The organism is Arthrobacter sp. zg-Y1219, from assembly GCF_030125545.1.
In the GTDB taxonomy this organism is placed as follows: domain Bacteria; phylum Actinomycetota; class Actinomycetes; order Actinomycetales; family Micrococcaceae; genus Arthrobacter_B.
In genome coordinates this window covers 1-55,114 of record NZ_JASKLY010000015.1, presented here as the reverse complement: position 1 = coordinate 55,114, position 55,114 = coordinate 1, and the positions used below count along the sequence as shown (strand labels likewise).

At 65.4% G+C, this 55,114-nt stretch carries 56 protein-coding genes and 1 riboswitch (1 of these 57 cut by a window edge); of the genes, 34 read left to right on the top strand and 22 right to left on the bottom strand.

Annotated features, from left to right (window positions below; all coding sequences use genetic code 11):
* Window positions 1-897, bottom strand: partial view of an acyl-CoA dehydrogenase family protein gene (locus QNO00_RS13215; protein WP_284024820.1) — the 5' portion only. Its footprint begins 288 nt before the window's first position; 897 of the gene's 1,185 nt are visible here — the first part of the coding sequence; the start codon lies at window positions 895-897; its stop codon lies off the left edge, out of view.
* Between the two features lie 224 nt (window positions 898-1,121).
* Here QNO00_RS13215 and QNO00_RS13210 point away from each other — a divergent pair, with 224 nt between their 5' ends.
* Both QNO00_RS13210 and QNO00_RS13205 read left to right on the top strand, forming a co-directional pair.
* A complete protein-coding gene (locus QNO00_RS13210; RefSeq protein ID WP_229964565.1) occupies window positions 1,122-2,024 on the top strand; it encodes an alpha/beta fold hydrolase in 903 nt (300 codons plus the stop codon).
* Between the two features lie 53 nt (window positions 2,025-2,077).
* Window positions 2,078-3,208 carry a 2Fe-2S iron-sulfur cluster-binding protein gene (locus tag QNO00_RS13205; protein ID WP_284024818.1) on the top strand — a complete coding sequence of 377 codons (1,131 nt, stop codon included), beginning with the start codon at window positions 2,078-2,080 and terminating at the stop codon, window positions 3,206-3,208.
* Window positions 3,209-3,310: 102 nt separating this feature from the next.
* On the opposite strand, the gene QNO00_RS13200 is transcribed toward QNO00_RS13205, so the two are convergent.
* Both QNO00_RS13200 and QNO00_RS13195 read right to left on the bottom strand, forming a co-directional pair.
* Window positions 3,311-3,592 (bottom strand): hypothetical protein, encoded by a 282-nt coding sequence (locus tag QNO00_RS13200; protein WP_284024817.1) that lies wholly within the window; start codon window positions 3,590-3,592, stop codon window positions 3,311-3,313.
* Window positions 3,592-4,749: a 3-ketosteroid-9-alpha-monooxygenase, oxygenase component gene (locus tag QNO00_RS13195; protein WP_229964568.1), complete on the bottom strand. Its 1,158-nt coding sequence runs from the start codon at window positions 4,747-4,749 to the stop codon at window positions 3,592-3,594. The genes QNO00_RS13200 and QNO00_RS13195 overlap by 1 nt, the downstream gene beginning before the upstream one ends.
* A 205-nt stretch (window positions 4,750-4,954) precedes the next feature.
* Between QNO00_RS13195 and QNO00_RS13190 the strand changes: the two genes are divergently transcribed.
* The 3 genes from QNO00_RS13190 (at window position 4,955) to QNO00_RS13180 (ending at window position 7,781) form a co-directional block, all read left to right on the top strand.
* Complete coding sequence (locus tag QNO00_RS13190) at window positions 4,955-6,520, top strand: FAD-dependent oxidoreductase (protein ID WP_284024816.1); 1,566 nt, start codon at window positions 4,955-4,957, stop codon at window positions 6,518-6,520.
* A 254-nt stretch (window positions 6,521-6,774) separates the two neighbouring features.
* A complete protein-coding gene (locus QNO00_RS13185) occupies window positions 6,775-7,323 on the top strand; it encodes a DUF421 domain-containing protein (protein WP_284024815.1) in 549 nt (182 codons plus the stop codon).
* A 254-nt stretch (window positions 7,324-7,577) separates the two neighbouring features.
* On the top strand, window positions 7,578-7,781 hold the full coding sequence (locus QNO00_RS13180; protein ID WP_104055090.1) for a cold-shock protein: 204 nt from the start codon (window positions 7,578-7,580) through the stop codon (window positions 7,779-7,781).
* A gap of 613 nt (window positions 7,782-8,394) precedes the next feature.
* Here the strand turns inward: QNO00_RS13180 and glsA are convergent.
* Window positions 8,395-10,287: a glutaminase A gene (gene glsA / locus QNO00_RS13175; protein WP_229964571.1), complete on the bottom strand. Its 1,893-nt coding sequence runs from the start codon at window positions 10,285-10,287 to the stop codon at window positions 8,395-8,397.
* Window positions 10,288-10,501: 214 nt separating this feature from the next.
* Here glsA and QNO00_RS13170 point away from each other — a divergent pair, with 214 nt between their 5' ends.
* On the top strand, window positions 10,502-10,705 hold the full coding sequence (locus QNO00_RS13170; protein ID WP_104055094.1) for a cold-shock protein: 204 nt from the start codon (window positions 10,502-10,504) through the stop codon (window positions 10,703-10,705).
* A 99-nt stretch (window positions 10,706-10,804) separates the two neighbouring features.
* Here the strand turns inward: QNO00_RS13170 and QNO00_RS13165 are convergent, their stop codons facing one another.
* Genes QNO00_RS13165 through QNO00_RS13155 form a run of 3 tightly spaced genes read right to left on the bottom strand, consistent with a single transcriptional unit; the run spans window position 10,805 to window position 14,702 of the window.
* Entirely contained in the window at window positions 10,805-12,613 is a 1,809-nt protein-coding gene (locus QNO00_RS13165; RefSeq protein ID WP_284024814.1) for an ABC transporter permease, read from the bottom strand.
* Between the two features lie 11 nt (window positions 12,614-12,624).
* Complete coding sequence (locus tag QNO00_RS13160) at window positions 12,625-13,638, bottom strand: ABC transporter ATP-binding protein (RefSeq protein ID WP_229964573.1); 1,014 nt, start codon at window positions 13,636-13,638, stop codon at window positions 12,625-12,627.
* Window positions 13,639-13,649: 11 nt separating this feature from the next.
* Window positions 13,650-14,702, bottom strand: a complete 1,053-nt coding sequence (locus QNO00_RS13155) for an extracellular solute-binding protein (protein ID WP_284024813.1) — start codon at window positions 14,700-14,702, stop codon at window positions 13,650-13,652.
* 215 nt (window positions 14,703-14,917) lie between these two features.
* Between QNO00_RS13155 and QNO00_RS13150 the strand changes: the two genes are divergently transcribed.
* The 16 genes from QNO00_RS13150 to QNO00_RS13075 all read left to right on the top strand — a co-directional run bounded on the left by QNO00_RS13150 (window position 14,918) and on the right by QNO00_RS13075 (window position 30,644).
* Window positions 14,918-16,459 (top strand): ABC transporter substrate-binding protein, encoded by a 1,542-nt coding sequence (locus QNO00_RS13150; RefSeq protein WP_284024812.1) that lies wholly within the window; start codon window positions 14,918-14,920, stop codon window positions 16,457-16,459.
* A 6-nt stretch (window positions 16,460-16,465) separates the two neighbouring features.
* Window positions 16,466-17,413, top strand: a complete 948-nt coding sequence (locus QNO00_RS13145) for an ABC transporter permease (RefSeq protein WP_284024811.1) — start codon at window positions 16,466-16,468, stop codon at window positions 17,411-17,413.
* Window positions 17,410-18,234 carry an ABC transporter permease gene (locus tag QNO00_RS13140; protein WP_284024810.1) on the top strand — a complete coding sequence of 275 codons (825 nt, stop codon included), beginning with the start codon at window positions 17,410-17,412 and terminating at the stop codon, window positions 18,232-18,234. Before QNO00_RS13145 ends, QNO00_RS13140 begins: the two co-directional genes overlap by 4 nt.
* Window positions 18,234-20,054, top strand: a complete 1,821-nt coding sequence (locus QNO00_RS13135) for a dipeptide ABC transporter ATP-binding protein (RefSeq protein WP_284024809.1) — start codon at window positions 18,234-18,236, stop codon at window positions 20,052-20,054. The genes QNO00_RS13140 and QNO00_RS13135 overlap by 1 nt, the downstream gene beginning before the upstream one ends.
* A gap of 66 nt (window positions 20,055-20,120) precedes the next feature.
* A riboswitch (SAM riboswitch) is annotated at window positions 20,121-20,244 on the top strand.
* Window positions 20,245-20,274: 30 nt separating this feature from the next.
* Window positions 20,275-20,454, top strand: a complete 180-nt coding sequence (locus QNO00_RS13130; protein ID WP_229964579.1) for a hypothetical protein — start codon at window positions 20,275-20,277, stop codon at window positions 20,452-20,454.
* Window positions 20,451-20,870, top strand: a complete 420-nt coding sequence (locus tag QNO00_RS13125; RefSeq protein ID WP_229964580.1) for a PIN domain-containing protein — start codon at window positions 20,451-20,453, stop codon at window positions 20,868-20,870. The genes QNO00_RS13130 and QNO00_RS13125 overlap by 4 nt, the downstream gene beginning before the upstream one ends.
* A gap of 104 nt (window positions 20,871-20,974) precedes the next feature.
* Window positions 20,975-22,276 carry an Nramp family divalent metal transporter gene (locus QNO00_RS13120; RefSeq protein WP_284024808.1) on the top strand — a complete coding sequence of 434 codons (1,302 nt, stop codon included), beginning with the start codon at window positions 20,975-20,977 and terminating at the stop codon, window positions 22,274-22,276.
* A gap of 195 nt (window positions 22,277-22,471) precedes the next feature.
* Window positions 22,472-23,866, top strand: coding sequence for a serine/threonine-protein kinase (locus tag QNO00_RS13115; RefSeq protein WP_284024807.1), 1,395 nt, complete (start codon window positions 22,472-22,474; stop codon window positions 23,864-23,866).
* Window positions 23,863-24,216 carry a hypothetical protein gene (locus QNO00_RS13110; protein WP_229964583.1) on the top strand — a complete coding sequence of 118 codons (354 nt, stop codon included), beginning with the start codon at window positions 23,863-23,865 and terminating at the stop codon, window positions 24,214-24,216. Before QNO00_RS13115 ends, QNO00_RS13110 begins: the two co-directional genes overlap by 4 nt.
* A 34-nt stretch (window positions 24,217-24,250) precedes the next feature.
* Window positions 24,251-24,661: a YchJ family protein gene (locus tag QNO00_RS13105; RefSeq protein ID WP_284024806.1), complete on the top strand. Its 411-nt coding sequence runs from the start codon at window positions 24,251-24,253 to the stop codon at window positions 24,659-24,661.
* 73 nt (window positions 24,662-24,734) lie between these two features.
* Entirely contained in the window at window positions 24,735-25,790 is a 1,056-nt protein-coding gene (locus tag QNO00_RS13100) for a zinc-dependent alcohol dehydrogenase family protein (RefSeq protein WP_229964585.1), read from the top strand.
* Between the two features lie 72 nt (window positions 25,791-25,862).
* On the top strand, window positions 25,863-26,879 hold the full coding sequence (locus QNO00_RS13095) for a zinc-binding dehydrogenase (RefSeq protein WP_284024805.1): 1,017 nt from the start codon (window positions 25,863-25,865) through the stop codon (window positions 26,877-26,879).
* Window positions 26,880-26,955: 76 nt separating this feature from the next.
* On the top strand, window positions 26,956-27,597 hold the full coding sequence (locus QNO00_RS13090; protein WP_284024804.1) for an ABC transporter permease: 642 nt from the start codon (window positions 26,956-26,958) through the stop codon (window positions 27,595-27,597).
* Window positions 27,590-28,822 (top strand): ATP-binding cassette domain-containing protein, encoded by a 1,233-nt coding sequence (locus tag QNO00_RS13085; protein ID WP_284024803.1) that lies wholly within the window; start codon window positions 27,590-27,592, stop codon window positions 28,820-28,822. The genes QNO00_RS13090 and QNO00_RS13085 overlap by 8 nt, the downstream gene beginning before the upstream one ends.
* A complete protein-coding gene (locus QNO00_RS13080; RefSeq protein WP_284024802.1) occupies window positions 28,819-29,646 on the top strand; it encodes an ABC transporter permease in 828 nt (275 codons plus the stop codon). The genes QNO00_RS13085 and QNO00_RS13080 overlap by 4 nt, the downstream gene beginning before the upstream one ends.
* Window positions 29,646-30,644, top strand: a complete 999-nt coding sequence (locus QNO00_RS13075; RefSeq protein ID WP_284024801.1) for a glycine betaine ABC transporter substrate-binding protein — start codon at window positions 29,646-29,648, stop codon at window positions 30,642-30,644. Before QNO00_RS13080 ends, QNO00_RS13075 begins: the two co-directional genes overlap by 1 nt.
* A 6-nt stretch (window positions 30,645-30,650) precedes the next feature.
* On the opposite strand, the gene QNO00_RS13070 is transcribed toward QNO00_RS13075, so the two are convergent.
* On the bottom strand, window positions 30,651-31,589 hold the full coding sequence (locus QNO00_RS13070) for an alpha/beta fold hydrolase (protein WP_284024800.1): 939 nt from the start codon (window positions 31,587-31,589) through the stop codon (window positions 30,651-30,653).
* Between the two features lie 89 nt (window positions 31,590-31,678).
* Between QNO00_RS13070 and QNO00_RS13065 the strand changes: the two genes are divergently transcribed.
* On the top strand, window positions 31,679-32,092 hold the full coding sequence (locus QNO00_RS13065; protein ID WP_284024799.1) for an ASCH domain-containing protein: 414 nt from the start codon (window positions 31,679-31,681) through the stop codon (window positions 32,090-32,092).
* On the opposite strand, the gene QNO00_RS13060 is transcribed toward QNO00_RS13065, so the two are convergent.
* The 8 genes from QNO00_RS13060 to QNO00_RS13025 all read right to left on the bottom strand — a co-directional run bounded on the left by QNO00_RS13060 (window position 32,089) and on the right by QNO00_RS13025 (window position 38,752).
* On the bottom strand, window positions 32,089-32,829 hold the full coding sequence (locus tag QNO00_RS13060; RefSeq protein WP_502863370.1) for an AAA family ATPase: 741 nt from the start codon (window positions 32,827-32,829) through the stop codon (window positions 32,089-32,091). The genes QNO00_RS13065 and QNO00_RS13060 overlap by 4 nt on opposite strands.
* A gap of 41 nt (window positions 32,830-32,870) precedes the next feature.
* Entirely contained in the window at window positions 32,871-33,689 is an 819-nt protein-coding gene (locus tag QNO00_RS13055) for an urease accessory protein UreD (RefSeq protein WP_284024798.1), read from the bottom strand.
* Window positions 33,652-34,392, bottom strand: coding sequence for an urease accessory protein UreG (gene ureG / locus QNO00_RS13050; RefSeq protein ID WP_284024853.1), 741 nt, complete (start codon window positions 34,390-34,392; stop codon window positions 33,652-33,654). Before ureG ends, QNO00_RS13055 begins: the two co-directional genes overlap by 38 nt.
* A 28-nt stretch (window positions 34,393-34,420) precedes the next feature.
* Window positions 34,421-35,143 (bottom strand): urease accessory protein UreF, encoded by a 723-nt coding sequence (locus QNO00_RS13045; RefSeq protein WP_284024797.1) that lies wholly within the window; start codon window positions 35,141-35,143, stop codon window positions 34,421-34,423.
* Window positions 35,144-35,152: 9 nt separating this feature from the next.
* The gene (locus QNO00_RS13040; RefSeq protein ID WP_284024796.1) at window positions 35,153-36,859 is read right to left on the bottom strand and encodes an urease subunit alpha; all 1,707 of its coding nucleotides are present in this window, start codon (window positions 36,857-36,859) and stop codon (window positions 35,153-35,155) included.
* A gap of 1 nt (window position 36,860) precedes the next feature.
* Window positions 36,861-37,238, bottom strand: a complete 378-nt coding sequence (locus QNO00_RS13035; RefSeq protein ID WP_284024795.1) for an urease subunit beta — start codon at window positions 37,236-37,238, stop codon at window positions 36,861-36,863.
* Window positions 37,235-37,537 (bottom strand): urease subunit gamma, encoded by a 303-nt coding sequence (locus QNO00_RS13030; RefSeq protein ID WP_229964596.1) that lies wholly within the window; start codon window positions 37,535-37,537, stop codon window positions 37,235-37,237. The genes QNO00_RS13035 and QNO00_RS13030 overlap by 4 nt, the downstream gene beginning before the upstream one ends.
* 600 nt (window positions 37,538-38,137) lie before the next feature.
* Window positions 38,138-38,752, bottom strand: coding sequence for a hypothetical protein (locus QNO00_RS13025; RefSeq protein WP_349643487.1), 615 nt, complete (start codon window positions 38,750-38,752; stop codon window positions 38,138-38,140).
* A gap of 244 nt (window positions 38,753-38,996) precedes the next feature.
* Here QNO00_RS13025 and QNO00_RS13020 point away from each other — a divergent pair, with 244 nt between their 5' ends.
* The gene (locus QNO00_RS13020; protein WP_284024794.1) at window positions 38,997-39,893 is read left to right on the top strand and encodes a phosphodiesterase; all 897 of its coding nucleotides are present in this window, start codon (window positions 38,997-38,999) and stop codon (window positions 39,891-39,893) included.
* A 42-nt stretch (window positions 39,894-39,935) separates the two neighbouring features.
* Here QNO00_RS13020 and QNO00_RS13015 read toward each other — a convergent pair whose 3' ends face one another.
* Window positions 39,936-40,373: a pyridoxamine 5'-phosphate oxidase family protein gene (locus QNO00_RS13015; protein WP_229964598.1), complete on the bottom strand. Its 438-nt coding sequence runs from the start codon at window positions 40,371-40,373 to the stop codon at window positions 39,936-39,938.
* A gap of 142 nt (window positions 40,374-40,515) precedes the next feature.
* On the opposite strand from QNO00_RS13015, the gene QNO00_RS13010 reads away from it, so the two are divergent.
* On the top strand, window positions 40,516-42,189 hold the full coding sequence (locus tag QNO00_RS13010) for a catalase (protein WP_284024793.1): 1,674 nt from the start codon (window positions 40,516-40,518) through the stop codon (window positions 42,187-42,189).
* Between the two features lie 83 nt (window positions 42,190-42,272).
* Here the strand turns inward: QNO00_RS13010 and QNO00_RS13005 are convergent, their stop codons facing one another.
* Window positions 42,273-43,943: a stealth family protein gene (locus QNO00_RS13005; protein WP_284024792.1), complete on the bottom strand. Its 1,671-nt coding sequence runs from the start codon at window positions 43,941-43,943 to the stop codon at window positions 42,273-42,275.
* 129 nt (window positions 43,944-44,072) lie between these two features.
* Between QNO00_RS13005 and QNO00_RS13000 the strand changes: the two genes are divergently transcribed.
* From QNO00_RS13000 to QNO00_RS12980, 5 genes are all read left to right on the top strand, one after another.
* Window positions 44,073-44,720, top strand: coding sequence for a hypothetical protein (locus QNO00_RS13000; protein WP_284024791.1), 648 nt, complete (start codon window positions 44,073-44,075; stop codon window positions 44,718-44,720).
* A gap of 127 nt (window positions 44,721-44,847) precedes the next feature.
* Window positions 44,848-45,540 (top strand): DUF6318 family protein, encoded by a 693-nt coding sequence (locus tag QNO00_RS12995; protein WP_284024790.1) that lies wholly within the window; start codon window positions 44,848-44,850, stop codon window positions 45,538-45,540.
* 38 nt (window positions 45,541-45,578) lie between these two features.
* Window positions 45,579-46,442 (top strand): PKD domain-containing protein, encoded by an 864-nt coding sequence (locus tag QNO00_RS12990; protein ID WP_284024789.1) that lies wholly within the window; start codon window positions 45,579-45,581, stop codon window positions 46,440-46,442.
* Window positions 46,443-46,640: 198 nt separating this feature from the next.
* Window positions 46,641-47,330, top strand: a complete 690-nt coding sequence (locus QNO00_RS12985; RefSeq protein ID WP_284024788.1) for a DUF6318 family protein — start codon at window positions 46,641-46,643, stop codon at window positions 47,328-47,330.
* A 7-nt stretch (window positions 47,331-47,337) separates the two neighbouring features.
* A complete protein-coding gene (locus QNO00_RS12980) occupies window positions 47,338-48,240 on the top strand; it encodes a hypothetical protein (RefSeq protein ID WP_284024787.1) in 903 nt (300 codons plus the stop codon).
* Between the two features lie 13 nt (window positions 48,241-48,253).
* Here the strand turns inward: QNO00_RS12980 and QNO00_RS12975 are convergent, their stop codons facing one another.
* Together QNO00_RS12975 and QNO00_RS12970 are read right to left on the bottom strand one after the other, a co-directional pair.
* Window positions 48,254-49,054, bottom strand: a complete 801-nt coding sequence (locus QNO00_RS12975; protein ID WP_284024786.1) for an MSMEG_6728 family protein — start codon at window positions 49,052-49,054, stop codon at window positions 48,254-48,256.
* Between the two features lie 118 nt (window positions 49,055-49,172).
* Entirely contained in the window at window positions 49,173-49,808 is a 636-nt protein-coding gene (locus QNO00_RS12970; RefSeq protein ID WP_229964606.1) for a DUF1684 domain-containing protein, read from the bottom strand.
* A 22-nt stretch (window positions 49,809-49,830) separates the two neighbouring features.
* Between QNO00_RS12970 and QNO00_RS12965 the strand changes: the two genes are divergently transcribed.
* Together QNO00_RS12965 and QNO00_RS12960 are read left to right on the top strand one after the other, a co-directional pair.
* Complete coding sequence (locus QNO00_RS12965) at window positions 49,831-50,583, top strand: TSUP family transporter (RefSeq protein WP_284024785.1); 753 nt, start codon at window positions 49,831-49,833, stop codon at window positions 50,581-50,583.
* A gap of 100 nt (window positions 50,584-50,683) precedes the next feature.
* Window positions 50,684-51,967 carry a cell division protein PerM gene (locus QNO00_RS12960; RefSeq protein ID WP_284024784.1) on the top strand — a complete coding sequence of 428 codons (1,284 nt, stop codon included), beginning with the start codon at window positions 50,684-50,686 and terminating at the stop codon, window positions 51,965-51,967.
* Window positions 51,968-52,025: 58 nt separating this feature from the next.
* Here QNO00_RS12960 and QNO00_RS12955 read toward each other — a convergent pair whose 3' ends face one another.
* The gene (locus QNO00_RS12955) at window positions 52,026-52,466 is read right to left on the bottom strand and encodes a hypothetical protein (protein ID WP_229964609.1); all 441 of its coding nucleotides are present in this window, start codon (window positions 52,464-52,466) and stop codon (window positions 52,026-52,028) included.
* Window positions 52,467-52,505: 39 nt separating this feature from the next.
* Here QNO00_RS12955 and purN point away from each other — a divergent pair, with 39 nt between their 5' ends.
* Window positions 52,506-53,081 carry a phosphoribosylglycinamide formyltransferase gene (gene purN / locus QNO00_RS12950; RefSeq protein ID WP_229964610.1) on the top strand — a complete coding sequence of 192 codons (576 nt, stop codon included), beginning with the start codon at window positions 52,506-52,508 and terminating at the stop codon, window positions 53,079-53,081.
* On the opposite strand, the gene QNO00_RS12945 is transcribed toward purN, so the two are convergent.
* Window positions 53,078-54,430: an MFS transporter gene (locus QNO00_RS12945; RefSeq protein WP_284024783.1), complete on the bottom strand. Its 1,353-nt coding sequence runs from the start codon at window positions 54,428-54,430 to the stop codon at window positions 53,078-53,080. The two genes, purN and QNO00_RS12945, sit on opposite strands and share 4 nt — an antisense overlap.
* 420 nt (window positions 54,431-54,850) lie before the next feature.
* Between QNO00_RS12945 and QNO00_RS12940 the strand changes: the two genes are divergently transcribed.
* Window positions 54,851-55,114 (top strand): hypothetical protein (locus QNO00_RS12940; RefSeq protein WP_284024782.1); only part of this gene is annotated, 264 nt, incomplete at its 3' end.

Here is a 55,114-nt window from a genome sequence, read left to right as displayed (position 1 = left end):
GTTGATGTTGTCCAGCAGCGCCGTCCTGGAGGCCCGGATCTCGCCGGCGGCCTCGCTGATTGCATACATGCTGTACGGATCATCGGTGCTCTTGGAACCGTTGACCTGCTGGCGGTTGCGCTGGTAGTTCAGATGGGCCTGCAAGGCACCCTCTGCGATGCCCACGACCGCGGCGGTGAGGCCGAGGGGGAACAGGCTGTAGAACGGGATCCGGTGGATCGGCTCGGTTTTGCCCGCGTCACGGGCCACCTTGCCGGAGAAAAGGTCAGCCTGCTTCAGCACGCGGTATTCCGGGACGAAGACGTCCTTGATGATGACGTCCTTGCTGCCGGTGCCCCGCAGTCCCACGACCTCCCACGAATCCTCGACAATCGTGTAGTCGGCACGGGGAATGACGACGTGCAGGGACTGGCGCGGGACGGCCGGCTTGCCCTCGCTGTCGCCGAGGAACGCCCCGAGAATGACCCAGGAGGCATGGTCCGTGCCGCTGGAAAACTGCCAGTGTCCGCTGAGCCGGTAACCGTCGTCGGTCGGGGTGGCAACGCCCATGGGCGCGTAGGGGGAGGAGACCCAGGTGTCCTGGTCAGCTCCCCAGATTTCCTCCTGCAGCTTCGGGGACATGACGTCCAGCTCCCAGGGATGGACGCCGACGACGCCGGCAACCCAGCCCGCGGCTCCGTCAAGGCTGGCGATCTTCATGACCGTTTCGGCGAAGTCCGCCGGATGCGCCCGGGTGCCGCCGTATTCAACCGGAGCAAGCAGCTTCATGACCCCGGACTGGCGCAGGATGTCAACGGTGCCGTCACTGAGTTTGCCCAGATCTTCATTGATCTGTGCGAAGGAGCGAAGCTCCTCCCCGCGCTCGGTCAGCACGTCTGAACATGCGGTAATCGTCATTGGATCGCTTCTCGCTTTCTCTCCGGGGCGCAGACCGCCACTTATGCAAAATCTAGGCGCGATTCCCCCGGGGGAGCGGGAAATGTCCCAGTCACCGGGATTTGCCGCCCGGCCTGTCGCAGCCCCGATTTATCCCGGTCATCGAGACCCGTGCAACGGCCCGAGCGGGCACTGTTTATGGTTCTCGTAGACCGAAGAGATTCGCACATCGAGGAGCCTGAGAAATGACCACGGACCTTCGCCACGAGCCGGGCAAGACGGCCCCGATCAGTGATGGATCATCCCTGCGCGAGCTGCAGACGGAGCACGGGGTGCTGCGCTACCACGAAGCCGGCGACGGACCGCCGCTGGTGTTCCTGCACGGTTCCGGCCCCGGGGTGACCGGCATGCGGAACTTCGGGGGCATCCTTCCGGCGTTCGCCGAGCACTTCCGCTGCTACGTGCTGGAGTTTCCGGGCTTCGGCGTCAGCGACGCCACTGACCTGCATCCCATGCAGGCGGGCGCACAAGCGGTCACCGATTTCCTCGACGGCCTGGGCCTGGACCGCGTTGACATCATCGGCAACTCGATGGGCGGCATGATCGGCACCCGGTACGCCATCAGCCATCCCGACCGGGTTCGCCGCCTGGTGACCCTGGGTGGCATGGGCGTGAACATTTTCAGCCCTTCGCCCGCTGAAGGCATCAACCTCCTGATCGCCTTCACCGAGGACCCCACGCGGGAACGGCTGGTTCAGTGGCTGCGGTCCATGGTTTACGACCAGGAGCTGGTCACTGAGGAACTGATCAACGAGCGCTGGCAGCAGGCGACGGATCCGTTGACCCTGGCCAGTGCGCGGAAGATGTACAGCAGGGCGGCAATGAAGGCGACGGCGGCTGCGGCAGCCGCTTCAGATGCGGCTCCCGGTTGGACCCAGCTGCACAAGCTCAAGGCCAAAACCCTGATCACCTGGGGTCGTGATGACCGCGTCTCCCCGCTGGACGGTGTGCTTGTTCCGCTGCGGACCATTCCCGATGTGGAACTGCATGTGTTCCCCAACTGCGGCCACTGGGCCATGATCGAGCAGAAGGCGGCCTTCGAGAGCACAGTCCTCGCGTTCCTGCGGCGGGAAGAGGTTCCAGAGTGAACAATGCGATGACGAGCAATACGATGACGAACGATGCGAAAACGAGCAATGCGATGACGAACGAAGCTATGACGAGCGTAAAGAGTGCGGCAGTGAACACCGTGACCACGGAGATCGCGACCACGGAGACCGTGACGGCGAACGCCGCGCCGGCGGCCACCCCGCTGCAGGTGCGGGTGGTTGAGGTGATCCGCGAAACAGCTGACGCGCACACACTGGTGCTGGAGCCTGCGGGCGGCAGCGGGGAAACCATCAGCTACAAGCCCGGACAGTTCCTGACGGTTCGGATACCGAGTGAGCGGCCGTCCGGCGCCGCCCGCTGCTACTCCCTGTGCAGCTCCCCGCTGCAGGACGAAAAGCTGAAAATCACCGTCAAGCGAACCCGGGAGGGCTACGGTTCCAACTGGCTCTGCGACAACGTGGTGGAAGGACACGTGCTGGACATCCTGCGTCCCGCCGGTACCTTCACTCCGCACTCGCTGACCACTGACTTCCTCCTCTTTGCCGGCGGCAGCGGGGTGACCCCGGTGATGTCCATCATCAAGTCAGCCCTGGCCGGGGGAACCGGGCTCATCACCCTGATCTACGCCAACCAGGATGAATCGTCGGTGATCTTCCGCGAGGAGCTCATCGCGTTGACCAAAGCGCATCCGGGCCGGCTCAACGTCATTCACTGGCTGGGAACCGTTCAGGGCCTGCCCGACACAGCGTCCATCGGTGCCCTGGCTGCTCCGTACACCGACCGGGAAGTATTCATCTGCGGCCCGGGACCGTTCATGGACTGCGTCGCGTTATCCCTGAACACGCTGGGCATGCCGCCGGAGCGGATCCACATCGAACGCTTTACGTCGCTGGGGACTGATCCCTTTGCCCCCGTGGCCGTCGTCGTCGACGACACAACGGGGGAGAACGCGGTTGTGGAGGTGCAGCTGGACGGCCAGAGCAGCTCCGTGGCCTGGCCCGGCGGAAACCGTCTCTTGGACGTCCTGCTCAACGCCGGCCTCGACGCACCGTTCTCCTGCCGGGAGGGCGCCTGCAGCGCCTGCGTCTGCAGGGTCCTCGAAGGCGAGGTGCGGATGGAAAAGAACGAGGTTCTGGATGACACGGACCTCCGCGAGGGCTACACGCTGGCATGCCAGGCGGTCCCCGTCAGCGCGAAGGTCAGGGTTACGTACGACGAGTAGGGCCCCGAAGCCTGAACACACACGAAGAAGGAGGAGAGCCGGAAATCCGGCCCTCCTCCTTCTTTGTTGTATTGCCTTCTTGGAGCTGCGTGCTTCCGGGACCTACTGATCGAGCTCGTCCCGATAGACGACTTCGATCCTGCCTTCCACCGAGGCCTGGCGGATGCTGGCCGCCAGCGTCTCGCAGCCGGCGAACTGTTCGGCGGGATTGTCCCCGCGGCAGGAGAGCGGTCGTTCCCTGCAGGCATTCTGGGCTGCCGCGTTCCACTGGATGCTGGTCTGCTGCCAATCCGACTTGCGGACCAGCACGGTGGCGGCACATTCACCGCAGCCCAGCGGCTGCATCGGGGTGTCTATGAGCCTGACATCGGAGGGTGCTGTCATCAGATCAGCTGTCCCGCTGCAGCCTTGCGCAGCGCCAGGTTCTGCGCCACTTCCTTCTGCCAGCTTTCATTGGGCCTGCTGGTGTCCAGCTCGTGCTCAAAGCGGTCAGTCATCTCCGGCGTGACATCGGCAACGTCAACGAAGAACTGCTCGTACCAGCGGCGCAGCTGGTAGACGGCGCCGTCCTCCTCGCACAGGAGCGGGTTGTCGATCTGGGCCTTGTTCTGCCAGATCTCCACATCCTGGTTGAAGCCGTGCAGGATGTGCTTCGCCTGGGTGGCCGCGATCTCGTCGGGGTCGCCCACCAGCTCCGGCCTCTTCTCCACGATGATGCCGGACATCAGCACAAAGGAGTTCTCATCAATGGGGTAGTGCGCATTGAGAAGGACGGTTTTCATGTCGAAGTTCTCATAGACGTACGTCAGGTCATCGATCATGAAGGAAGGGCCGTAGTAGGACGCCACTGAACTGGTCTTCACCATCTTCGGGGCAGCGGGATCGGGGTTCGGCGGGGCAAGATCCTCACGCCTCTTCCCGTCGAAATACTGCGTGGCAATGTGGCCCTCGAAAACGTTCTTGAAATACGTCGGGAAGTTTCCGTGGATGTAGAAGAAGTGAGCCATGTCGACAACATTGTCCATGACTTCACGGGTGCTGGTGTTGACCACAAGTTCGTTCCAGACCCATTTGGTCCAGCCATCATCCTGCGCGCCCTGGATCCGGGGGATGACGACGTCGGCCGGCGGCGGGTTTCCTTCCGGGTCGTTCCAGATGAACAACAGCCCGTCCTGTTCGAGCGTCGGCCAGGTGCTGGTCCGGGCGCGCAGCGGAACGCGGCGGCTGTACGGAATGGCCTTGCAGCGGCCGTCGCCGCCCCAGCGCCAGTCGTGGAACGGGCAGGCAATCTCGTTGCCCTTGACCGTGCCCTTTGACAGGTCCCCGCCCAAGTGGCGGCAATTGGCGTCGAGGACGTTGACCTTGCCGTCTTCCCCGCTGAAGATCACGAGCTTCTGGCCAAACGCGTTAATGGTGTGCGGAGTGCCGTCCTTGAACTTCTCCACCAGGCCCAGACAGTGCCAACCGCGGGCGAACCGCGTGCGTACTTCGCCGGTTTCGATCTGTCTGATTTGGTCCTGGTCTGACTCAACAATGCTCATGCGGAATTCGTCCCTTCGGATATTCGGAGTCGAACGTCTCGAAACTTGAATCTACGCACACGCGCACGGGCGCAGGACGGCCAGTCCCGATGTGTGGGACAGGGGGAACACTTGTTTTTTCCGGCTGAGAATCTGGAGGGCAGGCCTGCCTGCGGAAGCTTGCACGGAGGCCTGCGGTCCACCGGCGACGACGAAAAGGGAAACCATGGCAAGCGGCCAGACAGCTAGGCAGGATTGGGACGGCGAATTCGACGTCGTTGTGGTGGGTTCCGGGGCAGGTGCCATGGCTGGAGCGTTCAGTGCGGCCTCCCGCGGGCTGAAAACGGTGGTGGTGGAGAAAACCAACCTCCTGGGCGGAGCCTCGAGCTACGCCGGGGCCTCCTGCTGGCTTCCGGGCACCCAGGTGCAGGAGAGGGCCGGAGTCGAGGATTCAACCGAGGCGGCGGCCGCCTATTTGGAGTCCCTGCTGGGCACGGAACAGGCCGAGCGCCGGGAGGCCTTTCTGGCCACCGCGCCGGAACTGGTCAAGGCGCTTGAACACGATCCGGCGCTCGAATTCCGCTGGACCGCCTTCCCCGACTATTTTGCGGGTCCGGGAAGGATGGATCTGGGACGCTCCATGATGCCCGTGGCTCTTCCGCGGGAGGAAATCGGCGAGCTGGCCGACTTGGTGCGCCCGCCCATCGACCGTGACAACCGCGGGGAACAGCATCCGGACGGTCCGCTCACCGCGGGCCAGGCCCTGATCGGACGCCTGCTGCTGGCCTTCACGAACACCGGCAACGGCGTGGTCCGCACCGGAACGGCGATGACGGATCTCATCGTCGAGGACGGAAAGGTCCTGGGAGTGGCGGTGGACACCGCCGACGGCCCGCAGCGCCTGCGCGCCGCATCGGGAGTGCTCCTTGGTGCCGGGGGCTTTGAGGGCAACGAACAGATGCGCCGGGAGAACGGAACCCCCGGATCCGCCAGCTGGAGCATGTCTCCGCGCAGCGCCAACACAGGGACGGCCATCCGGGCCGCACAGGAGGCCGGAGCCGCCGTCGACCTGATGGATGAGGCGTGGTGGTGCCCCGGAACGGAGCAGCCCTCAGGAAAAGCTGCGTTCACCCTCGGCTTCCGCGGCGGTCTCATGGTGGACGGAAACGGAAAACGCTACGCCAACGAGTCCCTGCCGTACGACCAGATGGGCCGCGAGATGGCCGCCGCCGCGGCGGATCGCATTCCCTCCTGGTTCATCTTCGATTCCCGCTTCGGCGGCCAGCTGCCCGCCATCATGCGGCCCGACAACACGCCGCCCGCCGAGCACCTTGCCGCCGGAACCTGGATCCAGGCCGAGTCGCTGGGCGAACTTGCTGAACGCACCGGCCTTCCCGCCGACGCACTGGCGGAGTCCGTGCAGCGGTTCAACGGATTCGCCGCCGCCGGTGTCGATGAGGACTTCCACCGAGGCGAGGACCCCTACGACCTCTTCTTCGCGGATCCCTCGCATGGACCCAATCCTGCCCTCGTGGCGCTGGATCAGCCGCCGTACTTCGCCGCGCGGATGGTGCTCAGCGATCTGGGCACCAAGGGCGGCCTGCGCACGGACAAGGACGCCCGGGTGCTCACCGGCAGCGGAGAGCCGATTTCGGGGCTCTACGCAGTGGGCAACTCGAGTGCCTCCTTCTCCGGCCGGTTCTACCCGGGTCCCGGCATCCCGCTCGGCACAGCAATGGTCTTCGCCTACCGCGCGGTGCAGGCCATGGCCGGGCCGGCAGCGGAGCGGTAGCGCAACGACGACGGCGGTAGCCGGCGCTTGGCCGCCGCTGCCGCTGCCGCCGTCGTCGTGGTCGTCGAACCGGCCCCTGGGCTGCTCCCGGGCCTGTTGCCGCCACCGCTCCACGGCTAGCATTTTCCCTACGGCCAGCGGCCGTCTCCGGCGCCCTCCTCCGCAATGCCAGCCCCGCCCTCCCGGTGTTATTGACGCCGCTGACTGTCCGGAACCGCACTCCGGTCCCGGCCATGCATCGTGAGGAGAACATCGTGTGGTGGCACAATCTGGGAATCACGCCGTTGGAAGGACTTTGGGTCGTCCTGTCGGCATTTGGCATCTATGCGGCATTTTTCGTCCTCATCCGCTTGGCCGGACAGCGCGCACTGGCCAGCTGGTCAACGATGGACAAGGCCATCGTCATTGCCTTCGGATCGGTGCTGGGGCGCGTCGTGCTGGGGTACACCCCCACGCTGGCCGCCGGCGTCATTGCGCTGGCGACCATGTTTGCGCTGTTCCGGCTCGAGGCCCTCCTGCGGCGGACCAGGCGCGGCGCCTACCTTTCGAGCACACCGATTCTGCTGATGGCCGGAGACCAGGTCGTGGCGTCCGGCCTCCGTGCGGCCCGAATCGTGGAGGACGAGGTTTACTTCAAACTGCGCCAGGCGGGCATCCGGAACTTCTCCGAAGTCGGTTTGGTCATTCTGGAACCCACGGGAGACGTCAGCGTTCTGCGCCGCGGGGAACTCATCGACCCCGTGCTCCTGAGCCGAATCACGGACAAGGGCAGCATCCCGGCCCACCTGTTGCTGCCCGGATAAGCGGACTCCCGGCGGGGTCTCCGGCCCGCTGAAGGCCGTCCGGGGCAGGGCTGGAAATGACCGGCGCGGAGGCCGGTTACCCCTTTGGGCAAATGTGGTGTAGAGTCATACTCAGTTGTTGGTTGTTGCGCATTTTGTATTTCAAGTGGCGAAACCCAAACGGGCTAGCCGCTTTTCTGTAAAAGCGGTAAGGAACACCGCGACTGAAGCTCCCCGAAAGTCGGGAATCGCTTCAATCCAGAAGGAATATTAAAATGGCTACAGGTACAGTAAAATGGTTCAACTCCGAAAAGGGCTTCGGCTTCATCGAGCCGGATGACGGAAGCGCCGACGTGTTCGCTCACTACTCCGCTATCAACTCCAATGGTTACAAGTCCCTGGACGAGAACCAGAAGGTTTCCTTTGATACCGAGCAGGGCCCCAAGGGTCCCCAGGCTACGAACATCCAGGCGCTCTAATCTAGAGACTTTGGTTCAGTACTTGTACTGATCTGCCTTACAAAAGCAGGACGGGTTTCCCGTCCTGCTTTTGTGTTTAACTGCAGTCGTCCGATGGCCCGGCCCGCCTGATAGTCGAGTAGTCGCGTTGGATCTTGTCAGCCTGGGTAAACGCGACCCGAAATTCGTTCGGTTTGGCCAGGATCGACGGTTTTGGGAAATCCCTGCCACTGCGGACCGGCAGGAATTTCCCAAAACGGCTACGGAATCCCGAAATGGCAGCCGAATCCGGAAACGGCGGGAGGGACAGCTGGTCCAGGTCCGGTCAACCCAAGCCAGGACGGCCCGGTAGCGGTAATTCGGCCAGTTGTTCCGCCGCGACCCCTGCGCGCCGCACTGGTTCCCACTGTTTGACCACTGCTGGGGCTGGTGGGGTCAGGAGAGTGCACATCTGCCACAAAGGGTGGGAACCCGTGTGCCAGCAGGCACAAAAGCACCCGGAATGACCCAGGAACCGCCAGAACCCCTCCCGGGCAGGGGGGAGCACGGTGGCGCCCCGCCCCCGGCCGGGTTCCCTAGGGGTCTGCCCCGTGCCGCGGCACGTTCCGCGGGGACCAGCCGCGTCCCCCGAGGATCAGTCGCGGGCCCGCAGGGCGCTTTCCCGAATGTACTGCTCCACCCGCGTGTAGGCGTCCCGGGTGAGCGCCTTCCACAGCTCCATCGCCAGCCGTGGGTTCTCCTCCTCCAGAGACTCCATCGCGTCGGCGGTCAGGACCTTGAGCCGGACCTCGCCGGCCGCCTTGACCGTTGTTTCCTGCCGCTTATCCGTGCCCAGGGCCATTTCGCCGAAGGTCATGCCGGGGCCGAGGGTGGTGAGCTTGATTCGTGAACCGTCCGGCGCGGGCATGGACGTGGCAATCGTGCCCGAGACGATGAAGAACACCCCGCCGAACCGCTGCCCCACCCGTCGGACCAGGTCACCGTCTTCGTAGACCAGGTCTTCCATCCGTTCCTGGACCGCCTGCGCATCCTCCGGGTCGAGATGGCTCAGGACCGGCGAATCGACGGGTTCCATGATGTCCGGCATGACCAGCTCGGATCCGTAGGCATCAATGAGCTGCGTCTCGCAGTGTTCGACGGCGGCATTGCGGGTCGCGAAGGACGGCACCTCCCAGCCCCGCTTCGCCAGCTCATCGGTGACCGTTCCTTCGCCATCGACCAGCACCAATCCGCGGCCGCTCTCGACCAGCATCTCCGCGGACTCGGCGAACAGGCGGAGCGCCACCTCGGACACCTCGTCGACGCTGCGCAGATCCAGGACCACGACTTCGACGTCGTCGTCCAGCTGGGAAAGCGCCCGCACCACCGATTCCGCCCCGGCGAAGAGCAGATCTCCGTTGAGCTCCAGGACTTGCGCGCGGTGGCCGTGGCTGCGGAGCACTTCAACGGCTTCATCGGTGCGCCGGATGCCTGAGGGTGCGGCAGTGATGTCGTAGACGTTGCGGATGGCGGAGCGGCCGGTGCGGGCTGCCCGGACGAAATGCAGCTGCATGTCGTGGGAGATCCGCTGGCTGGTGGCGACGCCGCGGACACTGGAGCCGTGCGCGTCCAGCGGGGGAGAGTACACGGCAAGGCCCACCTGCCCGGGCAGGACGGCGATGGTTCCGCCGCCAACCCCGGATTTGGCCGGCATGCCGACACTGGAAAGCCAGGCGCCGGCGTCGTCGTACATGCCGCAGGTGGCCATCACTGACAGGACGCGTTCCACGGAGGCAATGTCCAGGACCTGGTCGTCGGTGATCGGATTGCGGCCGCTGTTGGCCAGGGTGGCCGCCATCCGGGCGAGGTCCAGCGCGTTGACCATGACCGAGCACTGGCGGAAGTAGTCCTTGATGACCGGTGTGGGATCGGATTCAATGATGTCGAAGGACCGCAGGAGATAGGCCAGGGCATGGTTGCGGTGGCCGGACTTGAGCTCGGACCGGTAGATCCGTTCGCTCACGGACAGCTGGCGGCCGGCGAAGGCCGAATAGGTGTTCAGGATCCGGTTGAAGCGGGTGATGCCGCCGGAGCCGCGGACCAGGGAAGTGGCGGTAAGGGCCCCCGCGTTGATCATGGCGTTGGCCGGGCGTCCGGTTCCTTCGGCCAGGGACATCTCGTTGAAGGAATCTCCGGAGGGCTCAACGTCGACTTTGGCGTCCACGGCTTCCATGCCGCGGTCCGCCAGTGCCAGCCCGTAGGTGAAGGGCTTGGAGATGGACTGGATGCTGAATTCCTCCCGGGTGTCGCCAATCTCATAGACGTACCCGTCGGCCGTTGCCAGCGCGATGCCGAAATTATCCGGGTTTACGTTGGCCATGGCCGGAATGCTGCTGTACGGCTTGCCATCCTTCAGCTCCGCGATCTCCGCGTGGATTTGTTGAAGGTAGGTGTCGATGGGGGAGGACATGGGGGGAAGACCGGGGGAGGAGGCTGCGGCAGGCTCATGGGATGAACCCGAAGCGGCGGAAACGGTGGTGGAACGCATACCTCAAGCCTAACGAGTAGTGCGGGCACTGAGGGTGCCGCCCTGAAGGGGCCCTGTGTATACTGGACCCAGTTGTAGCGTTGGGCATCTTGTGTTCAAGCGGCGAAACCCAAATCAGGGGCAAGCCGCTTTTTCTGTCAGGTGCCACTTTCCGGCGCCGCAGCGTGAAACTCCCCGAAGGTCGGGGGTGGTTTCTTTAGAAGGATGATTAAAAATGGCAACAGGTACCGTGAAATGGTTCAACTCCGAAAAGGGCTTCGGCTTCATCGAGCCCGATGACGGAAGCGCCGACGTTTTCGCTCACTACTCCGCTATCAACTCGAGTGGCTACCGCTCGCTTGAAGAGAACCAGAAGGTTAGCTTCGACACCGAGCAGGGCCCCAAGGGTCCCCAGGCCGTAAACATCCAGGCCCTCTAAATCTATTTTTAGGTTCCTCCGGGAATCGGCTTGAATAAGAAGCAGGACGGGAAGTGATTCCCGTCCTGCTTCTGCGTTAACGGTGCCGCGGGCTGCGCCCTACAGTCGGGTGAGCCTGGCGTCGTCGTCCGGCGCCGGCGCCTCGCGGGGCGCCTGAGCTGCCGGCTGCTCCGGAACCTCCGGCAGGACCACGGCCCGGCGGCGCTTCTTGCTCTTCACCGACCGCCCGTAGACCAGATACATGGTCGCCCCCATGATGATCATCAGCAGGACGGTGTAGACGAAGGTCAGGGCCATGGCGTCGCTGATGTTCTCGCCCTGGGTGCTGTTCTTGATGACGATGCCCAGTGGTTCGTACAGGGGATGGTAGAGAAACACGGCCGTGTCGTAGTCATCCAGGAGGCTATTGAAGTTCAGTGCGGTGATGGCCGCCGCCGCCGGAAGCACAATGGGCAGCAGCACCCGCCGGAAGGTGTAGAGCGACTTCGCCCCGAGGATCGACGCTGCGTCCTCAAGGGAATCGCTGACCGAATAGAACGCAGCCTTGAGCATGCGCAGCGTGAATGGAATCTTGATGATGATGTAGGCGGCCAGCAGCACCCACGCGGTCCCGGTCAGCACCTGACCGCCAAGGAACGCCGACGGCCGGTCGAAGGTCATGATCAGGCCCAGCGCAATGAGCGTCGAGGGCAGGATCCAGGGAATGTGCAGCAGGTACTCCGCGGCCGTCGTGATCGGATTCCGGTACTTCTGCACCATCCGGGCCACAAACAGCAGACCGCCGACGACGACGACCGCCGCCACCGCGCTGTAGGCCACGCTGACGGCGAACGGCCGGAAGGCGGACTCGTCGGTGAACACGGTGAGGTAGTTGTCCAGCGTGAAACGATCCCAGGCGAGCGTGGCCGAGGAGATGCTGGCGGTGTCGGTGAAGGAGAAGAGGACGATCAGCAGGATCGGCAGCGAGTACACCAGGAACAGTGCGTAGGCGGCAATGTGAACCAAGACGTTGGCCACCGGGTTTTCGATCTTTTGCTTTTGCATCCCGGCGGAGACCTTGGAGACGGAGAAATACGTGCCGCCCCGTTCCACCCGGCTCATGATGGCGAGCATCACCACTGTGGCCAGGCCCAGGATCAGGGCCAGCAGCGCTGCGATGTCTCGGGAAGTCGAGCTGCCCGAGAAGGTCAGGATCATCGGGCTGATGGTCTGGAAGTTCTCCCCGCCCAGCACCTGCGGTGCGGTCAGGGCGCTAAGCCCGCCCAGGAACACCAGGATGGTGATCGCAAACAGCATGGGCCGCATCATGGGCAGCACGATCCGCCAGAGGATCCGCAGCGTGGAGGCCCCCATATTCCGGGCCGCCTCGATGGTCTGGTAGTCCACTTTGCTCAGGGCCGACGAGAGGAACAGCATGTGGTTGGAGGTCGTGGAGAACGTCATGACGAACACCACTGCGAAGAACCCGCTGAACCAGCCCGGATCCAGTCCCGGGAACCACCCCAGAAGCAGGTTGGTGACAAAGCCGTTCTGGCCGTAGATGAATTTGTACCCGGCAACCAGGACAATCCCGCCATAGATCAGCGTGGTGGCGTACCCGAGCCACAGGATCCGGGCACCCTTGATGTCGAAGTACTGGGTGACCAGGACAATGAAAATGCCCACGGCATTGACGGAAACGGACAGGACCACGGCGAGGATGAAGCTGTTGGTCAGGGACTTCATGGCCCGGTCCGAGCTCAGCAGTTTCTCGACCGCCCGTCCGGAGAACTCGCCCTTGGGAAAGAACGTCTCAGTCAGGAGGTTGATGTTGGGCAGGATCAGGAAGGTGCTGATGAACCACACCAGCACGAGGGAGGTCACCACCACCAGCGGGGAGCGCAGCATGCTCTTGACGGATGTTTTCATCTGCTCGGAGCCTAGTACTGCAGAACGTTCGCGGGATCGATGAACAGATCGGCGCTGTCGCCCACATCCATCCGGGTCAGCCCGTTCTCGGTGACGAGGGCCTTGATCCGGTTCTGGCCCGTGGTCACCGTGTAGCGCGAATGCATGCCGTGGTAGCTGCGGGCAGACACCACGCCGTTGAGCTTCACCGCCCCGGGGCTGGCGGTCACGGGATCCAGGGACACCTTTTCCACCCGGAGGTAGGAGCTTTTTGCCGGGTCCAGGGCCGCAGGGGAGCGTTCGTTCAGGCGGTGCACCAGCTCGGCATCCAGGATGTTGATGTCTCCGATGAAGTTGCAGACAAATTCCGTGGCGGAACGCTCGTAAATTTCCTGTGGCGGCCCGACATGTTCGACCACGCCCTTGTTGAACACTGCGATCCGGTCGGACATGGTGAGGGCTTCGTCCTGGTCGTGGGTGACGTAGACCGTGGTGATGCCGAACTGGCTCTGCAGGTCCTTGAGCTGGCTGCGCAGCTGGACGCGCAGCTTGGCGTCCAGGTTGGAGAGCGGTTCATCCAGCAGCAGGATTTTCGGTTTGAGCACCAGGGCGCGGGCAATGGCGACGCGCTGTTGCTGGCCGCCGGAAAGCTCCGAGACGTTCTTTTGCAGCTGCTCGTCGCTCAGTTCCATCTGACCGGCGATCTCGGTGACGAGCCGGGCGGTGTCGGTCTTGGAGTCCTTGCGCACCTTCAGGCCAAAAGCGATGTTTTCCCAGACATTCATGCTGGGGAACAGTGCATAGTTCTGAAACACCATGCCGATGCTGCGCTTGTCGCTGGAAAGGTGGGTGACGCGCTTTCCGTCCACAAACACGTCTCCGCGGCTGGGACTGATAAACCCGGCGAGCGTGCGCAGCGCCGTGGTCTTTCCGCAGCCCGAAGGGCCCAGGAGGGTGAAAAACTCACCCTCCTGAATCTCCAGGTCGAGCTGGGGAATGGCGACGAAATCGTCGAACGAAACCTCAATGTTGTCGTACCGGATCATCATTTTTCCTGTCAGGGCATGTATTCGAGTTCGATTTTTTCCACCCACGCGGAGATATTGTCCCGAACGAACAACCAGTCCATCTCCTGCGGGGGAATCGCCTCATAGGCCTCGAGCACTTCGGGATCGGTCATTTCCAGCGCCTTTTGGTTGGCCGGAAGGCTGGCGAACTCGGCGGCAAAGGCACCCTGCGTTTCGCCGCCGCCGAACCAGTCGATGAACCGCTCCGCCTCGGTCTGCGTATCCGTGCCCTTGATGATGCCCACCTGCTCCACGGCGTACGGGACCCCGACCTCCGGGGCCATGACGCCGGCGTCGATGCCGTACTGCGCTTCGCGGGCAGGAAGGCCGCTGATGGTCATCTGCCCCATGTCCACGGTGCCCGCGGCCATGCGGGCAAAGAGGTCTTCGCCTTCCACGGCCTTGGAGCCGTTTTCGAAGTAGCCGCGGACCTGCTCCCAGCCCTCGTCGGAAATGCCCAGGTCACCGGACTCATCCGGATAGCGGGTCAGGATGCTGGCCATGATGATCTGCTGCGTGGCCCCGGCCAGGGTGCTGACGGATTCGTAGCGTCCCTTGTACTGCTCGTCGGTCCACAGGTCGGTCCAGTCTTCGGGTGCGTCGGCTTCCGGAACGGCCGCGGTGTTGTAGGCCAGCACGATGCCCTGCTGCACGATCGGCCAGAAGGTTTCGCCGTCGCCCAGGCCCTCATCAACGTCACCGGACCACTCGGGCGTGTAGGGCTCCAGCAGGTCTTCGGCCTTGATCTGTTCGAAGTACATGTTGTTCAGCCCGAAGACGACGTCGGCCACCGGGTTGCCTCCCTCGGCGATGATGCGGTTGGTCAGGTCTCCGCCGCCGAGCCCGACGATCTCCAGGTTGAAGCCCGCTGCCGTGGCCTGCTCCTTGAGCCAGTCACCCTTTCCGTCCGAGTCGGAGTTGGTGTAAACCACCAGCGTGGCCCCTTCGGAACCGCCTTCGTTACTGGAGCCGGCGGAAGAATCGCCGCATCCGGTGAGCAGCAGCGCTGCTGCCAGTCCGGCCCCGATGAATTTTTTACGCACGTCGTCGTGTCCTTTCAGTCCCCCCGGCCAAGCGCCGCGATGGCCTGAACCTATCCCCGATGTGCCGGTTCTGCAATCACCGACATTGGCGGGGCGGCCGAGCGAAATTTCCGCTCTGTTCCCACGCGCGTCCATACTATGTAAGACAACATTTGGCGCCGGCCTCTGCCCGGCGCCCTCCGGGTTCGGCCCGGCCCCACTGATGGAGAACCCCGATGCGCCGTATTCCTGCCCGCTCGCCGGCGGCTGCCCTGCTGCTGGCGGCCGCGCTGACGCTCAGCGCCTGTTCTGCCGGGTCCGGCGGGTCCTCGGCCCCCGATGCAGGCGGCAGCGGCAGCGGAGAAAACGGCGGCACCACCGGCGTCGTCGTCGCGCTGACCGGGGAACCGGCGAACCTTGACTTCACCACCACCGCCGGCGCGGCCATTCCGCAGGCGCTGATGGCCAATGTGTACGAGGGGCTGGTGGAAATCGACCAGGACGGAACGGTCCAGCCGCTGCTGGCATCCTCCTGGGACATCAGCGAGGACCGCACCACCTACACCTTCACCCTGCAGCCGGACGTGACGTTCAACAACGGTGCGGCGTTCACCGCCGAGGACGTGAAGTTCAGCCTGGAGCGCGTGAAGTCGGATTGGCTCTCCTCCCTGAAAACCAAGATGGACGTCGTGGAGTCCGTCACCGTGCTCAGCGACACCGAGGTGCAGGTGCAGCTCTCGCGCCCCTCCAACGCCTGGCTGTTCGATCTCGGCACCCCCGTGGGCGCCATGTTCGACGCAAGCGGCGTCGCGGACCTGGCCTCCACCGCCGTCGGCACCGGCCCCTTCACCATCGAGGCGTGGAACCGCGGGGAGTCCATCGACTTCGCGGCGCGCCCGGACTACTGGGGGACCGCGCCCAAGGTGGACACCGCGACGCTGCGCTACTTCGCCGACGCCGTCGCCACCACCAACGCGCTGCGCTCCGGGGACGTGGACGTGGTCTACAACATGCAGGCCCCCGAGCTGCTGCCGACCTTCGACGGCGACGACGGGTTCCAGGTCCTGGAGGGCACCTCCAACGGCGAAATCGTCCTGTCCATGAACAACGCCCGCGCGCCCTTCAACGACATCCGCGTCCGGCAGGCAGTGCTGCACGCCGTGGACCGGCAGGCCGTGTTGGACACCGCGTGGAGCGGCTACGGCACATTGGTGGGCGCGCCGGTGCCGCCCACCGACCCCTATTACGAGGACCTCAACAACACCTACCCCTACGATCCGGAGAAGGCCCGCGCGCTGCTGGCCGAGGCCGGCGCCGAGAACCTGGACATCACGTTCACCGTTCCCACCCGGCCCTACGCCACCGCCGTGTCCGAGATCGTGGTCTCCCAGTTGGCCGAGGTGGGCATCAACGCCACCATCGAATCCGCCGAGTTCCCCGCCGTCTGGCTGGACCGGGTCTTCACCCGGCACGACTACGACATGTCGGTGGTCCTGGCCGTGGAGAGCCGTGATGTGCTGACCATGTTCAACAACCCGGACTACTACCTCGGCTACGACAATGCCCGGATCAAGGACACCGCCGCAGCCGCGGACGCCGCCGACGAGGCAGGATACGTCTCCGGCATGCAGGAGGTGGTGCGCACAATCAACGACGACGCCGCCGCCAACGTCCTGTTCCTGTTCCCCAACATTGTGGTGGCCAAGGCCGGGGTCACCGGCCTTCCCGCAAACTCGGTCACGGAGGCGCTGGATCTGGGCGCCGTGGGCTGGCAGTAGCCCAACGTGGGAATCCGCCTGCTGATCAACGCGGCACGGTTTGTGCTGACCTTCCTGGCAGCCACCGTTGCCGTGTTCTTCTTCATGCGCGCCATCCCCGGGGACCCGGCGCAGATTGCGCTCGGCGTCAACGCCACCCCGGAGCTGCTGGAGCAGACCCGCCGCGAATTCGGCACCGATCGCCCGCTCCCGGTGCAGTACTTTGACTGGGTGTCCGGCCTGCTCCGCGGGGATTTCGGCACCTCCTACATCACCCGGACCGACATCAGCCCGCTGGTCCTGGACCGGTTGCAGGTCTCGCTGATCCTGGTCGGCCTGGCCATGGCGGCGGCCCTGCTGATTGCCGTGCCGTTCGGCACGCTGGCCGTACTGCGGCACCGCAAACCCAGCGGCGTGCTGCTCAGCGGCCTGAGCCAGCTGGGTGTTGCGGTGCCGGGCTTCCTGGCCGCCATCATGCTGGTGGTGGTGTTCGCTGTCGGGCTGGGCTGGTTCCCGGCCAACGGCTGGACTCCGCCCGGCGCGGACTTTGCCGATTTCCTGCACCGGGTCACCCTGCCGGTGCTCGCCCTGGCCTCGGTGCAGGGTGCGGTCCTGACCCGCTACGTCCGCTCCGCCGTGCTGGAAGTGCTGAACGAGGACTATCTGCGCACCGCCCGCGCCAAGGGCTTGGGCAAGCTCGAAGCCCTGGTTCGGCACGGGCTGCGCAACGCCGCGGTGCCGGTGCTGACCGTGGCCAGCGTGCAGCTGGCGGCGCTGATCATCGGCGCCGTCGTCATTGAACGCGTCTTCGTCATCCCCGGCCTGGGCTCCATGCTGCTGGACGCGGTGGGCAACCGGGACCTGCTCACCGTGCAGTCGGTTGTGATGGTGCTGGTGGCCCTGACCCTGATCATCAACCTGCTGGTCGACGTGCTCTACACCATCGTGGATCCCCGGCTCAGGAAGCGCACATGACCGTCCGGAAAATCTTGCCCACCCTGCTCTCCGGCGCCGTCCTGGTTGCCGTGGTGGTGCTGGCCGCCCTGCTGTCCTTTCTCTGGACCCCCTACGACCCGGTGCAGGCGTTCCCCGCGGACCGGCTGCAGGGGTCCAGCGCCGAACACCTGATGGGCACCGACCGCTACGGGCGCGATGTCTTCTCCGGCATCCTGTACGGCGCCCGGATCACCCTGTTTGTCGGGCTGGTGGCGGTCGGCATTGCCGCGCTCATCGGCACCCCGCTGGGCATCCTCGCGGGCATGCGCCGCGGCGCGGTCGAGGAAGTCACCATGCGCGGCGCGGACATCCTGCTGGCGTTCCCGGCGCTGCTGCTGGCGATCATGTTCGGCGCCGTCTTCGGCGCGGGCACGACGACGGCGATGGTCGCCATCGGGATCGGCTCCATCCCGGGCTTCGCCCGTGTCGCCCGGTCCGGAACCCTGCAGGTCATGAGCACCGAGTACGTGCTGGCCGCCCGGGCCGCCAGCCAGCCGGCGCTGCGCATCGCCCGCCGGCATGTGCTGCCCAACATCGCCGGGATGGTGGTGGTGCAGTGCTCGGTCACCTTCGGGCTGGCGGTCCTCGCCGAGGCCGCGCTGTCCTTCCTGGGCCTGGGCACTCCGCCGCCGGTGCCCTCCTGGGGGCGGATGCTGCAGGAATCGCAGCAGTTCCTGGGCACCTATCCGTCCTTGGCGCTCTGGCCCGGCGCGGCCATCGCGGTGGCGGTGCTCGGCTTCAACCTGCTCGGCGACGGGCTGCGGGACCGGTTCGATCCCAAACTGAACGGAGAACGCTGATGGTGCGGCCGCTGCTGGATGTGGCCGGACTGACCGTCACGGCCCGGGAGAAGGTGCTGGTGCAGGACTTTGCGCTGACCCTGGCCCGCGGCGAGCGGGTGGGCCTGATCGGCGAATCCGGATCCGGCAAGTCCCTGACCGCTGCGGCCCTCATGGGGCTGCTGCCCGAGGGTGTCTCCGCCACCGGCTCCGTGCGGCTGGACGGTGTCGATCACGACCTGATCGGCGCCTCCGACCGGCAGCTGAGCCGGCTGCGCGGCAACCGGCTGGGCATGGTGTTCCAGGAACCCCTGACCGCCCTGAACCCGCTGATGAAGGTTGGGCGGCAGGTCGCCGAGGTGCTCACCCGGCACCGGACCGTGCCCGGACGGGCGGCCGCGGCGCAGCGCAGCGTGGACCTGCTGGCCTCCGTGCAGCTGCCGGATCCGGCCGAGGCCGCGCGGGCCTATCCGCACCAGCTCTCCGGCGGGCAGCGGCAACGGGTTCTGCTGGCCATGGCACTGGCCAACGATCCCGACCTGCTGATTTGCGACGAGCCCACCACCGCCTTGGACGTGAGCGTGCAGCGCCAGATGCTGGAGCTGATATCCGACGGCGTCGCGCGCCGGGGAAGCGGACTGCTGTTCATCACCCATGACCTGGCCGTGGCCGCGAGCATCTGCGACCGCATCCTGGTGATGCGCAGCGGGACCCTGGTGGAACAGGGCGCCACAGACGAGGTGTTTTCCCGGCCGCAGCATCCCTATACCCGGGGGCTGCTGGCCGCCTCGGACCTGACCGCGACGGACGGCAACGGCCGGCTGTTCACAGTGGCCACCGCAGCCGGGTATACGCCGGCGTCTGCTCGAGCCACGCCGCCGGCGCCCTCCGCCAACCAGGCGCCCTCCGCCGACCAGGCGCCCGCTGCCGACCAGTTGCCGGCCGCCGAACCGGCACGAGCCGCGGAACCCGCGCCGGCCGCCGTCGCACGCATCCCGACCCCGGACGAGGCGCCGGCCAGCCCGCTGATCCGGGTCCGGGACCTGACCCGCATCTACCGCCGCCAGCGCAGCTCGCTCTTCCGGCCGCCCGCCGAGGTGCACGCGCTGCGGGACGTTTCCTTCGACGTAGCCGCCGGGCAGCGGTTCGGTGTGGTGGGGGAGTCCGGCTCGGGCAAATCCACCCTGCTGCGCATCCTTGCCGGGCTGGACCTGCCGTCGTCGGGCAGCGTGACGGTCGCCGGCAACGAGGTGGCCGGCTCCCGGGAGGGACAGCTGCGCGACCTGCGCCGCGAGCTGCAGATCGTGTTCCAGGATCCGATGGGGTCCCTGAACCCGCGGATGCGGGTGGGTGACATCATCGCCGAACCGCTGCTGCTGCCCGGCGTGCCCGTGCCCGCGCGCCACCATGCCGGGGCGGTGGCGCAGATGCTCGCCGCCGTCGGCTTGCCGCAGGAGGCCGCGGACCGTTTCCCGCACCAGTTCTCCGGCGGCCAGCGGCAGCGCATTGCCATTGCCCGCGCGCTGATCTGCGAACCGCGGATCCTGGTGGCCGATGAGCCGGTCAGCGCGCTGGACGTCTCGGTGCGGGCCCAGGTGCTGAACCTGCTCTCCGACCTCGTGGACAAATACCAGCTCACCCTGGTGTTTGTCTCCCACGACCTGGGCGTCGTGCGGCACCTGTGCGACACGGTGGCCGTCATGCACCGCGGCCGGATCGTGGAGACCGGTCCCACCGAGCAGATCTACGCCGCACCCGCACACCAGTACACGAAGACCCTTGTGGCGTCGTCGCTCTCGCTGCATGACGGGGAGCGGATGCGGGCTGCGGCCACGCCGTAGTCGGGCAGAGGACACACGGGGCAACACGCGCCGACGGCGGGCAAAGCTGGTTATACTTCCAAACAGCTTCAAGAACTGCGGCCGCCAAGCTCCGACTTGGCCGCATACCAACCCCACGCTCGTTGGGTGGTTCGGATGAAGAAGTGGCCTGCACTCGCCTTCGGGCAACCGGTGCGGGCAAGAGCACGCCGAAAGGACCGGCGCACGCCGCCGTATTCTCATGGACAACTTCCCAGCGCCCCTCACCGGCTCACAGTTACTCAACGGCTCACAGCACTCCAACCCTCCGGAGCCGCAGCCGGCCCTGCAGGCAGTGTCGCTGCACGACTATGAACTGCTGGTGACCACCCGCGCCTCCTTTGTGGATTTCCTGCTGGGGAACGGAAGAACCGCGGTATGAACACTTCCTCGGGGCTGCTCCTGGACATTGGAATCCTCACCCGGATCCGCGGCGCCAGCCCGGACCCGGTGATCACGGACTTCCTGGCCCGCAGGCGGCACCAGCGGATGTTCATCTCGGCGTTGAGCCTGTGCGAACTGTCGCCCGCCCGGGACCCGGACAGCGCCGCGGAGGACGGCTGGGTCCGGGAACTGGCCACCCGCTTCGCAGCCAACATCCTGCCCGTGGACCATCACGTTGCGCTCGCGTGCGAACACAACGGTCCCCTCAGCCCGGCCGTCCTTGCGGCCACCGCCCGGCATCACCACTTGACCGTGGTCAGCGCCGATGCTGCCCGCTATGCGGGCCTGGACGTCCGGGTCCTGGATCCGCTGGCGGAGCCGCAGCCGCGCCCGGTTGAACCCGGTGACATCTGATTCCGGACGCGCATGCTCCCCGTGAGAGAATGCATCGACTCTGGTGACCGCGAGCACAGTGGCTTGCGGCTGCCCAAATCTGCGTAGGTAAGGATTTCTGGCTCATGGCCGACAACAGTTCTGTTCCCAGACCACCGGTCGCGCATGCGGACCGGGTGGATGACGACGGCGGTGCTCCCGCGAAATGGAAGGTCGTCGGTCCCGGACTGGTGGTTGCCGCCACCGGCGTGGGCGCTGCCGACATGGTGGCCACCCTGGTCGCCGGTTCCAAATACGGTTACGGCCTGCTCTGGGCAGTGATCCTGGGCGTGATCCTCAAGATCATCCTGGTGGAAGGCGCCGGACGCTACACGCTGGCCACCGGCAAGACCATCTTTGAAGGCTGGCGCTCACTTGGCAAGTGGACCACCTGGTACTTCGGTCCGTACATCATGATCTGGGGCTTCGTCTACGGGGCCACCGCCATGTCCTCCGCCGCCTTGCCGCTGGCGGCGCTGTTCCCCGGCATCCCGCTGTGGGCCTTCGCCATCCTCATGGGCCTGGCCGGCTTTGTCATGGTCTGGTTCGGCCGGTATGCGACCTTCGAAAAAATCACTGCCGTGCTGGTCGGCATCATGTTCATTACCGTGGTGGGCCTGGCCATCATCGCCGCGCCCAACCTGCCCGAAATGTTCTCCGGCCTGGTCCCGCGCATCCCCGAGGGCGGCGTGGTCTACACCCTCGCGCTGGCCGGCGGCGTGGGCGGCACCATTACCCTCGCCGCATACGGTTACTGGCTGCGGGAAAAGGGCTGGTACACGCCCAAGTGGATGAAGGTCATGCGCATCGACAACTCGATGGCCTACGTGATGACCGGCATCTTCGTGATCGCCATGCTGATCGTCGGCGCCGAGGTGGTCCGTTCCGCCGGAGTCTCGCTGAGCTCGGGCGACGAGGGCCTGCTGGACCTCTACGACGTCCTGAAGGCCGAATACGGCGACGTCGTTGGCACCGGGTTCCTGGTCGGATTCTGGGCTGCGTCCTTCTCCTCCATCATCGGTGTCTGGAACGGCGTCTCCCTGATGTTCGCCGATTTCTGGGGCAACATGCGCGGCAAGGAATCCGGCCACCCGGACACCCGGATCGGCGGAAAGTACTTCAAGTTCTACGTTCTCTGGCTGACCTTCCCGCCGATGCTGCTGTTCCTGCTCGGCAAGCCGATCGGCCTGATCCTGGCCTACGGCGTCCTCGGATCGCTGTTCATGCCGTTCCTGGCCATCACGCTGCTGGGCCTGCTCAACGGGCACCGGGTCCCCAAGGCCTGGGCGAACAAACTGCACACCAACATCGCTCTGGGAGTCACCGCACTGCTGTTCATCGTGCTCGGCATCCAGCAGCTCGTTGACGCCGTTGTGAAGGCGTTCTAAAGCTCCGCGACTGCCCGGAGAACCCCGGACGCACCACCCGAACTGCCCTGCCGCAACTCCCCATCGCGGCAGGGCAGTTTAGCGCAACGGAAACACTTCCGACAGGCCCTCAACCGGGGCTAAAAAAAGTGCTCACGCCCCATCTACGCCGCGATTCCCCTCAGCTACGCTTGAAGGGCGAGAAGAGGTTGCAGCATGGAAAGTTTCGCGTCAGATGGCCTCAACCGGCTCATTTCAGGGCGTTACCGTCTTATCGAACCCATAGGCCACGGTGGCATGGCCACCGTCTATCGAGGGCAGGACGAAGCACTCGGCCGTGACATCGCCGTGAAGCTCTTCCGGGCCAGCGCAGTCTCTCCGGACGACGTTGACCGCCAGGAAACCGAAATGCGGTTACTGGCGTCCCTTTCCCACCCGGGCCTGGTGACACTTTTTGATGCCGGCAAGGACGACGCCGGCCGCGACGACGGCGAAGCCGGGGAACCCCGTGCCTTTTTGGTCATGGAGCTCGTCGACGGACCCGATCTGCGCAAGCACCTCCGCGACGTCGAGCGCATGTCCCTGGCCGATGCCGCGTACGTCGGTGCTGAGCTGGCCGGGGCGCTGGCCTACATCCACGGCCGCGGGGTCATCCACCGCGACGTCAAGCCGGCCAACATCCTGCTGCCCCCGGTGATCACCGGAACCCTGCCGAGGGCCAAGCTCACCGACTTCGGCATAGCGCGGATGCTCGACGGCGCCCGGATCACCGCGGCCAATGCCACGCTCGGCACGGCCAACTATCTGAGTCCGGAACAGGCCAGCTCACAGGATGTGGGATTCTCCAGCGACATCTATTCCCTGGGCCTGGTGCTGCTGGAAGCCGTCACCGGACGCATCGAGTTCGGCGGTAGCGCCGTTGAGGCAGCGATCGCCCGCCTGAGCCGAAACCCCGAAGTTCCGGATGAGCTCGGAAACTACTGGTGCTCGCTGCTGAAAGCCATGACGGCACGGGACCCCGATCAACGGCCGACGGCGGCGGAAGTCTCGGCAACGCTGCTGGAATACCGCTGGTCGTCGGCTGAGACGGCGTCCGCCATTCCTTCAACCGGGCAGGGCGGGGGAACGGACACTGCTGACGACGGCGGCGTTCCCACCGGCGGAGTTCGCACCGCAGAGGATCCCCGCATCCCGGGCCGGACGGGTGAGCAGATGCCGGAACAGATGCCGGAACCGGAACCCGAGCCCGAAAAGCTGTCCGCTCCCCATGATCCGGCTCCTGCCCGCGTCAAGCTGCCGCAGGGTTCGGCACGAACGGGCGGCGTGTACCGGGCCGTGTCCCCGCCCCGGTTCCCGCCCCGGGTTGGATCCGGCCGCAAGCGAGCTGCAGCCGCGGCGTCGGTCTCCCCGGGCACCGTGCCGGCTCGGCCCTCGCGCCTGGCGCTGGCGGGGCGGACGCTGCTGGCAGTGGTCGCCATGGCTGTGCTGGCAGCGGCAGTGATGCTGGTCGCCGATCGGATGGGCATCTTCCCGCAGGATCAGGGATACCCCCAGGTTCCCGGGCAGCTCGGACAGCATCTCGAGGAACTGCAGGAGAGCGTCGCGCCATGAGGCACCGGCGGGGCTGGCTGCTTGTGGCTTCGGGAACCGTGATCGCCGTGGCAGCCCTGACGGGATGCGAAGTCTCCAACCTGGGACCGGGGGCAGCCGAAGAGCTGCAGCAGCAGGTTTCGGACGTGAGCGAAGCTGCAGCGGCCGGCAGCTACGAGCAGGCTCTGCAGGCCCTGGACGATCTGACGGCGCGGCTGGACACCGCAACACGGCAGGGGGAGGTGTCGCTCAGCCGCCGGGAACGGATCAGCGATGCCATGGACGCCGTGCGCCTGAGCCTCGAAACCGAGATCGCACGCCACGACGATGCGCCGGCTCCCGGGCCAACGCCCGCTTCGTCGTCCGGCTAGCCGGCGACAGCCGTTAACCGGAGATACTGGAGTCATGACTTCACCAGCCAGTGTTTCCGCCATGCCTGCCCCCGATGACCGCTGTCCCTGCCTGAGCGGTGAGACCTACGCCGGTTGCTGCGGCAAGTATCACTCCGGAGCCGGCACCGCGCCGACGGCCGAAGCACTGATGCGTTCCCGGTATTCGGCCTTTGCCATCGGCGACCGGCAGTACCTGCTGGATACCTGGCACCCCTCGACCCGTCCGGCAGATCTGGAGCTGGACGCAGAACTGCAGTGGCGGCGCCTGGACATTGTGGAAACCTCCGCCGGCGGGCCGCTGGATGACCGCGGCGTCGTGCACTTCCGTGCCCACTACCGCTCCGGAGCCGCCCGCGGCGTGCAGGAGGAAACCAGCCGCTTTGTCCGGATCAGCGGAGACTGGCTGTACCTGGACGGGGAATAGCCCGCTGCACTTCCGCTGCCTGCCGCACGCTCCTAGCCTTAACGCACCGAACAAGCGAACAGGCGAGGACATCATGAAAGCACTTGTGTATGAAGGGCCGGGCCAAAAGTCCTGGAAGGACGTTCCGGATCCGAAAATCCAGGAACCCCGCGACGTCATCGTAAAAATCGACACCACTACCATCTGCGGCACCGACCTCCACATCCTGAAGGGTGATGTACCGGCGGTCACACCGGGCAGGATCCTCGGACACGAGGGCGTCGGCACCGTGACCGAAGCCGGGTCGGGCGTGACGTCCTTCAAAGTCGGGGACAAGGTGATTCTCTCCTGTGTCTCGGCGGACGGCTCCTGCAGCTTCTGCAAGGACGGGCTCTACTCGCACTGCACCGGAGATGAAGGACAGTCCGGCATCGGCTGGATCTTCGGCCACCTGATCGACGGCACCCAGGCCGAATACGTGCGCGTTCCCTACGCTGATACGTCCCTGTACCTGCTGCCCGAAAACGTCTCCCAGGAGCACGGCGTCCTGCTCAGCGATATTTTCCCCACCGGCTTCGAGATGGGTGTGCAGTACGGCCAGGTCCAGCCGGGCGATGTCGTCGCAGTGATCGGTGCTGGCCCCGTGGGGCTGGCTGTGATCGCGACCGCGGGACTGTACGGTGCGGCGAAGATCATCGCCGTGGACCTGGACGCCAACCGGGTGGAGCAGGCCCAAAGGTTCGGTGCCACCCACGGCGTGAACTCCGGGGACGGAAATTGGCGCGAACAGATCATGGAGCTGACCGACGGCTGGGGTGTGGACGTCGCGGTGGAAGCCGTGGGCATCCCGAAGACGTTCGAGATGTGCACCCAGATTGTCCGGCCCGGCGGCAACGTGGCCAACGTGGGGGTACACGGGACGCCCGTGAGCCTGGAGCTGGACCGGCTGTGGATCGAGAACATCAACATCAGCATGGGCCTGGTCAACACCAACACCCTCGCGATGCTGCTGAAGCTGATCGCCGAGGGCAAACTGCCGGCCGATGAATTTATCAGCCACCGGTATGCGCTGGACGACATCCTCCAGGCCTACGACACGTTCTCCAAGGCCGCTGAGACCAACGCACTGAAGGTGATCCTCAACGCCTGACCCGCCGTCGAGCGATAATGGTGGGGGCGGCGTGAACACCAGCCGCCCCCATTTTCAGTGAAAGAGGTTCCCATGTCGGCCGGCACCATGCTTGCAGCACGCCTTAATGTCCAGACGAAAGAGTTTGCGCTCCGGGAGGTTCCCATTCCGGATCCGGGTCCCGGCTTCGTCCGGGTCAAGGTGGGCGCCGCCGGAGTGTGCCTCTCCGACGTCCACCTGATCCAGGGCCTGCTGCACCCCCAGTTCCTCGAGGGCAACGAGGTGACGCTCGGCCATGAGGTTGCGGGCACCGTGGACCTGCCGGGTTCCGGCGTCACGTCGGTCGCGGCGGGGGATCGCGTCGTCATTCAGGCGGGCTATGAATACAACGGCGTCACCCTGACCATGGGAGTGGATTACGACGGCGGCTGGGCCGAGTACGTCGTCGTCCCGGCCGGTGTCCTGGTGCCGCTGGGCGACGACATCCCGTTTGACCAGGCCGCGGTCATTCCGGACGCTGTCTCCACCCCCTGGGGAGCCATCACCTCCACCGCCGACGTGCGCGCCGGTGAAGCGGTTGGCGTCTGGGGCATCGGCGGACTGGGCGCCCACGGTGTGCAGCTGCTGCGCCTGATCGGCGCCGCGCCCATCATCGCCGTCGACGTCCTTCCCGAGGCCCGGGCGCGTGCCCTCGAATTCGGCGCAGACTATGCCCTGGATCCGCTGGCCGCAGACTTTTCCGACGCCATGAAGGCAGCCACCGCCGGCAACGGGCTGGACGTCGCCCTGGACTTCGCCGGTGTCGACGCCGTGCGGGCCCAGGCGGTTAAATCCCTGGGACGGCGCGGCCGGCTGGTGCTGGTGGGGCTCAGCGGAACTCCGATCACCATCAGTGACAGCACCGGGTTCTCCTATGCCCGCAAGCAAATCCTGGGCCACTACGGTTCCGAGGCGCACCACGTGCCGCAGCTGGTGCACCTGACCCGGCTGGGCCGGCTGGACTTCACCAAATCGGTCAGCGGACGCCTCCCGCTGAGCGAGGCTGTCCAAGCGGTCAAGCAGCTCGACGCCAAGGAAGGCAACCCGGTCCGCCTGGTGCTCATTCCCTAGCCGTCCCCTGCCCATGTGCGCCGGGCCGGTCTACGCTGGAAAGACCGCAGCTCCCCACCCGACAGATGGGTTTGGCGTGAATGAATTTGTGGCCCAGCGCTTCAACGACATCCTCTTTTCCAGTTGGCAGCACTTCAGCCTGGTGGCCCAGTGCCTGGTGGTGGCCGCCGTCCTCGCAGTGCTCGCGGCGGCCCTGACCTACCGCAGCCCGGTCCTGCGCTCAGCGGCGGACAGCATCAGCGCCGTAGGCCTGACCATTCCGTCCTTCGCCCTCATCGGGCTGCTGATCACGCCCCTGGGCTTCGGGGTGCTGCCCGCCGTCGTCGTCGTCGGGTTCTTTGCCCTGCTGCCGATCCTCCGCAACGCCATCGTGGGGCTGTCGGGGGTGCCGGCCAGCACCGTCGAGGCGGCGCGGGGTCTGGGAATGGGACGGCTGCGCATCTTTTCCCGGATCGAGCTTCCGCTGGCGTGGCCGGTGATCCTGGCCGGCATCCGCGTTTCCGGGCAGATGGTGATGGGGATCGCCGCCGTGGCCGCGTACGCGCTGGGTCCCGGGCTGGGCGGCTTTATCTTCTCCGGGCTGTCCCGGCTGGGCGGCGCCAACTCCCTGGAATCAGTGGTGACCGGAGTGGTTGGCGTGGTGCTGCTGGCCCTCATCCTGGATCTCCTGCTGGTGGGTCTGGGCAGGCTTACAATCCCGCGAGGTATCCGTGTCTGAAACCACCCTTCCTGCGCCTCAGCCCGCCGGCTCGGCCGGCATCGTGCTCCAGGACGTGACCAAGCGCTTTCCCGGACAGGACCGCTCGGCGGTCAACGACCTCTCCATGGAGATAGCGGCCGGCGACATGGTCATGCTGGTGGGCCCGTCAGGCTGCGGCAAAACGACCACCCTGAAAATGATCAACCGGCTCATCGAACCGACCTCCGGGCGGATCCTGCTCGGCGGGAACGACGTCGAAGCGGTCAATGCCGACGAACTGCGCCGCGGCATCGGCTACGTGATCCAGGCGGGGGGCCTCTTTCCGCACCTGACCGTGGCAGCCAACATCGCCGTCGTGCCCTCCATGCTCGGCTGGGACAAAGCCCGGACCGGGCGGCGGGTTGATGAGCTGCTGGAGCTGGTCTCCCTGGACCCGGAGCAGTACCGGGACCGGTATCCGAAGGAACTCTCCGGCGGCCAGCAGCAGCGCGTGGGCGTGGCGCGGGCCCTCGCGGCGGACCCGCCGGTGCTGCTCATGGATGAACCGTTCGGCGCCGTGGACCCGATCACCCGGGAGCGGCTCCAGGACGAAATGCTCAGCCTGCACGCAAACCTGCGGAAGACCATTGTCTTCGTCACCCACGACTTCGATGAAGCCATCAAGCTCGGTGACAAGATCGCCGTGTTCGCCGAAGGCGGGCACCTGGTCCAGTACGATTCACCGGCCCAAATCCTCGCTGCCCCGGCCAACGACTTTGTCCGGCAGTTCATCGGTTCCGACGCCGGGCTCAAACAGCTGGGCCTGGCCCGGGTCAGGGACGTGCCGGCGCTGCCGGTAGTTACCGGAACGCCGCAGGAGGGACCGCGGGAGCTGCTTGCCCGCGCGCTGGCGGCCGGCCAGGACTACGCGGCTGTCGTCGACGGCGACGGCCGGCCCGTTTCCTGGCTTTCGGTCGCCGAACTGGAACAGCTTCCGTCACTGCCGGTCCAGCCGGCGCCGGACCTGCCGCTGGTGGGCCCGGACGACAGCCTTGCCGACGCGCTGGATGCCATCCTGGTTTCCGTTCCGGGACTCGCCCTGGTGACCGATGCGCAGGGAAGGCTCGACGGCGTGATCGATGCCCCGCTGACCCTGCAGACCGTGCGTGCCCGGCGGCCCGCAGCGGCAGCGGGGGAGCCCGGCCGATCGCCGGGACAGCCCCCGGGAGCCCCGGCAGGTTCCACGGAAGCGGGGCGGCAATGAGCAGCAGCCAGATGGCCGGGCGGGTCGCAGCCCCGGCTCCGAGCTCGGCGGCTTCGAAGGAGCGGCGGTACACCAACACCGAAGCCGGTTCCCCGGTGCGGGACGATTCCCGGCGGGGCCTGGTCTGGCAGCTGGCCGGGATCGCCGCTGCGGTGGCAGTGCTGTTGTTCTGGCTCTCGGCAACCGACCTGACGCAGACGGAACTGGCCACTCTGGCCCCGGCCACGCTCTGGGTGTACATCGCGGAGCATCTGCGGCTGACCCTGATCTCGGCCGTGATAGTCCTTGTTGTGGCTCTTCCGCTCGGCGTCCTGCTGACCCGCAAACCGCTGCGCTTCCTGACCGGGCCGGTGCTCGCCGTGGTGAACGTCGGCCAGGCTGCACCGGCGATCGGTCTCGTGGTGTTGCTGGCCTTCTGGCTGGGCTTCGGTTTTTGGACGGCGGTGGTGGCGCTGGTCCTCTATGCGCTCCTGCCGGTGCTGCGCAACACCATGGTGGGGTTGGACAGTGTGGATCCCCGGCTGGTCGAGGCCGGACGAGGCATGGGCATGAGCGCCTCGCGGGTGCTGTTCCGAGTGGAGCTTCCCCTCGCCGTTCCCCTGATGCTGGCAGGAATCCGCACCGCCCTGGTGCTGCTTGTTGGAACGGCGGCCCTGGCCACCTTCATCAACGGCGGCGGGCTCGGGATCCTGATCACCACCGGTGTGAACCTGAACCTTCCCCGGGTGCTGATCAGCGGCGCGGTCATGGTGGCGCTGCTGGCCCTGCTGGTGGATTGGGTCGGCCGGCTGGTGGAGCATCTGGCCCGCCCGAAGGGACTCTGATGCTGACATCGCTGCGCACCAGGGCGGCAGCCGCGCTGGCTGCCGCGCTCACCTTCGTCGTCCTGGTCCTGGCCGGCTGCGGACTGCAGCCGGCCGGTTCCTACGTTCCGCCGGTCGCGGCAGGAAGCATTCGTCCGATTGAGGGGCTGCCCGAGGGGGCGTCAGTGACGGTGACGTCCAAGAATTTCACCGAACAGCTGATCCTGGGCAAGATGTCGGTCCTCGCGGCCAAAGCGGCTGGGTTTGAGGTCACCGACCTGAGCAATGCTCCCGGCAGCCTGCCGGCCCGTGAACTGCTGCGCAGCGGGCAGGCGGACATTATGTGGGAGTACACCGGCACCGCCTGGCTGACCTATTTGGGCAACGAGCAGGGAATTCCGGACCAGCAGGAGCAGTGGCAGGCGGTGTATGACGCCGACGCCGCAAACGGGCTGACGTGGGGAGCGCCGGCGGAGCTGAACAACACTTATGCGCTGGCCATGAGCCGGGAGCGGGCCGAGGAACTGGGGGTGAGCAGCATTTCGGACCTGGCCAGCCTGCCGGTGAATGAGCTGACGTTCTGCGTGGATGCTGAATTCAATTCCCGGCAGGACGGGTTCACCCCGATGCTGCAGCTTTACGACCTGCAGCGCGGCAGCGTCGTGCCGGAGCAGAACATCGGGATCTATGACACCGGCGCGATCTACGGGGCTGTGGACCAGGGTGAATGCACGGTGGGGGAGGTCTTCGCCACTGACGGCCGGATCGATGCCCTGGACCTGGTGGTGCTCGACGATGACCGCAACTTCTTTCCCGCCTACAACGCGGCTCCGGTGATCTACACCAAAACCCTGCAGGACTATCCGGCGCTGGAAGGTGTCCTGGAGCAGGTCGCGGCGAAACTCAACGATGAAACCATGCGCTCGCTGAACCTCAAGGTGGATGTGCAGGGGGAGGAACCGGAGCAGGTCGCCTATGACTGGATGGTCGCGGAGGGCCTGGTCAGTCCGGCGGATTAGGGGCTGCTACGCAAAGAAGGTCTGGATCTCGGCGAGGATTTCCTCCGGCGCTTCTTCAGGGAGGTAGTGCCCGGCGTCCACGGCGCGGCCGGTGACCCCGGGAACCGCTTTTTCCCAGAGCGCCAGGGGATCGAACTGAGTTTCGACGACGCCGTGCCGTCCCCAGAGCACGCGCAGCGGAACGTCGGGCGTGGTGCCGGCGTCGCGGTCTGCCTGGTCGTGTTCCAAATCGATGGTGGCTGCGGCCCGGTAGTCCTCGCACATGGCGTGGGCGGCCCCGGGGGAGGAAAGCGCCGCGGCGTAGGCATCCAGCACGGGCGCGGGAAACGGCGCCAGGCCGGCATGGCGGGTGCCCATGATGTTCTCCACATAGGCCCGCGGGTTGGCCTCAATCAGGGCCTCGGGCAGCGGTTCCGGCTGGATCAGGAAAAACCAGTGGAAGTAGGACTCGGCGAAGGCCCGGTCCGTTGCCGCGTACATGTCCAGGGTGGGCGCAATGTCCAGGAACATCGCCCGGGACACCAGCCCGGGATAGTCCGCCAGCAGCCGGTGCCCCACCCGTGCTCCGCGGTCATGGGCGCACAACGCGAAGCTGCCGAACCCCCGTTCGGCACCGAAATGCTCCATCAACAGGGCGGCATCCTTCGCCATTTCCCGCTTGCTGTAGGTGGAATGGTCCGGTTCACCAACCGGTTTGGAGGAGCCGCCGTAGCCGCGCAGGTCCGGAGCCACCACCGTAAAGTCCCTTGCCAGAGCGTCGGCGATCCGGTGCCACATCAGGTGGGTTTCCGGATGCCCGTGCAGCAGCAACAGGGCGGGTTTGGGTGCTCCGCCTGCCGCGCTGCCGGTGTCGTCGGCCACCGAGATGCGGCCGGTTACGGTAATGCCGTTCACGTCCACCGTGAACGGCTGGTAGCGGGCAAAGCCGGTCAGGCCATCGGTCATTGTCTTTTTCCTTTTCAGCGCCGTCGTGTGTGGGCCCCACCTAACCACCTCGACTCCTCCTCCGCCAAGGGCGGGGCTAGGCTTCCAGCATGGAATCCAACCTGCCCCGGGCCGAGTTCGCCTTCCCCGGCCCGCTCCGCGATGCCCTGGTCGCTGCCATCCTGGACGGGACGAAGACCAGCACCACCAGTCTGGCCTGCCAGTACGACGGCGACGGCGAACCGCTGCCACGCCCCGGCGACCGCTCCGTCCTGATCGACAGCAACGAAGACCCGCTGGTGATCCTGGAAGCGACGGAGGTCCGGCTGGTTCCGCTGGGTTCGGTGGATGTGCCGCATGCGCGGGACGAGGGCGAAGGCCATGACACCATCGCGGAGTGGAGAGCCGCGCACGAGGAGTTCTGGCACGGCGAGGAGTTCCGCGGCGCCCTGGGAGACCCTGGTTTCACCGTTGACGACGGCACGGTGGCCGTGCTGGAGCGCTTCCGCGTTGTCAGTACCTAGAAGTGGCGCAGGAAACGCTCGGGCCCGCTGAGGAAATTCCGCCAGTTGGCCACCAGCTCGAGCTCCTCCCACGCTGCCGGCCGCAGCCCCCATGGACCAACTTCCAGCAGCGTGGCACCGGGCAGCGCGGCGAGAATCGGCGAGTGGGTGGAGAGCAGCACCTGGGATTCGGGGTCGTCCAGGATTTCCTTCAGCGTGGCCAGCAGCGAGAGGCTGCCCGCAAAGGACAGCGCCGACTCCGGTTCGTCCAGGACCCACAACCCGGATCCCCGGAACCGGTCGCCTACCAGCTCCAGGAAGGACTCCCCGTGGGAGAGCGAGTGGAAATCGATGTCGGGGGAGCCGGTACTCGGGTTTTTTTCCAGATAGGTATAAAACCCGTGCATGGTCTCGGCCCGCAGGAAAAACCCCCGGCGGGAGCCGCCCGGGGTGCGGATCAGGTGCAGATGCTCAGCAAGTTCGGATTCCGTGGCCCTGGTGCTGTGCTGGGCACCCGTCGATCCGCCTTCGGGAGAGAGCCCGAAGGCCAGTGCCACTGATTCCACCAGAGTGGACTTGCCGGATCCGTTTTCGCCGACCAGGACCGTGGCGCGGCCCAGATCCAGTCCCTGGTCCAGCAGTTGCGCCACTGCGGGCACAGTGGCCGGCCAGCGGGTTCGCGCCAGCGGCAGGTGCCGGCTCTCCTGCACGCGCCGGATTGGATACGTGTGGGGAAGTGGAGTTTGGCTGCGGCCCATGGCGTTGATCATGCCACGACCGTCCGGTGGTCAGAAACCGATCAGAAACCGGTCAGTTCATCCCGCCACGCTGAGAATACGGCGCCCGCTTCGCCGTCGGCGGTGTGTGCCTGGTCGCTCAGGCTGCGGGCGACGGCGCCGGGCGCCGCCAGCTCGAACCGGCGCGCCCGGTGTGGTTCGGTCCCGGAGTCCGGCGGCAGCACCGCAGGGCGCCACCCCACCGCCGTCGTACTGGCCACGATCTTGGAGCCGCCCAGGATTCCGACGGCGCGGTCCCGCGGCCCGGTCAGGTCCAGATCCTCGTACAGGCAGTCGCCGTCCGGTCCGGTGGCACGCGTGATGCTGCGCAGCCGGCCGCCGGGCTCGCCGCTGCGGCCCAGCACCAGCGTCTCCCGAAGAAGCGCGCGGGCACCGGAAGCCAGCCGAAGCCGGGTCTCCCGGTGGACATTGGATCCGCCGGCGGCGACAAAGGATGCACCGTCCCAGATCAGTGCTGCGTTCTTACCCACCTCCGCATGCAGCGACCAGCGGGAGGGCACCAGATCGGCGTCGTAGGCCACCAGGCCTGCCGGTTCCACCACTTCCAGCGTGACGCCCGAGCCCACCGAAACCTCGATCCGCACGTCGTCGCCGCCCAGCAGCATCATGTGGATGCCGATCAGGGCCACGCGCAGGTGCAGCGGATTCCCGGTGCCGTGAACCGGACGCGGGGCCAGATAAAGCCCCTGGTCCAGCACCGAAAACCGCGCCCTGCCGCCGGACAGCTCAGTGCTTATGCGGGTGGCCCTGGGCGCCGTCGGACGGGCTGCCTCCACGCGGAGCTCAGTGGCGGTGCTGGACAGCGTCCGGCTCCTCATCATGCGTGTGGATGTAGCCGCCGTCATCGTCGGCATGGAAATGCGGCGCCATCGGCCCGGGATCCTGCGGAGTATGGGTGCCGGCGCGGTGCAGGGCCACCATGGAACGCACCCAGGCGCTGAGCTCGTCGATCGTGTCCTGCTGCTTCCGGGAGAGGGCCAGCACCGGCCCGCCCTCGCGTGCCTCGGTGGCATCGGCCACCATCAGCTCCACATCGACGTCCACATACGGGGCCAGGTCGATCTTGTTGATCACCAGCAGATCGGCGCGGGCGATGCCGGGGCCGCCCTTGCGGGCAACGTCGCCGCCGCCGGCCACGTCCAGCACAAAGATCTGGGCGTCCACCAGGGCGGGGGAGAAGGTGGCGGTGAGGTTGTCGCCGCCGCTTTCCACCAGCACCAGATCCAGCGGAGCAAAGTCTGCTTCCAGATCTTCCACGGCGAGCAGATTGGTGGTGACGTCGTCGCGGATGGCCGTGTGCGGGCAGGCTCCGGTTTCCACCGCGCGGATGCGTTCGGCGGGCAGGACGCCGGCCGAGCGGAGGAACTTCGCGTCCTCGTCGGTGTAGATGTCATTGGTGATCACGCCGATGGACAGCTCCTCGGACATGGCGCGGCAGATGGTGGCGATCAGCGAGCTCTTGCCGGTGCCCACCGGCCCGGCGACGCCCAGCCGCAGCGAACGGGTCGGATCGTCGGCGGACATGGCGCTTTCACTCTTCGGTGCAGTGTTCTCAGGCAACGAACAGCCTCCTTGTTCTTTCGGTGTGGTCTTCGGCCCAGTGCTCCATCCAGGGAGCGCTGAGGGCGGGGATGTCGTCAACGGTCTGCGTCTGCAGGGCTTCGGCGACGACGGCGTTGATCTGCGGTTCGGCCTTCAGGATCCACGCGGTGGCGGACATCGGGTCGATGGGCAGCAGCTTCAGGGCGGCGGCAACCACTGACTGCGCATCGTCATAGCAGCAAAGCCGGGCCAGCTGCCGTTCGCCCACTCCCAGCGCCTGGGCCGCCACGCCCAGCGCCACCGGTCGGGTGGGACGCGGAGCTTCCCGTTTCAGGACGACGACGGCGGGGTCCCCGGGTTTGAGCGTCGCCGCCAGCCGCAGCATTCCCCGGCCGAGACGGCGGGAAGATTCCCGCTGCGCGGCGGAGGGAGTCCGGGCGTCGAGCGCCGACTCCAGGGCGGCGAAACCGGGGCCCTGGGCACTGAGCTCCCGGGCATGCCGGTGCGCCAGCACGGCCGCCGAGGTCTCCATCCGGACCACGGTCTGCAGCCGGGACACCAGATAGGGATAAACGCCGTCCACCTGCAGCCCGGCCATTACCGCCGGTTCCAATCCGGCCGAATGCGAATAGGCGCCCGAAGGCAACCGTGAATCGGCAAGGAGGAAGGCGGCGATTGCTGATTCCCCGGCACCGCCCTCGGCACCGCCGTCGCCGTCGTCCGCGTTCGTCATGTCGGCGGCCTAGAACAGCGTGTAGCGCTGGGTCAGAGGCAGCTCGGCGGCGGGAGCGGGTTCGATGACCTGCCCGTCGACGCTGACCAGGAACGTCTCCGGATTCACCTGGATGTCCGGCAGCGCGGTGTTGTTCGGCAGGGATGCCTTGGTCACGTCGCGGGTGGAACGGATGGCGGTCAGTGTCCGGACCAGCCCGAGCTTGTCTGCCAGCCCGTCATCCAGTGCGGCTTGGGCGACGAAGGAGGTGGACAGATGCGGCGCCGAGGACGCCCGTCCGGCCAGGGCCTCGCGCATCCAGACCGGCTGCGGGGTCGGCAGCGACGCGTTGGGATCGCCCATCTGCCCCGCGACAATCGCGCCGCCCTTGATCACCAGGGACGGCCGGATGCCGAAGAACGCAGGATTCCACAGGACCAGGTCCGCCATCTTGCCGGCCTCGATCGATCCGACCTCGGAATCGATGCCGTGGGCAACGGCCGGGCAGATGGTGTATTTGGCAATGTAGCGGCGAACCCGTTCGTTGTCCGCGGGCAGCGCCGATTCCGAGGCGCCCATGTAATTCTTCATCACGTGTGCCACCTGCCAGGTGCGCGTGATGGTTTCGCCGATCCTGCCCATCGCCTGGGCATCGGAGGAGGTGATGGACATGGCGCCCAGGTCCTGCAGCACGTCTTCGGCCATCATGGTGTTGGCCCGGATCCGTGACTCGGCGAACGCCAGGTCCTCGGGGATGCGCGGGTTCAAGTGATGGCAGACCATCAGCATGTCCAGGTGTTCGGCGACGGTATTGACGGTGAACGGAAGGGTGGGATTGGTCGATGCCGGCAGCACGTTGGCGGCCGAGGCCACGGTGATGATGTCCGGGGCGTGTCCGCCGCCGGCGCCTTCGGCGTGGAAGACGTGGATGCCGCGGCCCCTGATCGCCTCCAGGGTGTGCTGCACGTAGCCGGCTTCGTTGAGGGAATCGGCATGCAGCGCCACCTGGACGCCCCACCGGTCCGCGGCGGTCAGCGCCGCGTCGATTGCCGCCGGGGTGGAGCCCCAGTCCTCGTGCACCTTGTACCCGGCGGCTCCGGCGAGGGCCTGTTCCTCCAGGGCAGCCTGGCTGACCGTGTTGCCCTTGCCATAGAGCAGGAAGTTCATTGGCAGCGTGTCCAGGGCGCGGTGCATCACCTGCAGGTTCCAGGCGCCCGGAGTGACCGTGGTGGCCTTGGACCCTTCGGCGGGTCCGGTGCCGCCGCCGCCCACCGTGGTGATGCCGGAGGCCAGGGCCTCACGCAGTGCATCGGTGCCCAGCAGATGGACGTGGGTATCAATTCCGCCGGCGGTGAGGATCCGTCCTTCACCGGCAATGACTTCGGTTCCAGGGCCGATCACCAGCTCCGGAGAAATGTTGTCCATGATGTCCGGATTGCCGGACTTGCCGATTCCGGCGATGCGCCCGTTCTTCACGCCGACGTCGGCGCGGACGATGCCCCAGTGGTCCACGATCAGCACGTTGGTGATGATCAGGTCAGGAGCACCTTCAGCGGAAGTCCGTGTGGACTGGGCCATCGATTCGCGAATGTTTTTACCGCCGCCGAAAACCGATTCGTCGCCGCCGAAGGTGTAGTCCTTTTCCGGGCTGATCCACAGGTCAGCGTCGCCGAGCCGGACGGAGTCTCCGACGGTGGGGCCGTACAGGTGCGCGTAGTCGCGTCGGTTGATCTGCATGTCAGCGGACCGTTCCGGACTCGGAGCCGGGGCCGGGCGCAGCGCCGGAGCCACGGGTGCCGCCGCCGTCGTCGTCGTGCCGGATCTGCAGGCCAGGCACGACGCCCGCACCCGCCAGCCGGACCAGCGACACTTCCCGGGACGCCCCGGGTTCGAACCGCACAGCCGTGCCGGCCGGCACATTCAGCCGGAACCCGCGGGCAGCCGGCCGGTCGAAGGCCAGGGCGGTGTTCACATCGGCGAAGTGGAAGTGTGAGCCGATCTGGACCGGCCGGTCGCCGGTGTTCGTGACGACCAGCGCTCGGGATTCCCGGCCCGCATTCAGCTCGAGGCTGCCGGCGGCGGTGCGGACCTCACCGGGGATCAGGGGGGCGCTCATGAGATGGGCTCCGTGATCGTTACCAGCTTGCGGCCGTCGGGAAACGTCGCTTCGATCTGGAGGTCCGGGATCATCTCCGGGACGCCTTCCATGACGTCATCCCGGGTGAGGACCCGGCGGCCCTCACTCATCAGGTCGGCGACTCCGCCGCCCTCGCGCGCCCGTTCCATGACCCAGCAGGAAATCAGGGCCACGGCTTCCGGATAATTGAGCTTGAGTCCGCGCGAACGCCGGTCGCGCGCGACCATGCCGGCCACGCTGAGCAGCAGCTTTTCCGTATCCGATGGCGTGAGAAACATGGGGAAATTGTGGCACTGCTATGTTTCCGGTGTGTTGCGTGTTACCTGCGGGCAGCAGCTCCGCTAGTTTCTGGGCGGGGTCGCCAGGCCATCCCGCCGGAATCTATCGCGCAGATAACGGGCTCAAAAGGGCTGTTTTCGTCGATTTGAGGCCCTGATCTGCACTATAGATTCGGTGATGCCCCATGATCTGCACTATGGATCCTCAGACACCGCATCATGGCGGTCGGCATTTCCCCGGCCTGCCGGGTGTCGGGATATGCCGGCCTGCCACTTCAACCAAGCCCGGCAGCTCACTGAGAGTGCAGCTATGGTGGGTTTGAGCGCGACCCGGCAGCTCACTGAGAGAGCAGCTATGGCGGGTTTGAGCGCGGCCCGGGCGCCGAGTGTGCAGCTATGGCGGTTATTCGCCCGGCCCCGGCACCGAGTGTGCAGCTGTGGCGGGTTCCGTCCGATTCAAGTCGTCAGACGTGGACTCTCGCCGGCAGGTGCTGCCCGTATCCCACCAGACGTGTACTCTCGGCGCGGCCCGGGCGCCCAGAGTGCAGATACGTTGGGTTGGAGCGCGGCCAAGGCCCTTCGGCGGTTGCCGTACGTGGACTACTTGGACTTCCGGCCGGCTCTGCGGTCCTTGGACTTCCGGGATTCCTTGGCCTTCTTCGCTGCCTTCACAGTGACGGCGGCGGCACCGGCCTTGACCGGAGCGGGCAACGTGGCCTTTTTCGCTGCCTTCACGGCCGCGGCAGCGGCACCGGCCTTGACCGGAGCAGGCACCTTGACCTCTTTGATCTTGGTGACTTCCTTGATCTTGGTCCTGTTTTTGCGGTCCAGGATCAGGGACGCAGCAATGCCGGCCATCCAGACGTCCTTGGCCAGCGGCGTGCCCTGGGCGGTGGGCCGGACACCGTCAGCTTCGGTCAGGCCCGGAGTCTTTGCATACATGGTGAGCATTCCGCCGGAGAACGCGCCAAGCACCAGTCCGGCGAGGCGGCTCGGAATGAACGGCATCAGCAGGGTCAGTCCCACCGTGATCTCGGCGGCGCTCAGCAACTTGCCGAAGCGGGCGGAATCAAGGTCCAGGACCTGGGGAAAGGCGTTGGAAGCCATCTGCTGCAGGCCGGCGGCGCTTTCCTCGTCCAGATTGCGCTTGCCCAAGCCGGAATTCAGGATGTAGGCGCCGGAGGCCAGGCGCAGCGGAATGTGGCTGATTCTCATGGGGGATCCTTCCGGTGAAGTCGCTGACAACCATGAGCCTACGGCCGGGACGGGCAGTGCGCCAGAGCAAGTAATCCAACCGGAGGCCGGGTGCGGCGGGGCGTTCGGCGGCTCCCGGATCGGGGGATACCTGAACTACGTGAGCGGACAACACGCCGCCGGTGGTTAACCCTCGACTCGAAACTCTGCTTTTATGGAGGAGAACGAAAGCAGTAGCAGCTGTCGTCGACACTGGAAGGTCCTCATGGATTCCCTCCCGGCCGAACATCCCCGGCCGCGTCACTTTATTCTTCATCTCAGCGACACACACCTGGTCGGCGGCACGAACCCGCTCTACGGCGCAGTTGACAGCCAGGCCAAGCTGGCCGAGCTGTTCGCCAGACTGGAAGTTTCAGGACAAAAGCCCGAAGCCATCGTCTTCACCGGCGACCTGGCGGACAAGGGCGAACCGCAGGCATACAGCAAACTCCGCGACATCGTGGCCCCGGTTGCCGCACGGATGGGCGCCCGGCTGATCTGGGCCATGGGCAACCACGACAACCGCGAAAACCTCAAGAGCGCGCTGCTGGGCGAAGCCCCGGACATGGCACCGGTGGACCGCGTTTATCTGGTCAACGGACTCCGGATTATCACGCTGGACACCACGGTGCCCGGGTACCATCACGGCGAGCTCAGCGGAGCCCAGCTGAACTGGCTCCGGAACGTTTTAAAGACGCCGGCACCCGAGGGCACCATCCTGGCCATGCACCACCCGCCGGTCCCCAGTGTTCAGGACCTGACCGTCCTGGTGGAGCTGCGCCATCAGCGGGATCTCGCCGCCGTCCTGGAAGGAACGGATGTCCGGTCCATCATCGCGGGCCACCTGCACTACTCGACGTTTGCCACATTTGCCGGCATCCCCGTGTCCGTGGCGTCAGCGACCTGTTACACCCAGGATCTGACCACCCCGGGAACCCGCGGCCAGGACGCCGGGCAGGCGTACAACATGGTGCACGTCTATGAGGACTCAGTGGTGCATTCGGTCGTGCCGTTGGAGGAGAACAAAACGGTCGGCGAGCGGGTGGACGAGGTGGAAACCCGCCGCCGCCTGGATGCGGCCGGCGTCCGCATCCTCGACGCGCAGCAGCTGGCCTCCGCCTGAGGCGTTACCTCCGCCTGAGGAGTTAACCCTTAGCCTGGGGCGTCAGCCCTCCTCTGCATGGCGCTCAGGCTCCGGGCCCAGATTGAAGAAGCGCCCGGTGACGCTTTCCGGGCGAATCTCCACGTAGCGGTACTTCAGCGTCCGCACCCACGGCTGCAGCGGCAGTGCATCGGCTGCGTCGATCTCGCTTTGATTCTCAAGCTGGCGCGTAGTGCCCTTGACGACAACTGACCAGGCCTGGTCACTGTGAATCCCGTCGGCCTCGAAGGCCACGTGGTCGTTCACGGTCAACTCTGCCAGCTTGGTGCCCGGGCTGGTACGGAAGAGGAGAACGCCGTCGTGCGCGTAATAGTTGAGCGGATAAATGCTCGGCCGGTTGTTTACGCTGACCGCCAAACGGCCATGGAAGGTCTTCTCCAGGTATTTCCAGCTCTGCTCGGGGGTTAAATCCACAACGGGCGGGAGATCTTCAGTAGTCATGGCCCCAGTGTGCCAAGCGGCGGCGGTTGCCGCCACTGCGGGCGGCGGCGAGGCGCAGTTGACGTGTGAAGCAGACCGCACTAAGAGTTGAAGTGGAACACCTCACCCTGATCAGTTCGAACACCGACACGGAGAGAACGTAATGACTGACGCAGAAAACCCGATCCCCGCCGACGGCGAGCAGCAGAAGCCCGTCCGACAGCACCTGACCACCCGTCAGGGCCACCCGGTTTACGACAACCAGAACAGCCGCACCGTTGGCCCTCGCGGCCCGGCCACGCTGGAGAATTATCCCTTCCTCGAGAAAATCAGCCACTTCGACCGCGAACGCATCCCCGAGCGCGTGGTGCACGCCCGCGGTTTCGTGGCCTACGGCGAGTTCGAAGCGTCAGGGAAATGGGGAGATGAGCCGATCTCCCGCTACACCCGGGCCCGGCTGCTCTCCGAACCGGGCAAGAAGACCGATGTCGCCATCCGGTTCTCGACGGTCATTGGCGGCCGCGATTCCTCCGAGACCTCCCGCGACCCCCGCGGTTTCGCGGTGAAGTTCTACACCGAGGATGGGAACTGGGACCTGGTCGGCAATAACCTCGGCGTCTTCTTCATCCGCGACGCAATCAAGTTCCCGGACGTCATCCATTCCCTGAAGCCGGACCCCATCACCTTCCGGCAGGAACCGGCACGGATCTTCGACTTCATGTCCCAGACCCCCGAATCCATGCACATGCTGGTGAACCTGTTCAGCCCGCGCGGCATTCCGTCGGACTACCGGCACATGCAGGGTTTTGGCGTGAACACCTACAAATGGGTGAACGAGCAGGGCGACACCAAGCTGGTGAAATACCACTGGCTGCCGCAGCAGGGCGTGAAATCCCTGACCGAGGAGGACGCCGCCAACATCCAGGCCAACGACCTGGGGCATGCTTCCAAGGACCTGTATGAGGCCATCGAAAGCGGCAACTACCCCAAGTGGGACCTCTACGTGCAGATGATGGATGACCACGATCATCCGGAGCTGGACTGGGATCCGCTCGATGACACCAAGACCTGGCCGGAGCAGGACTTCGAGCCCAAGTTCGTGGGCACCATGACGCTGAACCGGAACATCACCGACCATCACAACGAGGCTGAGCAGATTTCCTTCGGCACCGGTGTGCTGGTGGACGGGCTGGACTTCTCCGACGACAAGATGCTGGTGGGGCGCACCTTCAGCTATTCGGATACCCAGCGTTACCGGGTCGGGCCGAACTACCTGCAGCTGCCGGTGAACTCACCCAAGCACGCACCGGCGGCCACCAACCAGCGCGGCGGCCAGATGTCGTACTTCACCGACCTCGCGCCGGGGCAGAATCCGCATGTGAATTACGAACCCTCAATCACCGGCGGCATCCCGGAAGCGCTCAAGCCGGCCCATGAGGAGCAGGGGCCGGACCTTACCGGCAAGCTGACCCGTGCCCGTCTGCCGCGCACCAACGACTACATCCAGGCCGGCCAGCGCTTCCAGCTGATGGAACAGTGGGAGAAGGACGACCTGGTCGCCAACTTCACCGCCAACATCAGCGAGGCGATCCGTCCGGTCCAGGAGCGGATGCTGTGGCACTTCTACATGTGCGACGACGAACTCGGCGCGCGTGTCGGCGACGGCCTGGGCATCGGGTTGGATGAGGTGAAGGACCTGGGGCCGCTGGCCACCCAGACCCTGTCCGAGGCTGAAAAGGCTTGGATGAAGAACCTGGGGCACAACGGGCCGCGCAACGTTGAGGGCCTGACCATGACGCACTGCGTTCCCAACGAGCACGTGGTGGTCAGCCGCTAGCGGCGCCTGCACCAAGAACGCGTCAGACAACGACGACGGCGGGGCCCCGCACGCAAGGGGGCTCCGCCGTCGTCGTGCGTGCGCTAGTTTTCCCAGGGCGCCTTGATCGGGAAGAACTTCTCCAGGAAGTCCGTGACGCGCTCGGCGCGTTCCTGGGCCGGGACTTCCGGGAAGCTGCCGTCGTTGAGGCAGAACAGGTCCATGTTCCGCTTGGCCAGGAGCTTGTCCATCTGCTTCAGGCCGGCATAGGACGTGGTGTCCACGTACTTCACCTTCGCGGTTTCCTGGGTCACCGCACGCCCGGTGAGCAGCGCGTAGTAGTGGTACAGCGAGTTGGTCACCGATATGTTGTCCTTGGCGCGGAATCTGCTCGCCGCCGTGGCGGCGAACTCATCCGGAAACGCGTTTTCCATCTCCAGGAGCACGCTCTTTCGCAGCGGAGCGGCCGTGTGTTCCAGATGCCGGGTGGTGATCCGGCCAAAGCGCTCCCACAGCAGGCGCCGGTTGACGCGCGCTGCGTTTTCGAAGCCGCTGCGCTCGGAATCGTTCGCGCCCAAACCGATCCGGGTGCTGGCTTCGATGAACTTGGTGATCCCGCCGGGGGAGAAGAACAGATCCGGTCCCACCGGCCGGCCGAAGAACATGTCGTCGTTGGAGTACAGGAAATGCTCCGCCAGGCCCGGGATGTGCTGCAGCTGGGCCTCGACCGCCTGCGAGTTGTGCGTGGGCAGCACCGAGGGATCCTTGAAATGTTCCTCCGCGCGCACAAAGGTCACCGACGGATGGTCGGCCAGCCACTCGGGACGGTCCGAGTCCGTGGCGATGAAAATCCGCCGGATCCACGGTGCGAACATGTACACCGAGCGCAGGGCGTACTTGAGCTCGTTGACGTGGCGGAACCGGGCCTCGTGGTCGTCGCCTTCACCAACGACGGCGTCCTTCATCCGGGCCGCGCGCGCAGCCTGGTACTCGGCGGAGCTGCCGTCCACCCAGGAGAAGACGAGATCCACGTCGAAGTCGATGTCGGTGGCATGGTCGGCGAACATGTTCTCGATGGTCGGCCAGGTCAGTCCGTGCTTTTCCACGGTGCCGCGGACCACTTCACTGGCCGGCAGGGTGCGGCGGGTCAGCGAATTCTCCACCGGCAGCGTGATCGCCGGGCCGGTGAGGTCCCACAGCTCCAGCTGCACGCCGGCGGAGGGACCGAAGGTGAGGTTGGTGCCGCTGACGGCGCGGGGGCGGAAGACGCGGATGATCCGGGACTTGTCCGCCGGCCAGAGTTCGCCGTCGGCGATGAGCAGGGTGCGGGTCTTTTTGGTGTCGACGCTGCGCGCGTAGAAAGGTTCCTCGCGGCAGGCCTCCACCAGGGCGCGGCGCAGTTCTTCGCGGTGTGCGAGGTCAATGGCGATGACCGGGCGCTGGTCGTTGCCGCGCACCAGAAGGTAGGTGATGCCGGCGTTGTCCAGGATTTTCCGGACAAACAGCAGGTCTTGGACCATGGCCTGGTGCGGGGTCAGGCCAGTGTCCATCAGCGTCAGGCGGCCCTTGACCTTGACGACGTCGGGCCGGTGCTCCACCCGCTCGATGACTGCCAGGGAGGCGGTCTGGAGATTTTCGCTTTCATGCACGGGCTCGGGGGTACCGAAATACACATCGTGTTCTGCGGCTATATCTGTAATCGGAACCTCCAATAAGTTCGTGTGCGGGCATGGCGGGCCGCGGCTGAAGAGTGCGGCTCGTGCGGCTCTGCACATAGTGTGGTGCTGGTCTCCGGGGTGCGGCCCGGATGTGCCGGGCATTCCCCGGAAAACCCGGATGCTCTGGGCGCGGGTGCCACTGCTGAGTAGCATTGGGTGCTAGCGCGGACATCTCCGGGAGCTGATGTGAGATACCGTAACACCACGCTGGCTGCGGCGACGCTGCTTGTGCTCAGTATGTCATCCTGTGCCGTTCCGTCGGGTACGGGTGAGACCTCCGGCACCCCGGCAGCCTGGGTGTCCTATACGACGCCGGACGGATCCCTGGTCTTTGAGCACCGGGCGGACTGGACGGTGCAGGAGAAGCCGCCGCTGGCGAACGATCCCGCCGGTGGCATCTCGGTCCAGGTGAACGACGCCGAGGGAGACATGGTGGCCCGGCTCGACACCGGGATCATCACCGACCTGGTCTGCGCCGATCCCGATGAGCAGGCGGCTTACGCGGAGTACGACACCGAGCCCATGCCGGAACTGGACTCGGAGCAGGGCACCGAGCAGCGGTTCGTTTACCGTTCCGTGGCGCCGTCCTCTCCGGAACGGGGCGAAGCAGTCGCCACCTATGCGGTGATCAGTGAACTCGGTGACCGCGGCCAGTGCGGTCTGTTTGATTTCTTCACCTTTACGGAGTCCAGCGGCGGGCGCTTCGCCGGTTCTTATCCTTCGGACGCGGTGGGCGCGGGGCAGTCCTATCTCGAGGGTGCTGCCGCGTACGAAACCAGTGACGAGTTCCGGGACGTGAAGCGGATGCTGGTATCACTGCGGGATACGCGCTAGTTCCCTTTAGCGCCGCGGGTTTCCGGGTTTCTCTGGCGTCCTGTGGATAACTCCGTATGCTGTGCCGCAGCCTCGTACTATTGGCGTCACTCACAGTCCCGCACCATTTTGCCCTGGGGGTTCTTGCATGTTCCGCACCGGTTTTCGCTCTGATGACTTTTCTGCTGCCCGGCTAGGCGCCCTTGGTCTTGCTGCGGTGTTGGTGCTGGGCGGGTGTTCCGGTTCTGGCGATGACCCCGGTGCCGAGGCCGCTGAAGGCTCGAATAGTGCGGCGCCGAGTGGGAGCGCGGCTGCTACCGAATCTCCCTCCGCGTCTCCAACCCCGACGCCCACTCCTACTGCAGCTGCCTACAAGCCGGCATCGGCAGAAGGGCCTGCCGAGAATGTGCCGCTGCCGGTGATGCCCGACCTGGCGAAGCAGGAGTCCAAGGAGGGCCTCGAGGCCTTCGCCGAGTACTGGTATGCGCTGGTTAATTATGGGTATGAAACTGGGGATCCCGAGCCGGTCCGGGCTGTTAGTGCTGACACTTGCTTCAACTGTCTGAGTTATTACAGGGTTCTTGATAGCGGGTACGCAGAAAGCGATTGGATGATGGGGGCAAAATTACACCTACAAGACGTCAGCTCTAACTACGTTGAAACTGATGAAGGTGCCTTCCAAGCGACCACACTTATTCTCCAAGACGACCTGCACTACTACGGTCCGGCGGGATACATAGGTACGGATCCAGGGAACAGTACGCCAGCTGTCCAATTGATGGAGGCGGTATTCACCTCCAGCGGGTGGTATGTAGTCACCCTCGAGACTCTAGAGATGTGAGCAGAAAAGTGTCGTGGTCTAAGTGGCAGGGTGGCCTTATGGCTCTCTTGTTGATTGCGATTAATAGCTCTTTGATGGTTCCAGCTAATGCCAAAGACAGTGAAGGCGGTTGGGCGCCGGGTGGGGTTAAGGGAATTGTCCGCCAGAAGGATCCCGAGACAGGAAACATTGTCCCGGTCAACGCGGGGACACCGGAAAGTTTGTTTGGCTTTTACTATCGCCCGGTCTGCTTCGATGATGAAACCGGTGATATTGACTGCTTGGCAGGCCAACCTGTTGAATGTGATGCTGCGCCGGATGGTAAGTATGTGTGGTGGTACAGCGGTTTGAAGGCAACCCCTCGAGAGACCTGGCCCAGGTACGGTGACACCCCCACCTGTATCTACACCTCGGATCCTGACGAAGTTGCCGCTGAGCTGGTCGGATTGGTCCTCACAGAATTCCAGACGGCGCCGATCGATCCCGGTCAGTTCACCCTGCAACCGAGCCCTTTCTCCTTAGTCAACATGCCCACTAACCTGTATGCCGAGGCACGGGAGCAGACATTCGACATGTCGCTGCTGGGGCAGAGCATACGGATCCAAGTCCGCCCCACGGAGTATGAGTGGAATTACGGGGATGGAACCATATATGGGCCGTCGTCCCGGCCAGGAGACCCGCTTCCGGATGACCTTGTCGGGGACGCGACGCAAACAAGCCACACTTATGAGGAACCCGGTGAGTATTTCGTATCCGTCGCAATTTACTTTTCCGGCAGATACTCGATCAACGGCGGTCCGATGATACCCATTGACGGCCGAGCCCTGGCATTCCCGCCGACGCAGACTATTAGCGTCTGGGAATCTGAATCCCGAAGTGTGGCCGACGATTGCCTCGCCAATCCTGCTGGTTTTGGCTGTTAGGTGGGTTGTCCCGGGGATAGGCGTTCCGGGACGTAAGGCGGATGCTGGTGTCGCTGCGGGATATGCGCTACTTCCCTTTAGCGCAGCGGGTTTCCGGGTTTCTCTGGTGTCCTGTGGATAACTCCGTATGCTGTGCCGCAGCCTCGTACTATTGGCGTCACGTCCAGTCCCGCACCATTTTGCCCTGGGGGTTCTTGAATGTTCCGCACCGGTTTTCGCTCTGATGACTTTTCTGCTGCCCGGCTAGGCGCCCTTGGTCTTGCTGCGGTGTTGGTGCTGGGCGGGTGTTCCGGTTCTGGCGATGACCCCGGTGCCGAGGCCGCTGAAGGCTCGAATAGCGCGGCGCCGAGTGGGAGTGCGGTTGCTACCGAATCTGCCTCCGCGTCTCCAACCTCGACGCCCACTCCTACTGCAGCTGCCTACAAGCCGGCATCAGCAGAAGGGCCTGCCGAGAATGTGCCGCTGCCGGTGATGCCGGAGGTAGCGAGAGAGAAGTCGAAAGAGGGATTGGAAGCCTTCGCGAGATATTGGTTCGACCTCATCAATTATGGATCTGAAACCGGAGAGATTTCTCTGGCGCAGGGACTAAGCGGGCCGGAGTGCGAAATATGCGAGTCATTCTATGGCGCCATGGAAGAGGGTTACGTTGGAGAGGACTGGGTCGAAGGCGGCAAGCTGACGATCGTGGCTCTTGGGACCAGTTTTGTGGAAACTCCCCAAGGTCGCTTTCAAGTTATTTTGTCCGTAAAACAAGAAGCCAGTGTCAACCGGGGACCGAACGGAAAGGTCTTCGGCGAGAATCCAGCCGACAAGTACTCATTCGCTCAAATAATGGAGGCCTCGTACGTTGGGGACCACTGGGTTGTCGATCTCGTTGAAAATATGTGACGGAACCGTGTCTGCTTCCACTCTGGGTAGCAGATTCATCATCACTTTCGTGGTTACGGTCATGCTCATGCTTGGGTTGGCCTTTTCGCCCCCTGCACAGGCGGCCGGTGGCGGAGGCGAGAGTGACTGGTCGGATAAGGGCGTGAAAACGGGACAATGGATCCAGGTACCTGGAACTCAAGTTTGGACAGATTCGCCTGCCCTCGGAAATGACACCTACATGTACTCGTACGATTTGGTTTGCTTCGATGAGGAGGTTGGGCACCTGCTTTGCCTGGCTGGGAATTCGTGCGATGAAGGCCCTGACGGGCAGTACGTCCTGTGGATGCGCTCAGTCAGAGTTGATCCCCCAATCTGGGAAGAGTTTGAGGATAACGGCCCGACGTGCGTTTACTCCGAGGATCCGGCGGCGGTCCTCGAGGAAGTAACCACACTGCTTCTCACGGAATTCCAGGAGCACCCGGTGCAAGCAGGGAAGGTAGCTTCCCAGCCGGGACCGCACACGATGATGGGTGCTGAAACCAATATTTATGTGGATTCAGAGGTGCAAGTCATCAACACCGTGATTTTGGGCCAGGATGTGAAGATTGTCGCCACCCCCACCGAATACGTCGTGCACTACGGCGACGGAACGCCGAGCGAATTGAGCTATGACTCCGGGGCACCCCTCCCTGACCTGCAAATCGGTGAACCGACCGCGACAAGCCACGCTTACACATCGACCGGTAATTTTCAGATTCATGCCACCGTGTACTTCACCGCGGAGTATTCCCTGAACGGCGGCCCGATGATTCCGATTGACGGGCGCGGCATCTTCGATACGCCGCCCGAAACCGTCAGCGTCTGGAAATCCGAATCCCGCAACGTTGCCGATGACTGCCTCGTGAGCCCTGCCGGTTTCGGCTGCTAGCCGTTCGGAGACGCTAGCTGGTCGGGAAACCTGGCCGCGGCACCCGGAAAAGCGTCCGCGGATCCTGCAACAGCGCGGGATGCTCAAACTCGGATCTCAGGATTTCGCCAGTGACCGTGACGGGGCGCGTCGCGGTGTCGTTCGTCAGCCGCACCGGACCCACGGTGCCGGTGCGCAGCACGGCGCGGTCGGCTCCGAGCAGGACGACGTCGTCGCCGTCGTCCATGTCCTCCAGGAACCGCACCAGCTGCCGGCCCTTCTTTCCGACGATGGGAGTGCCTTTTGCCGACAGCATGGGCAACACAATCGTTGGACTCTCGGCGGAACCTCCGGCCGCAGGCCGGGCAACCCAGAGGGCGTCGCCGCCGGGCTCGGCGGGAAGCGCGGGATGCTCCGGCTCCGGCCACACATAGGGCAGCCCGGCACGGGTGTCCGGAAAGAGCGGCCCGTACACGTCGGGCGACTTAAGTATGAGGTTGGAGCGGTGGCTCTCGTGGAACGCGGCGTCACCGAACCACGGCGGCAGCACGACGTCGGCGCCGTCGGACTCCGGCGCGAACTCCAGAAGCTGCTCGTAGACGGTGTCGGCGTGACCGCGGGCAATCCATTCCTTGGTCATGGCCAGCCCGTAGGCGGTCAGCGCCGGCACGTACCCCATCCACATCTTCATCGCGGGGTGGCTCTGCCAACCGTAATCGGGGATAACCAGGGCGCGCAGCACCTGCAACGTCTCTACCCGCTGTTTGCCCAGCCGGGCCTGGTCCAGAACGCCGGCACTGCGGCTGAAACTGTCATAGGGGAGAAACGTTTGCACCGGACCAGTGTGTCATTCCCCGGCCCGACGGCGAAGGAAGCTCCGCAGCATCGGCGGGGAGCGAGGGGGAGCGAGGGGGAGCCGGAAGGGGTCACGGGTCCAGCTCAGGCACGCCCGGCTAGTATTCCGCGTACAGTTCGCCAACCCGCAGCGGAACATCCGTCCGGTTGTCGGGACCCGGAAGCGGGCAGGCCCAGGCCTCGTCATAAGCGCACGACGGGTTGTACAAAAAGTTGAAATCCAGGAGCAAACTCCCGGGAGCGGCGCCGGCACCGAGGTCTGCCCCCTTGATCGTGTCCAGCAAATACCGCCCGCCGCCGTAGCTGCCGCCGTCAGTGCCGGAAAGCCCGTCGCGCAGCGGCAGGAAAATCCCGCCGCCGTACGAGGCCAGCCGCCACACGGCGAGCCGGCCCACGCCGTCGGCCTCCACGGTGCCCAGCCGGACAAAGGGCACGACGCCGTCAGTCCCGGTGGGCACGTCCATCACCTGGCCCGCGCCGTCGTCGTCGATCACCGCATCGCAGCGCAAATCCGGATCGTAGGCGCCGATCTCCAGGCCGCGGAAGCGCGCCCGGGCCGCCGGCTTTAGCGGCGACGCCGGATGCTCGGCGAAGAGCCGGTCCCGTTCCGCGCGCCACAGTCCGTGCGCGTACGACGGCGACACCTCCTGCGCAGTGAGTCGCACCTGGGCGTACAGGCCGAACACGCGCTGCCGCCAATCCGCTGTCTGAAGGACCGAAACGGGGGAAACCATGCGCTCAGCGTAGTGTGTTCGAGTGACTACCGGACTCCTCATCGTCGTACTCGTGGCTGTTTTCATCGGAGCCATCGCACAGCGGATTGCCGGATTGGGGTTCGCCCTGCTCATCTCGCCGTTCCTGGTGATCATCCTGGGTTCGCACGGGGGAGTGCTGATGGTGAATGTCTGCGGGCTGGTCTCCTCGGCGCTGATCATGCTGCGGGTCTGGAAGGACATTGACTGGAGCATGTACCGGTGGCTGGCGATCCCGGCGGTGTGCGGAAGCATTCCCGCTTCCGTGGCTGCTGTGTACCTGCCGTCCGCACCCATGGCAGTGGTGGTGGGCGCCGTTGTGCTGGTTGCGCTGACCGTGTCGCTGCTGATGCAGCGGACCTCGGTGACAATCACCGGCAACGGACCCAAGGCGGTAGCGGGTTTTCTCTCCGGAGTCACCAACGCCGTGGCCGGCGTCGGCGGCCCGTCGGTGAGCGCCTATGCCCTCATGGCCCGCTGGCCGCAGCGCCCGTTCGCCGCCACCCTGCAGCCCTTTTTCGTCACCATCGCCATCGTGACCCTCACCACCAAGCTGTCCCTTGATCCCGGCCAGATGCCTCCGTTCGGAGCCTGGGCCTGGGCCCTGATCGCGCTGATGATCGTCGGCGGCATCTACGCCGGCGAGAAGCTGCAGCGCTTCATCCGCGATGACCAGGCGCGGGCCGCCGTCGTGATCCTTGCGTTCTTCGGTGCCGCGGCTGCCCTGGTTAAAGGCATCATCGACCTCGCGGGCTAGGTCCCGTTCGCCTGCCTGCCGGGCCCGAGCGGGGCCGCTTGGCACCCGACACGGCTCGTCCTGAACCACCCGCCCGGCGGTGAATGGGACGATAGTGGAGATGAAACTTTTTACCCGCCCGAAATCCCCGGGCGTCCTACCCATGCCCTTGTGGCTGCAGGGAGTGGTCGAACTCGGCCAAGCCGCAGTCCTCTCCGCCCTGCTGATATTCCTGCCGCTGATCGGTGTGTGGTTTGCCGACGGCTTTAACGACCGCGACTTCGCGTCGCTCGCCCAGCTGGGCGGGCAAGGATGGCTCCTGATTCACGGAGTGTCCTTGAACCTCACCTTCCCTGGCGGGACAGTGGGCGCCGACGAAACCACCGGCGTGCTGTCCCTGTTTCCGCTGGGACTGGCGCTTATTCCGTTCTTCCTGTCTTGGCGGGCAGGGCGACGGCTGGCCAGGGCGTCCTACACCGACCAGCTGTGGCAGGCACTGCTGGGCGCGCTGCTAACGTACGCGGTGCTCGGCGGAACCGCCGCCCACTTTTCCACCAACGACGACGTCTCCGTCTCGGTGACGGCCGGAGCCCTGGTGCCGCTGATCGCTGCCGGACTGGGCCTGGTCGTCGGTGCACGCCGGGAGGCCGGATCCTGGGTGCGGCTGATCGGCATGGACCTGACCGACTGGATCTCCCGCACCAGCCAGCACTCGCGCTGGGCCGGATCGTACCTGTGGTCAGTGGTCCGCGCCGGGGTTGTCGGCATCACTGCTGCCCTGGGCTTTTCCGCCCTGCTGCTCACCGCAGCGCTCGTCATGAGCTGGGCTGACGTTGTTTCGGTCTACCAACATCTGGACGCCGGCATCATCGGCGGCGCGGTGCTGACCGTCGTCGAGCTGGGGCTCATGCCCAACTTCGTCGGCTGGGCCCTGGGCTGGACTTCGGGCGCCGGCTTCGCGATCGGAACCGGCAGCATCATTAGTCCGATGGAAACAACCGTAGGCCCGCTGCCGGCGGTGCCGGTCCTGGCCGCCCTGCCGGCAGGCGGGATGGAATATGCGGTTGCCGCGCTGATCCTGCCGGTGCTCGCGGGCGTCCTGGCGGGATGGTGGTTCCTGCGCGAAGGCGAAAACCACTTCGACGAATGGCTGTCCCTGAAGATCAGGGCGCGCTGGTTCACCGCCCCGGTCTCCACGCTCCTGCTGGGCGTCTTCGTGGGTCTGGTGGCCGGCATCCTCGCCGCCGCTGCAGTTCTCATATCGGGCGGTTCCGCGGGCATCGGCCGCTTCGTCGAGGTGGGCGCAGATCCGCTGTGGACGGGGCTCTGGATTGCCGCGGAGGTTGGCATCGGCGTCGTCGTGGGTTACGCCGTCGGGCCCTGGCTCGAACGCGAAGAGCGCTGAGGGAAACGCCGGACGGGTGGGCGCTGAGCGAACGGACGCCCGCCCGGCGGTGCGCCGTCTAGCGCGGCGGCAGGAGTCCATTGGTGAACTCCGACTGGCACTTGTCCTGGGCCTGCATCGTGAGCGCCTTGCCCATGCAGGTCTCCAGCTTTTGCGTGTTGTCCCAGGTGGCAACCGCCAATCCGAGGCCGAGGGTCATCACCAGCGACGCCGCCAGCCCAAGGGCGGTGACAAACATCTGGGCCGGGCCAATGCCGTAGCGCACGACCTTAATAAAGGTAAGAATTCCGACCACGATGGCGGCGACACCCAAGACCAGCGGCACGAGCTTCCATGGCAGGGCCAGACCGGATGTGAGCAGCAGCGCCACAACGAGGGCCACAAAAATCCGCAGGTAACCGCGGGTGCTCTGCTTCTGCTCGTCGGTGGCCGGCGTCTTTTGCGTAGCCGGCTGCAACGGCGAAGGAGTCTGATCAGGGGTACGGCCGTCGTTGTTCATGGTTTAACCCTAGGTGACGCCTGAGCCTAAGGTTGACCCATGCGCATTGTTGTTCTCGTGTCCGGCACCGGTTCCAACCTTCAGGCTGTCCTGGACGCTGTGGCAAGGGGAGAGCTCGACGTCGAAATCGCCGCCGTGGGCGCGGACCGTCCCGGCACCTACGGCGTGCAGCGGGCGGCGGACGCGGGGTTCGAAACCTTTGTGGTGAACTTCCGCGACTATGACCGGCGCTCGGACTGGAACCTGGCACTCACGGAAAAGGTCGCGTCGTATCACCCGGATATCGTGCTGTCGTCCGGTTTCATGCGCATCGTTGACGAGCACTTCATTAACACGTTTGAAGGCCGCTACCTCAATACCCATCCGGCGCTGCTGCCCTCCTTCCCCGGCGCGCACGGCGTCCGCGACGCTCTGGCCTACGGCGTGAAGGTCACGGGCTGCACGGTGCATATCGCTGATGCCGGAGTGGATACCGGCCCCATCCTCGCCCAGGCAGCAGTGGAGGTGCTGGACACCGACACCGAAGAGACCCTGCACGAGCGGATCAAAATCCAGGAACGCCGACTGCTGCTTGAAACTCTCAGCCGGCTCAGCGCGCAGGGCCCGCCGGCTTAGTCCAGGGCCGCGCCCTTCGTCTCGGGGGCAAACCGCAGCATCCAGATCACGGCCAGGACCACCAGGATCCCGGCCAGCCCGAAGGACAGCGGCAGGCCCAGGTACGGCCACATCACGGAGACAAAGATGAGCGGACCCAGTCCTGCACCGATCCGTGAGATTGTCGACGCCCAGCCGAATCCACTGCCGCGCAGTTCCGTGGGATACAGCTCAGACACATAGGCGTAGAGCACCGGGATGGCAACCTGCACCACGAATCCGTAGGCGAGGAGCCACGCTGTTGCCGCGGCTGGAACATCAAGAACCAGGGCCACGATGATCAGGAAGACGGCCGACAGCGGACCGGTCACGGCCAGGATCCACTTGCGTCCCACCCGTTCCACGAGCAGGGCGGCAACCACCACTCCCAGGAGCCCGACGGCGGCCATGCCCGAGGTGGTCAAGAAAGCCGCGTATTCCTTGAATCCCGCATCAACGAGGATCTTCGGCATCCAGGTGAGGGCCAGGTAGTACACCAGCAGGATGGTGAAGAAGAGGGACCAGGCGGACACGGTGATTTTCCAGCTGTACCGCCACAGGTCCGTCAGCTGTGTGGCGACGCCTCCAAAGGAGAACTTGGGTGGCGCCTCGGGTGCTGGAAGCCGCCACTGCGTCACGGGGGAGCCGGTGCGCTTGATGAGGTCGTTGATAACCACTTCGGCTTCCGCGGTTCGCCCCTTGCGGACCAGGAAGAGCGGGGACTCGGGGACCGAGCGTCGGACCCAGAACACCAGCAGTGCCGGGAGCACCATGATCAGCATGGTGAACCGCCAGTCCGCGAAGGTCGCCATGATCAGGGCCGACGTCGCACCGCAGAGCGCGGCGCCCACCGGCCACCAGCCATCCATGGCGGTGAGCACCCGGCCGCGCTGCTTGCGGGGCGTGAACTCACCGACCAGTGCGTAATCCACCGGCACGCAGCCGCCCAGGCCGAAGCCCGCCATGAACCTGAAGATGCAGAACCAGACGATGTCGGGGGAGAAAGCACCCAGCACGGTGAAGAGCGAAAAGACGAGCAGCGTGGCGGTGAATGCCTTTTTGCGGCCGATGGCGTCCGCAATGGACCCCCAGACGAACGCTCCTATTGCCATGCCGAGCAGGTTCGCCGTGCCGATCCACGCCGCCTGCGCCGGTTCCAGATCCCAGTGTTTGGACAGCAGCGGGATCAGGACCCCGTTAAGGGTGACGTCCCAGGCATCAAACATGAAACCCAAGCCGCCAATAATGAAGATGCGTCCCTGAACCTTCCACTTCCAAGGCAGGTCCTGAACCACCTGGTCACCGGTGGGCAGGGTTTGGGTTGTTGTCATGGCTGGAGCGGCCTTCCAAGAGGCGGAGAAGTAGGGTGCGGCCAGCCCTCGCGGCAGGTCCGAAGAAACTGTACAACGCAAATCGGACGATTCCGGCAAGACGTGCAACGGTCATGCAAATCGCGTCTCTCAAGGGCGAAATGTGTGGAGCCGCTAGTGGGGGACGTAACGGCGGCGCACTGTGGGGGCGGTGGCGTGGCGGGGTGGGGCGGCGACGACTGGTGACGACGACGACGGCGACGACGGCGACGACGGCGGGCCGCGACGGCGGTGAGGCGTCGAGCGGCGGTGAGGCGTCGAGCGGGCGACGGCGCAGCTGGTGACTGCCGGCCTCACCAGCTCCAAAAATGGTACTTACGGGTACAACTCCAGTAATGCCAAGCCTCTGAGAATGTGCCCTACGCCACTAAAATAGAAGACATGTACTACTCCAGAGCTGCCAAAGACGACAGCCGAGCTCCCGGCCCCGACGCTTCCAACGCGTTGTCCAACGCGTTGAGCACTGCGCCATTGCCGGCCTCCGGGGCTTCGAAAGGAGCCGCAGCAGGACTCGCCAGGGGTGTGGAGGATTTGGAGGCTGCGGAGCGGGTCTGCCTGATCAACGAGATCCGGGCGCTGGAGGAATTGAAGTGCGTGGCCGCCGCCGCCCAGGCCAAGGCCGCGGCGGCCTTTGACGCTTCCACC

Excerpts from the sequence above, each read along its gene's own strand:
- glsA (WP_229964571.1), bottom strand. The coding sequence starts at position 10,287 with ATGCGTTCCACCACCGTTTCCGCCGCTTCGGGTTCATCCCATGAGCCT.
- QNO00_RS13025 (WP_349643487.1), bottom strand. The coding sequence starts at position 38,752 with ATGAGAATCAGCCACATTCCGCTGCGCCTGGCCTCCGGCGCCTACATC.
- QNO00_RS13075 (WP_284024801.1), top strand. The coding sequence starts at position 29,646 with ATGCTGACATCGCTGCGCACCAGGGCGGCAGCCGCGCTGGCTGCCGCG.
- QNO00_RS13140 (WP_284024810.1), top strand. The coding sequence starts at position 17,410 with ATGACCGTCCGGAAAATCTTGCCCACCCTGCTCTCCGGCGCCGTCCTG.
- QNO00_RS13115 (WP_284024807.1), top strand. The coding sequence starts at position 22,472 with ATGGAAAGTTTCGCGTCAGATGGCCTCAACCGGCTCATTTCAGGGCGT.
- QNO00_RS13165 (WP_284024814.1), bottom strand. The coding sequence starts at position 12,613 with ATGAAAACATCCGTCAAGAGCATGCTGCGCTCCCCGCTGGTGGTGGTG.
- QNO00_RS13030 (WP_229964596.1), bottom strand. The coding sequence starts at position 37,537 with ATGTTTCTCACGCCATCGGATACGGAAAAGCTGCTGCTCAGCGTGGCC.
- QNO00_RS13130 (WP_229964579.1), top strand. The coding sequence starts at position 20,275 with ATGGACAACTTCCCAGCGCCCCTCACCGGCTCACAGTTACTCAACGGC.
- QNO00_RS13055 (WP_284024798.1), bottom strand. The coding sequence starts at position 33,689 with ATGATGAGGAGCCGGACGCTGTCCAGCACCGCCACTGAGCTCCGCGTG.
- QNO00_RS13070 (WP_284024800.1), bottom strand. The coding sequence starts at position 31,589 with ATGACCGATGGCCTGACCGGCTTTGCCCGCTACCAGCCGTTCACGGTG.
- QNO00_RS13190 (WP_284024816.1), top strand. The coding sequence starts at position 4,955 with ATGGCAAGCGGCCAGACAGCTAGGCAGGATTGGGACGGCGAATTCGAC.
- QNO00_RS12990 (WP_284024789.1), top strand. The coding sequence starts at position 45,579 with ATGGCTCTCTTGTTGATTGCGATTAATAGCTCTTTGATGGTTCCAGCT.
- QNO00_RS13005 (WP_284024792.1), bottom strand. The coding sequence starts at position 43,943 with ATGTGCAGAGCCGCACGAGCCGCACTCTTCAGCCGCGGCCCGCCATGC.
- QNO00_RS13210 (WP_229964565.1), top strand. The coding sequence starts at position 1,122 with ATGACCACGGACCTTCGCCACGAGCCGGGCAAGACGGCCCCGATCAGT.
- QNO00_RS13180 (WP_104055090.1), top strand. The coding sequence starts at position 7,578 with ATGGCTACAGGTACAGTAAAATGGTTCAACTCCGAAAAGGGCTTCGGC.
- QNO00_RS13120 (WP_284024808.1), top strand. The coding sequence starts at position 20,975 with ATGGCCGACAACAGTTCTGTTCCCAGACCACCGGTCGCGCATGCGGAC.
- QNO00_RS13080 (WP_284024802.1), top strand. The coding sequence starts at position 28,819 with ATGAGCAGCAGCCAGATGGCCGGGCGGGTCGCAGCCCCGGCTCCGAGC.
- QNO00_RS13160 (WP_229964573.1), bottom strand. The coding sequence starts at position 13,638 with ATGATCCGGTACGACAACATTGAGGTTTCGTTCGACGATTTCGTCGCC.
- QNO00_RS12945 (WP_284024783.1), bottom strand. The coding sequence starts at position 54,430 with ATGACAACAACCCAAACCCTGCCCACCGGTGACCAGGTGGTTCAGGAC.
- QNO00_RS13035 (WP_284024795.1), bottom strand. The coding sequence starts at position 37,238 with ATGAGCGCCCCCCTGATCCCCGGTGAGGTCCGCACCGCCGCCGGCAGC.
- QNO00_RS13125 (WP_229964580.1), top strand. The coding sequence starts at position 20,451 with ATGAACACTTCCTCGGGGCTGCTCCTGGACATTGGAATCCTCACCCGG.
- QNO00_RS13205 (WP_284024818.1), top strand. The coding sequence starts at position 2,078 with ATGACGAACGAAGCTATGACGAGCGTAAAGAGTGCGGCAGTGAACACC.
- QNO00_RS13170 (WP_104055094.1), top strand. The coding sequence starts at position 10,502 with ATGGCAACAGGTACCGTGAAATGGTTCAACTCCGAAAAGGGCTTCGGC.
- QNO00_RS13150 (WP_284024812.1), top strand. The coding sequence starts at position 14,918 with ATGCGCCGTATTCCTGCCCGCTCGCCGGCGGCTGCCCTGCTGCTGGCG.
- QNO00_RS13065 (WP_284024799.1), top strand. The coding sequence starts at position 31,679 with ATGGAATCCAACCTGCCCCGGGCCGAGTTCGCCTTCCCCGGCCCGCTC.
- QNO00_RS13200 (WP_284024817.1), bottom strand. The coding sequence starts at position 3,592 with ATGACAGCACCCTCCGATGTCAGGCTCATAGACACCCCGATGCAGCCG.
- QNO00_RS13045 (WP_284024797.1), bottom strand. The coding sequence starts at position 35,143 with ATGACGAACGCGGACGACGGCGACGGCGGTGCCGAGGGCGGTGCCGGG.
- QNO00_RS12995 (WP_284024790.1), top strand. The coding sequence starts at position 44,848 with ATGTTCCGCACCGGTTTTCGCTCTGATGACTTTTCTGCTGCCCGGCTA.
- QNO00_RS13110 (WP_229964583.1), top strand. The coding sequence starts at position 23,863 with ATGAGGCACCGGCGGGGCTGGCTGCTTGTGGCTTCGGGAACCGTGATC.
- purN (WP_229964610.1), top strand. The coding sequence starts at position 52,506 with ATGCGCATTGTTGTTCTCGTGTCCGGCACCGGTTCCAACCTTCAGGCT.
- QNO00_RS13015 (WP_229964598.1), bottom strand. The coding sequence starts at position 40,373 with ATGACTACTGAAGATCTCCCGCCCGTTGTGGATTTAACCCCCGAGCAG.
- QNO00_RS12985 (WP_284024788.1), top strand. The coding sequence starts at position 46,641 with ATGTTCCGCACCGGTTTTCGCTCTGATGACTTTTCTGCTGCCCGGCTA.
- QNO00_RS13060 (WP_502863370.1), bottom strand. The coding sequence starts at position 32,829 with ATGGGCCGCAGCCAAACTCCACTTCCCCACACGTATCCAATCCGGCGC.
- QNO00_RS12960 (WP_284024784.1), top strand. The coding sequence starts at position 50,684 with ATGAAACTTTTTACCCGCCCGAAATCCCCGGGCGTCCTACCCATGCCC.
- QNO00_RS13195 (WP_229964568.1), bottom strand. The coding sequence starts at position 4,749 with ATGAGCATTGTTGAGTCAGACCAGGACCAAATCAGACAGATCGAAACC.
- QNO00_RS12955 (WP_229964609.1), bottom strand. The coding sequence starts at position 52,466 with ATGAACAACGACGGCCGTACCCCTGATCAGACTCCTTCGCCGTTGCAG.
- QNO00_RS13100 (WP_229964585.1), top strand. The coding sequence starts at position 24,735 with ATGAAAGCACTTGTGTATGAAGGGCCGGGCCAAAAGTCCTGGAAGGAC.
- QNO00_RS13105 (WP_284024806.1), top strand. The coding sequence starts at position 24,251 with ATGACTTCACCAGCCAGTGTTTCCGCCATGCCTGCCCCCGATGACCGC.
- QNO00_RS13135 (WP_284024809.1), top strand. The coding sequence starts at position 18,234 with ATGGTGCGGCCGCTGCTGGATGTGGCCGGACTGACCGTCACGGCCCGG.
- QNO00_RS13010 (WP_284024793.1), top strand. The coding sequence starts at position 40,516 with ATGACTGACGCAGAAAACCCGATCCCCGCCGACGGCGAGCAGCAGAAG.
- QNO00_RS13095 (WP_284024805.1), top strand. The coding sequence starts at position 25,863 with ATGTCGGCCGGCACCATGCTTGCAGCACGCCTTAATGTCCAGACGAAA.
- QNO00_RS13020 (WP_284024794.1), top strand. The coding sequence starts at position 38,997 with ATGGATTCCCTCCCGGCCGAACATCCCCGGCCGCGTCACTTTATTCTT.
- QNO00_RS13040 (WP_284024796.1), bottom strand. The coding sequence starts at position 36,859 with ATGCAGATCAACCGACGCGACTACGCGCACCTGTACGGCCCCACCGTC.
- QNO00_RS12970 (WP_229964606.1), bottom strand. The coding sequence starts at position 49,808 with ATGGTTTCCCCCGTTTCGGTCCTTCAGACAGCGGATTGGCGGCAGCGC.
- ureG (WP_284024853.1), bottom strand. The coding sequence starts at position 34,392 with ATGTCCGCCGACGATCCGACCCGTTCGCTGCGGCTGGGCGTCGCCGGG.